The following is a 52,192-nucleotide window of genomic DNA, read 5'->3' on the forward strand; positions in this document are numbered from 1 at the left end:
AAGCGGATCGTCCTGCGGGTCCGTTCCTTCTTCCGCTCGCGCAGCCCCTGCGCCGTCCCGTTCGCGGGTAGCTCAACCGACATGGATCGATTCTGCCGCACCCGGCTCCGGCGACCGGGCCGGTTGCCGCGTGCGCACCAACGTCGCCGTGAGCACCGCCGCCAGCACGCACAGCGCGGCGCAGGTCCACAGCATCGCGCTCATGCCGCCGAGGAAGGCCACCTGCACCTGGTGCAGCATCGACGGATCACCCAGCTTGCGCGCCGTCGCGACGCCCGCGTTCACGCCGTCGGCGATCGGTTCGCGGTCCAGCTCACCCAGTTCCGCCCGGTACCGGGTGGACAGCACGGTGCCGAGTACCGCGACGCCGATGGTGCCGCCGGCCTGGCGCAGCGCCTGCAACAGCGCGGAACCGGAGCCGGAGCGTTCGGCGTCCAGGTCACCCATCGCCATGCCCATGGCAGCGGGCATCACCAATCCCATACCGGCGCCGAGCAGGGTCAGCCACAGTGCGGCGAAGCCGTAGCCGCTGTCGACCGTGGTCAGCGCGCCCAGCGCCAGCGAACCCGCCAGCAGGGCGAATCCGCCGGCCACCACCACGCGCACGCCAAATATGGGCAGCACTTTGTCGACCAGCCTGCTGCCGACCAGCAACCCGCCGATCAACGGAAGCAGCCGAAGGCCGCTGCCGAGCGCGTCCACGCCGAGCACCGCCTGGAAGTACTGCGGAACGGTGAAGAACATGCCGAACATGGCGAAGTTCACCACGATCGAGAAGGCCGTCCCCCAGCGGAATCCATCGGCGGCGAAGAGTCCGAGATCGATCAGCGGATGCGTGGTCCTGCGCTGCCACAGCAGGAAGGCGGTAAGCAGCAGCGCACCCGCCGCGACGATCGCCCAGGCCGGGCCGTCGCCCCAGCCCTTCTCACCGATCCGGATGAAGCCGTAGGTGAGGCCGAGCATGCCCGTCGCGGACAGCGCGACGCCGGGCAGATCGATCCGGAAGCGCTGAGCGCTGCGTGACTCCGGCACCAGCGCGGCGACGGCGCTCGCGCCGATCACGACCATCGGCACGTTGATCAGGAACACCGAACCCCACCAGAAATTGCGCAGCAACCAGCCGCCGACGATCGGGCCCAGCGGCAGGCCGATCGCGGTCGAGGTGATCCAGACGGTGAGCGCCCGCTGCAATTCGGCGGGTTCGGGGAACAGCGCGGGCAACACCGACATCGACAGCGGCATCATCGCCGCCGCCGCGACGCCGAGCACCACGCGCGCCGCGATCAGTTCGCCGGGCGAGCCTGCCACGGCGCACGCGATGGACGCGACACCGAACAGCATCAAGGCGGCGAGCAGGAACTTCTTGCGGCCGTAGCGGTCGCCGAGCGCGCCCGCGGGCAGCATCACGGCGGCCAGCGCAAGCGTGTAGGCGCTGCTGAACCATTGCAGCGCAGCGGTGTTCGCGTTCAGGTCCACGGCGAGCGTCGGCAGCGCCACGGTCAGCACGGTGACATCGAGGCCGATGGTCAGCATCGCGACGGCCAGCGCGCCGAGGGCGAGCCAGCGGCGCGCCGAGTCGTTCTTCATGACGCCTCCAAAAGTGATAGCTACAATTTTTTGATAGTAACTCTCATTTAGTAGGAGCTGTCAATACTGTCGCGGGGATGGCATGACCGATCACCGGATCGCTCGCTAGGCTCATCCGCGATGAAGATCACTCGCCGTGCCTTGCTCTGCGTAGGCGCCGTGCTCGCCGTCGCCGCGATCGGAGCGACCGCCGCGCCGTCCGTCGCAGCGCCCCCCAGCACCACCACGCCGTTCACCACCCCGAACACCGACGGGTGCCCGCAGAAGACATTGCCGCCGACGCCGATCGACACCTCCGAGGTGCCCGCGCCCGGACAGCCCACTCCCACGCCCCTCCCGATCCCTTCCCCGCCGATCGGGGGCGCCCGCCTGGGCGAGTGCGGAGTCGTGCTCCCCAAGAACGCGCCGCCCGCTCCACCGGACATCTCCGCGACGGCATGGCTGGTGGCGGACCTGGACACCGGTGAGGTCCTGGCCGCGAAGGACCCGCACGGCCGCTACCGGCCCGCGAGCACGATCAAGGTGCTGCTGGCCACGCTGGCGCTGCGCACGCTGAATCTCGACAAGGTGGTCATCGGCACGCGGGCCGACGCCGACGCCGACGGCACCAGGGTCGGCATCGGGCCCGGCGGCCGATACACCAACCGGCAGCTCATGCAGGCCCTGATCATGGCTTCGGGCAACGACGCGGCACACGCCATCGCCGCGCAGCTCGGCGGCGACGCCGTGACCGTCGCCAAGATGAACGACCTGGCGAAATCGTTGCGCGCCATGGACACCCGCACGGCCACTCCCTCCGGGCTGGACGGCCCCGGCATGAGCACCTCGGCCTACGACCTCGCCGTGCTGTTCCGCGAGGCGATGACCATCCCGCTGTTCGCCGAGCTGATCCACACCGAGCAGGTCGACTTCCCCGGCTACCCCGCCGATCCATCGATTCCGGGTGACACCGACCGCCCCGGCTACCCGATCGGCAACGACAACCAGCTGCTCTACAACTACGACGGCGCCCTCGGCGGCAAGACCGGCTTCACCGACGACGCGCGCCAGACCTTCGTCGCCGCCGCCCAGCGAGGCGGCCGCAGGCTCGTCGTCACTCTCCTCAAAGCCGACGTGCAGCCGGTGCGGCCGTGGGAACAGGCCGCTCGCCTGCTCGACTACGGGTTCGCGCTGCCCAGGGGCGCCGTGATCGGCAACCTGCCCGGCGCGGTGGTGCCCCAGCGCGACCAGAGCGGAGTCGCCCTGGCCGCGCCGCCGACGCCGGGCTCCGGCTCCGCCACGGCATCGTCGCCGGGCAGCGATCCGTCCGCCATGCCGCACACCGGGGACCGCCACTCCGGCGCGCGAACAGGGCTGATCATCGGCGGCGTCCTGGTGGTCGCCGCCCTGCTGCTGGGGGCACGGCGAGCAACCCGGCGGCGCTGACCGGTCACCGCCGGCCCGGCGACCTGCGCAAGCCGGAAAGCGCAAGAGCGGCAAGCGCCCCCGCGCCGAAGAAGGCGGCGCCTGCTCCCATCGAAACGTCCCGCGCGCCGACCCGCGGCGCGATCACGGCCGGTCCTGGCGCGGGGACCTCCGCCTCCGGCTCGTTCTCCGCGGCGGTGGCGGCCCACGCCGTGGCGAACAGGACGATGCGGTAGGTGACGTAGGTGAACACCATCAGACCGATGATCGAGCCGAAGGTGGCGCCCGCCGGGCTGTTGAGCACCGATTGCAGGTAGATCGAGGCGACGATCTTGAACACCTCGAAGACCAGCGCGGCCAGGCCGGCGGCTTTGGCGGCACTGGCCAGTGTCACCGGTTCCCGGGGCAACCGCGCGATGACCCACGCGAACACCGCCCAGGAAGCGAGGAATCCGAGCGCGATCGACACCAGAGACAGCAACACGCCCGCGCCCGGCAGGTCGCCGAGACCGAGGTCGTCGAGCAACTGGCTGCCCAGTGAGCTGGACGCCAGCGCCGACAACCCGAGCGAGACGGTGAACGCGAGGCCGAGACCGATCAGCGCGCCCAGATCGGACAGCTTGGTCATCAGCCAGTTACCGTCCGGGGACTTCTGATCCCACTGCTCGGTGAGCGCGGCGCGCAGGTTGGCCATCCAGCCGAGCCCGCTGTAGACGCCGGTGACCAGGCCCAGCGCGCCGACCGTGCGCCGGGATTCGACCGCTTGGTCGATCAGGTCGTTGAGCTGGGTGCCGAACGAGCCGGGAATGTTCTCGACGATCTTGGCCTGCAACTCCCCGAGCAGGTCCGGATTGCTGGACAAGATCACGCCCGCCACCGCGAAGGCGATCATGAGCAGCGGAAACAACGACAGCACAGTGAAGTACGTGATGCCGGCCGCGTAGTAGTTACCCCGTTGCCGCTGATAGCGCCCCGCCGCACGGACCAGATGGTCCAGCCACGGTTTCGCCTGAATCCGGCGTTCGATCCCGGCTTTGACGTTGTCGATCACCTGCACCATTCGCCCCTTCGACCGAGAGACCTCGCACCGGTGATACCCGGTCGAGCGGGCGACAACCGCCCGGCGAAGGCGAGCAGCCGCTCAGCGACGCAGCAGACCGACGCGGTCGTAGACCTGCGCGAGGGTGTTGCCGGCGATCTCTCGCGCGCGCTCCGCGCCTGCGGCGAGTACGCGGTCGAGTTCACCTTGATCCGACATGTACTCTTGCACCTTCGCGCGCAACGGCGTGACAAATTCCACCAGCGCGTCGGCCACGTCGGCTTTCAGCTCGCCGTAACCCTTACCCTCGAAATCCTTTTCCAGGGTGACGATCGGCGCACCGGTCAGCGAACTCAGGATCACCAGCAGATTGCTGACGCCCGGCTTGCGCTCCGGGTCGTAGCGGATCTCGCGTTCGGTGTCGGTGACCGCGGATTTCACCTTCTTCGCGGTGACCTTCGGGTCGTCGAGCAGATTGATCAGGCCCGCGTCGGTGGAGGCCGACTTGCTCATCTTCGCCGTCGGGTCCTGCAGGTCGTAGATCTTCGCCGTGCCCTTGACGATGTGCGCCTCCGGCACCACGAACGTCTTCTTGAACCGAGTGTTGAAGCGCTGGGCGAGGTTCCGGGTCAGTTCCAGGTGCTGACGCTGATCCTCACCGACGGGCACCTGATGGGCGCGGTAGAGCAGGATGTCCGCGGCCATCAGGATGGGGTAGGTGAACAGGCCGACGGTCGCGTTCTCCGCGCCCTGCTTCACCGACTTGTCCTTGAACTGCGTCATCCGGCTGGCCTCGCCGAAACCGGTGATGCAGCTGAGCACCCAGGCCAGTTCGGCGTGCTCGGGCACCTGGCTCTGCGCGAACAGGGTCGACTTCTTCGGGTCGATGCCGATCGCGAGCAACTGGGCGGCGGCCACCTTGGTGCGCAGCCGCAACTCCTTGGGGTCCTGCGGCACCGTGATCGCGTGCAGATCCGGGATGAAGTACAGCGCGTCGTAATCGTCCTGCATGGTCACCCAGTACTGCAGCGCGCCAAGGTAGTTCCCGAGATGGAACGAGGAGCTGGTCGGCTGGATCCCGGACAGAACCCGCTGTTTGCGTTCGGCGGCCGGGCTGGGCGCAGGACTGGACATACCTCGATCTTCGCATGCGGCTCAAGCCGAATTTCGCTGCACCCAGTTGCGCGGGTCGACTCCGGGCATGCTCGGCCTTCCGCCGCTGACCAGTGTGTGTTCCCGCCGCGACAGCATCTTGTAGACCGGCGCGCTCGGCCCGGCGAGCGTACCGCGCAGCACCGGTGGCACCAGCGGAACCGATACGTGCGCGGTGCGCACCGCCCGCGACAGACCCTGGTAGGCGACCTCATCGGCGACACCCCAGCGCATCCCGTACATCCGGCGGATGCGTGGCGGCAGACTGCCCTGCACCAGCAGATAGAACGCGGAGGTGACCTGCTGCAACGGCACGCCCTGCGAGTAGGGGACGCGCTGTCCGGCCAGGTAGGAGCCGACCAGCCGCGCCTCGTCGGTGAGGAACAGCTCGTCGGAGGCGAGGTAGCCGTCGAAGAAGGCCCGGAACTCCGGGTAGCTCGCCGGCGCCGCGTCCACGGGCATGCCGAACAGCTCGCCCCAGCGCACGTAGTCCTGGTAGAGCCCTTCGCGCTCGCCGTCGGTCATGGTGCGCACCAGCAGGTCGTACATCACCTCGGCCGAGTCGAACGTGAAGGCCATCGTCATGAACATCAGGTGCGGGTCGAGCGCGGAGTACCCGGTGCCCGCCGGGTGCTGGGCTCCGGCGTCCTCTGGCAGCGCCCCACGCACCTTGACGTGCCGTTTCCTGGTGAACGCCAGCGCGCGATCGGCCTCGGCCTTGCTGCCGAGGAACACCGCCTCGAACAAGCGGCCGGTCAGCGCCAGCCGGGTGTAGGGCGTCATGCGGTGCTCGGTGTTCTCCGCCGTGCCGACGTAGAGCAGCGGGTGCACCGCGCCGATCACCAGGGCGCGCAGACCGTAGGTCAGTCCCACCGCCCGCTTGGTCATCACCCGCCGGACCATCGAGTGGTCACTGAAATAGCCGGGCTCGGACATGGCCGCCTCCTCGTCGAGAACATCTGGCAATAGCATCTACCAGAACCTGTCTTTCTGGCAATGGATGTAGCCACTTTGATTGAAAGACGTGATTGCACGTCGGGTCGAACGCTGGGACACAGGTCACGCGGTCTCGGTGGCCGCATGCCAAGCGCTACCTGATTGCCACATACGCCCGGAATCGGCGGCGGGCGCGGCGATCGAGGGCACCGGGTTCAGCGGGCCTGTAAGAATCGAAGGGTGACGGCGCAACGGACTTATGGGGGTGTTTCCGCCGAAGAGCGCCGGGCGCAGCGGCGTGCGGCGTTGCTGGAAGCCGCGCTGGAGATCATCGGCACGGAGGGGCTGGGCAAGCTGACCGTGTCGGGGTTGTGCGCGCGGGCCGGTCTCAACGAGCGGTACTACTACGAGAACTTCGACAGTCGCGACGCCGTGCTCACCGCCCTGATCGACGGGATCGCCACGGAACTGGCCGCGGCCATCCTCGCCGCCGTCCGCACCGCCGCGCCGGACACGCGCGCGACCGCGCACGCCGCGATCACCGCGGGCGTGCACCTGCTCACCGACGACCCGCGCAAGGCGAAGGCCGCCCTGATCGCGGGCATGGCGACGCCGGAACTGCGGGCCCGCACCACCGAGACGGTGCGAGCGTTCGCGCGGATGGTCGCCACGGAGGGCACGGACTTCTACCGGATGTCCGACTCGGCCCCGGCCGCGGTGGTCGACTTCCGGGCCCTGTACCTGGTCGGGGGCCTGGTGCAGACGCTGACCGCCTGGCTCCAGGGCGGCCTCGACCTCACGCGCGAGGAGTTGATCGAGCAGACGGTCGACGTGTTCGTCCTGCTGGGCGAGGACCTGGCCGAGAAACTGCGGTAACAGCCCCGGTCACAGGCGCAGGGACACGTCTTCCAAGTCGGGCGCGTCGCCTTGCAGCACCACCCGGAAGAGCACGTCCCGCCGCGACCAGTAGGCCGCGCAGTCGCGCATGGCCTCGGCGAACCAGTCCCGCTCGATCGGCTCGTCGGCGAGCAATTGCGCCGAATCGCGCACCACCGCAACGTATCCGGCCCCTTCGCCGAGAAAATCGTCCAGGTCGCGCAGGCATTCGTCGAACGCGTCCTTGTTCTCGCCGAAGTAGTAGGGGAACTGGAACGCGGCGGCGAACTCGTCGAAGAGCCGGGCGGTGGTGGGCATCTTCGCGCCGCGCAACTCGCGCACCAGGTATCCGGAGGGCGCCTTGTCCCGCACCCCGCTGAAGTCGGCGGCGTCGACCGCGAGGGTGCCGAAGGTGACGCGGGGCGGGGCGAGTCCGGCGCTGGGCGGCGCGTCGTCGGCGTCGGAGCGGGCAAGGAACTGCGACAGCGTGACGGTCTTTGTCATCAGCGCATCCTCGTGAAGGTCTTGTAGTGGTCGCCGGTGTACCAAGCCGAACCGTCGCTGCCGGTGACGATGCGTTCGGCGTCACGGGATCGGCCGGACTGCTTGGGATTGACGTCCCATTCCTGATAGGTGATCGGCTTACCGGAGCCATCGGTCGCGGGCAGGTCCCCACCCCGATTCATCCATCGCTCACCGCCTTTGGTGCCGGGAGCGTTCGCCGAATCCGGCCACCGGCCCGCGTCGATCTCCCGCAGCGTGGCGTACGCGCGTTCCGGGACACCGGACGCCTGGGTGACCGGCGACGCGCTGTCCGCACCGCGCGGCGCCGCGCTGGTCGGGGTGACCGTGCTCGTCACAGCGGTGGTCGCGCGACTCGCCGGGGCGGACGTGGTGGTATTCCCACCGTCGTACAACGCGAGCACCGCGGCGAGCACCACCAAGGCCACCGCGCCGAGCAGGCCGATGCCGCGCTTGATCGACCGGCTCATCGGTACTGCCCCGTGACAGACGCATGGCCGGACCCGCGCTGATTTTCGGTGGCCCGTGCGATCACCGCGACCTTGGCGCGGGCGGCCGGCTCACCACGGAGGAGGTAATCGATACGTCCCGCCTCGGTTCCAACCAGAGAATCACCCCTGAACAGGGAAGTAACCGGACTACAGACCCCGTTACGCCTCTTGCTGGTGGCGCGGCTACCCGTCATGACTGACGAATCTACGTCACCTGTCCCGCAGCTGGGCTCACTCGTCTGGCGTGTACTCGGCGTACCGCCCCGACTTGGGGAAGGTGACTACCGCCAACTCTTCCGCAGCTTTGAGCAGTGCGGCTATGGCCCGGTGGTCGGGACCGAGATACGGGTTCACTTCCTCGGCAATCTTCTGCAACCGATCACGGACCTTCACCGAAAGCTCTCGGGGCAGCTTTCCGGGGAACTCCGGCGGGTTGTCAGGATCTATCGGATACTCGATCGGTTCAGGCGTAGGCACGACTCTGGCTCCTTCAGAATCGGGAGTGACACTTCGAGGCAGGGACCTCCACCGTGCCGGATGCGTTGTTGTAGGTGAACTGGTGCCCCTGAATTTTGCCGCGTATACCGACGCTGACACGCCATTTCCCGGCGTAGCACGCAGCCGACACCGCGTAGGAGTGTCCACCGCCCCGGAACGGTGGGGGGATGGTCGAATCGGTTCGGGTAGAGACAACCTCCCACCGACCGACCTCCTCGTGCTGCAACGCCAAGACGACTATGTGTTCGTCCGGCGGGACATCACACGCGGCAATACCGTCGCCCGTGATCTGGGGCGGTAGCACTGTCGGCACCGAGTGCGTGAACTCGAAATCGCAACTGCGGCCGGCGTGGGCCGTGCCGGTAGCCGCTGGACTCATGCCGATCAGCACAGCCGCAGCGGTCAGCCCAGTAATGGTTTTCAACGGTTATCCCCCGATTTCGATGTCAGACCGGACCTAACTCGCTCCAGAAGATCGGGTGTCGGAGGTTCCCACTCGTCAAAGCTGGAGAGAAGAAACAGACCCGATCTGGTACCGGGATCACGTTCCGGAAGACCCTCGCCGGTCATCTAACTACCGCCTTCGCGTTCGATCCGTTCGCGGATCGCGTCTACGGTCCGTTCCTTCGGAATCCGTTCCGGCCAGAACACCACAGCGAAGAACGCGACCAGCGGGACAGCGAACGCCACAAACAACCCCATCACGCGGGCTCCGTCTCGTCGTCCACCGAACCGAGTCGCGCCGCTGGCGCAGCCATCGGAGATGGACTGCACCGGGGAAGCTTCGCTTCCTCACCAAGGCCGAAGGCGCGAGCGTCGTTACACGACTGCCGGGCGTGGTGGAACTCGACATACACGCCCGGCCCAGCGTCGTCGGTGTTACCCCACCGTTCGAACACACCACCAGGGAACGGGTAAAGCTCTGTGCCCCTGCGGTCTCCGTCTGTGGTCATTTCAACCCCTGTAGTAGGCCAGTTGGTAGGCACCCCGTGACCGGTTGGGCGTCACATGCCACGGGGGCCACGTCTGAAGCTACGAACCGGCTCCCCCGCTGGTCTATTAACTTGCCACTACTTGCCAATATAACTGCTGTTCTCGTGCAATTCAGGCACGTACACGGCACCATGAGATGTGTAGGCCGCAAGTAGTGGCACACACCTAGACGAGAGGCACAGCCATGCGTTTAACGCTCCTGGGGAAAGGCGGATCGAACAAGGATGGTTGCCCCACGCTGTACGCCACCGACCAAGACACGTACGTAGTCCTCGGTTGGCGGACCAGCCAACCGGAGACAGTCGAAATACCCCACTTGCTGACCGGGTTTGCCGAACCCCGGAACTACATCGGTGCCATGCTCAGCGACACCGGCCGGGGTACGTTCCGGCTCACCGGCCGACCGATCACAGACCCGGACACGCTCGAACAGATGACGATGGAAACCTACGAGACGGCAATCGAGGTACCGCGAATGGAGAGGACTTACTTTGGAACTCCGGCCGACGACTGAACTGCTACGCGAATGCCGTTCGGAGGCATTCCATTTAGAGGTTCTGGACACGTACGGAGTACCCGACGAAGACGAAGCTTTCCGCGCCTTCGTCAACGGCGAACCGTACGACTACCGGGCATGGTTCCACGACTGGTACACGTTCGTTGAAGACCTCATGGCAGACGGAGTGTCTGTCAGCCGGGTTCGGGTGGTCACCGTGCCGCACAGCGACTATCAACGGTGGTCGCTGGTTATCGCTGCTCTCAACGTCGAGGCAGGCGAAGATATCCGGTATCTACCCCGGCATCTCGCCGGGGAAGTCCCTAGCGATGATTATTGGTTGCTGGACAACAAAGCAGTTGCCTTCAACCTGTCAGATAAAGATGGTCGGGGCACCGGTAGTTCAGCAGTGACCACCGACCCTGTAATCGTTGGTCAATGCCTCCGGATCAAAGAACAGCTGTGGGGCATGTCGACGCCGTACCCCGAGTACGCGCAGTGACAAACTCAATACAGGAACAGCGGCAAGCCTTCGGGAAACGTCTTCGGGAGTTACGGAGACGCGGAGGGGTATCCGGCCGAGAGCTTGCCGCTCACCTGGGCGTACACGAATCACGTATCTCGAAAATCGAGTACGGGAAGCTACGCCCGTCCGACGTGGATATACGGGCGTACTGCAAGCTCGCCGGGTGTACCGATCAGCTCGAAGACCTGCTAGCCACCCTGCACCACATCGACTCGGCGTATGTCGAGTGGCGACAAGCCCTCAGCTCCGGCATGAAGAACCGGCAACAACAAACCCTGAAACTCGAATCACAAGCGGAACTTATTCGTAACTGGGAACCGATGATCGTCTCCGGGCTGCTTCAAACTGCCGACTACGCAACCGCGATGATGCGAAATGTTGTCGAGTTCTACCAGATACCCGATGACGTAGACGCAGCGGTAGCCAAGCGGATGGAACGCCAGCAAGTCTTGTACAAGCCGGAAAAATGGCTCCATATTCTCTTAGCAGAGCAATCATTGTACACCACTATCGGGAACGACCAAGTGATGCTTGGTCAGCTCGACCGGCTGTACTCGGTTATCGGAATGGCTCGTGTAACCGTGGGAATCGTCCCGCGGCAATATGACGGACTAGTCATAGTCGAGAACTTTTTCATGTACGACAACCGCATGGTGAAAGTGGAAGGGCACACGGCAAGTATCACCGTGACCCAGCCGGGAGAGATAGCCCAGTACGGCCGGGCGTTCGATACTCTCGCCGGTCAATCCGTGACCGGCGAAGCAGCGCGGGTGCTGATCCGGAAGGCGATCGGCGCGCGGCGTAGCGGTGGAACCACCGAGTAGGAGACCAGCTAGATAATGGCGAAGACCACCGAGGCCACCGCGCGCCGCAGGCCGATGCCGCGCTTGATCGACCGGCTCATCGGTACTGCACCGTGACGGGCGCGTGGTCGGACCAGCGCTGATCGTAGGAGGCGGCACGCTCGACCACCGCGTCCTTGGCGCGGGCGGCGAGATCACCGCGAGCGAGGTGATAGTCGATGCGCCAGCCGCTGTCGTTGTCGAAAGCGCGGCCGCGGTAGGACCACCAGCTGTAGGGACCGTCGCCCTCCGGGTGCAACTGTCGCACCACGTCGACGTATCCGGCGGCCAGCAGGTCATCGATCCACGCCCGCTCCTGCGGCAGGAACCCGGCCGACTTCAGGTTGCCCTTCCAGTTCTTCAGGTCGCGCTCGGTGTGCGCGATGTTCCAGTCCCCGGCGACCACGAAATCACCCGTCCGCGCGGTGAGGTAGGCGCCGAGTTCGGCCATGAAGCGATACTTCTCGTCTTGGCGCACCGTGCCCGCGTCACCGGAGTGCACGTAGACGCTGGCCACGGTGACGTCGTCGAAGTCGGCCTCGAGATAGCGGCCCGCCGCCGCGAACTCGCTGCTGCCGAAGCCGACTCGCACCGCGCTGGGCGTCCGCCGGGACAGGATGCCGACACCGGCGCGGCCCTTGGACTCCGGCTCGGCGTGCGACAGCTGCCATCCCGCGTCCAGCGCGGGCGCCAGCGCGGCCACGACCTGCTCGTCGGTGGCGCGGGTCTCCTGCACGCAGACGATGTCCGCCTCGGTGGCCGCGAGCCAGGCGAGCAAGCCCTTACCCGCGGCAGCGCGGACACCGTTCACGTTCACTGTCGAGATATACGGCACTCCACGACCGTACAATGCTGGTCAGATGAAGTCCCTTGGACACTGCCGTCCAGGAAGGGGTGATGACGATGTCGTCCGACACCTCCCAGTCCTCCTCCGCCGTCGCGCGCGGATCCACCCGGGCGAAACCGCCCCAGCCGATCAAGGCATTGCACGTGGGATCCGGCGATCCCCTGCTGTTGCTGCACGGATTCATGATGTCGCCGCACTGCTGGGAACAGACGGCGGCGCGGCTGTCCACACACTGCGAGGTGTTCGCACCCGCGTTCGCGGGTCACTGGGGCGGCGCGCCCACCGGAGGCCCGTCGGTCGACGTGCAGTCGCTGGCCGACCGGATCTGCGAGCAGCTCGACGAACTTGGTTGGCGCACCTGCCATATCGCGGGCAATTCGCTCGGCGGGCTGGTCGGCGTCGAACTCGCGCGCCGCGGACGCGCCCGCACCTTGACCCTCATCGCGCCCGCGGGCGGCTGGCACGCGCCCTCGCTGACCCAGTGGCGGATCAACCTGAAATTCCTCTCCCTGATACCGCTCGTCCAGATCGGCAAGCGCATGAGCGGATTCGCGATCGGCAACCCCCTCGCCCAGCGGGTCGCCTTGCTCGCGTTGAGCAAGCAGGCCGCGGCGGTATCCCGGCGCGACGCCGCGGCCGCGCTCGCCGCCGCGCTGCACTGCCCCGCGATGGTGCCGATGATCCTCGGCGCGATGCGCGCGCCCGCGCAGGCGGATCTGTCCACCCTGAAGACGCCGGTCCGGCTGCTGCTGTCGGAATACGACCGGGTCATCCCCAACCGCGTCTACGCGCGGCGCTACCTGAAGGAACTGCCCGAATCCGCCGACCGCATCCTGGTCAACGGCGTCGGCCACGTACCGATGCTGGAAGCACCCGACCGCATCGCCACCCTCATCGCCGAGCACGTCTACGCCAGCCGGACCCGGCTTCGGGCTGTGTAGTTTGGCCGCGCCTTCGGCGCGGCGTGTTCGCGGCTGTGTTTATTGCCAGCGCCTGCGGCGCTGGGTGTTCGCGGCCCCTTTATGGCTCGCGTCCGAGCGACCGCCGCTTGCGACTTCGTCGCTTGCGCGGCGGCCACTCGGACGCGAGCCGGGCCGCGAACGGAACAGGCTCGGTCTCGCTTCGCTCGAAAGACGTAGTTGCGGTGCGCTGGGCACGTCGGTACCCAACCCCGCGATCAGGCGCACGCAGTCCACAGAGGTTGGTTGTCGGCTCGGCCGACCACTCGCCCGCTCCCTCGTCACGCGCACGGGCCGCGCACGCGCGAGCCCGGTCGCCAACCACGCACGCTCGGTCCCGCATCGCTCGAAAGAGGTGGTGGTGGTGGCACGCTGGCGTTCGAGTTCCAGGCAAGAGCACGCCACCACTTGGCCGCGCGAAGGGTTGAAGGGGCGGTGGGCGTTTCTCCGGGCGGCCGACGTGATCATGGGGCAACGGCGGCCGATATAGACCGCCGCTTCGTCCAGCGCTACATGGCCCGCGCTTCGGACGCGACCCTGTCCGCGCGGACGGACGCCCTCCGGCCGGGACGGTCGTGGTGTGCGGCACCGGCCCGGCACCGGGAACGCCGCCCGCGCGACCGCTTCCCGTCCGGCGGAGCCGACCGATTCGAAACTACTGCGCCAGCAGCGCTTTCGCGATGTGGGTCACCTGGATCTCGTTGCTGCCCGCGTAGATCATCAGCGACTTGGCGTCGCGGGCGAGTTGCTCCACGCGGTACTCGGTCATGTAGCCGTTGCCGCCGAACAGCTGCACCGCTTCCATGGCCACCTCGGTGGCCGCCTCGGAGGCGTACAGCTTCATCGCGGAGGCCTCGGCCAAGGTAGGCGGCTTGCCGGCCCGGCCGCGCTCCAGCGTGTTGAACACCATGTTCTGCACGTTGATCCGCGCGATCTCCATCTTCGCCAGCTTCAGCTGGACCAGCTGGAAGCGCCCGATCTCCTGGCCCCAGAGCTTGCGGTTCTTGGCGTACTCCACGCACAGCCGATGGCACTCGTTGATGATGCCGAGCGCCATGAACGCCACGCCGACGCGCTCGGCGGTGAAGCTGGACCTGGCACTGTCCCTGCCGTCGCCGCCCTTGTGCTCCTCGGTCTCGCCGAGCAGCCGGTCCCGGCTCACGCGCACGTTGTCGAAGAACAGCTCACCGGTCGGCGAGGAGTGCAGGCCCATCTTTTTGAACGGCTTGCCCTGGGTGAGGCCGGGCATGCCTTTGTCGAGCACGAAGGTGAGCACCTTGCGGTCCCGCTTGTCGCCGCCCGCGCCGTCGTCGAGCTTCGCGTAGACGATCATCACGTCGGCGTAGGGGCCGTTGGTGATGAAGGTCTTCTGGCCGTTGAGCAGGTAATCCTCGCCGTCGCGCTTGACGTAGGTCTTCATGCCGCCGAACGCGTCGGAACCGGAGTCCGGCTCGGTGATCGCCCAGGACGCGACCTTCCGCATGGTGACGATGTCCTCCAGCCAGCGCTGCTTCTGCGCCAGCGTGCCCCGCGACATGATCGTGGTGGCGCCCAGGCCGATGCTCACCCCCATCGCCGAGACCAGGCCCATGCACACCCCGGACAGCTCGCCGATGAGCACCGCCATCAGCGATTCCTGCCCGCCGAACGGACTCGCGCCGGAGGACTTCGGCTTCTGTTCCGCCTCCGCGGTCTCCCGCGCCGCTTCCCTGGCCAGCATCTTCTGCACGGCCTCGCCGCCCATCACGTCGATCCCGAACTCCCGGAACAACTTCCGGATGACGGGGTACGGCGGCAGTTCACCGCTGTCGAGCGCGTCCAGGTTCGGGCGGATCTCCCTGTCGATGAACGCCCGAACCGCGTCGCGGATCATGACATCGGTCTCCGACCATTCGAACATCGTCGTTCTCCTCACGTTTCCGAGGTCAGGGCAGCCGGGCCGCGATGTCGTCGATCAGCCATGGCCCCTCGGTCTCGATGGTCTTCACATCGTGCCAACCGGCCAGCTCGGAGATCGCGCCGCCCTGCACCGCGAACACCTTCCCTGTGATCGGGCAGTCCGCGGCGGCCAGGTAGGCGACCAGCGGCGCGATATTGGCCGGGGCGAAGGCATCGAACCCGCCCTCGGAGGCCTCCGCCTCGGCCGCCAGCATCTCGCCCATGCCGGGAGTGGCCAGGGTGAGCCGGGTGCGCGCGATCGGCGCGATCGCGTTGACCCGCACGCCGTAGCGGCCGAGTTCGTCGGCGGCCACCAAGGTCAGCGCGGCGATCCCGGCCTTGGCCGCGCCGTAGTTGCTCTGGCCCGGGTTGGGCAGGGTGGTCCCCGACGCCGACGCGGTGTTGATCACGGCGGCTTTCGGCTGGTTGCCCGCTTTGGACTGCTGCTTCCAGTACACGGCGGCGTGGTGCAGCACCGCGGCGTGGCCCTTCAGATGCACGGCGATCACCGCGTCCCACTGCGCCTCGTCCATGCCCGCGATGAACGCGTCACGCAGGATGCCCGCGTTGTTCACCACGACGTCGAGGCCGCCGAACTCGGTGACCGCCTGTTCGACCAACTTCTGCGCGCCGTCCCAAGTGGCGACGTCGTCGCCGTTGGCAACCGCCTTGCCGCCCGCGGCGACGATCTCGCGCACCACTTCCTGGGCGGGGCCGGCGTCGGTCCCCTCCCCCGCGTTGCTGCCGCCGAGATCGTTGACGACCACGGCGGCGCCCTCCTTCGCGAACAGCAATGCGTGCTCGCGGCCGATGCCGCGGCCCGCACCGGTGATGACGGCGACCCGTCCGTCCAGTACGCCCATGTGTTGTCTCCTGTAGTCGTGCCCGAAGGGAAGCGGCGGAAATCGTGCCGCCGCGCGATGGTCAGTCGGCGATCTCGGCCAGTCCGTCGCTGAGCACGACATCGTCGCCGCGCACGGTCTCGAAGGCGTAGCGGGTGACGCCGTCGGCGGATTCGGCCTTCCAGATGCGGGTCTGGAGATCGTCACCGGGGAAGACCAGCTTGGCGAAGCGCACCGCGAATCGCCGGAGCCGGTGCACATCCGACGCCGCGACCTCGGTGAGCACCGCCCAGGACGCGAACGCCATGGTGCACAAACCGTGCGCGATGATGCCGGGCAATCCGGCGTCCTTGGCGACCTGCTCGTCCAGGTGCAGCGGCACGGGATCGCCGGAGGCGGGCGCGTAGCGGAAGGTCTGGTCGTGGTCCACGTGCTGCGCCACGACGGCGACCGGTCCCCGCTCGCGCAGCCGTTCGTCGAACTTGTGTGCCGGAGCGGCCGCACCGACGGTCCGGCCCGCGTCGATGTTGCGGAAGAAGGCCGTCAGGTACTGGTCGTTGACCAGTTCTCCCGCCTCGGTGCGGCATTCGATGCGGATGGTGATGGTCGTGCCGTTGGGGCGGCTGGTGTAACCGATCGCCTTGGCGCGCGAGACCAGCCGGTCGCCGGGACGGATCGCGCGATGGAAGTGGAAGTCCTGCTCTCCGTGCACGACCCGGCCGAAGATGTCCATCGGCGCGACATCGATGACGGGCATCATCATGGCCTCGAAGACCGGGACGATGGCGAAGACCGGCCCGGCCACCGTACCGGCCAGGTGCGCGGCGATCGGATCGTTCGTCGCGGCGGCGTACTGCGCTATCCGCTCGGCCGTGACCTCGAAACGCTCCTCGTCGGACCACGTCTCCAAGCCGCTGTCGTCGAACTCGACAACGCGCGCACCGGTTCCGGCGCTCATGCTGTTTCCCTTCCGGCACGAGCGGGACCCTGCGTGGTCACACTGCGCTGCCACCTCCGGGCCTGACCGCTCATGCTGTTTCCTTTCCGGCACGAGCGGGGCCCTGCGTGGTCGCACTCCGCTGCCGCCTCCGGGCCTGACCGCTCATGCCGCGGAGGCCAGGGCGTCGAGTTGGTCGAGGGAGCGGTCCAGCTGTTTGATGCCGTCCTTCTCCACCGCTTTGCCGAGTGCGCCCTTGATCAACGCGCCCTCGAAGTCGCCCGACACCAGGATGGTGCTGCCATCGCCGTTGGGCCGGATGTCGAAGGTGAACTCGGTCCGCACGCCCGCCATGCCGGTGCCGCCGAGGGTCAGCTTGTTCGGGGCGTCCACCGAGACGATGGTCCACTCCAGCTTGTTCGCCATGCCGAGCATCACGATCTTGGCGACCAGCTTGGCGCCCGCGCTGAGCACGGCGGGCGGCTCCTCCATGAAGCGCTCGTGGATGGTGAACCACTTGTCCCAGCTCTTCGGGTCGGAGACGACCGCCCATAGAGCTTCGGGGGCGGCGTTGACGTCCTTGGTGGCTTCGATGTGTCCCATGTGTCGCACTCCTCGTCGAGTTCGCCGGACCGGTCAGCGGTCGGCGCGCTGGTAGGCGGTGACGACGGCCGCGCCGCCGAGTCCGATGTTGTGTTGCAGGGCGGCGGTGACGCCGTCCACCTGCCGCTTGTCCGCCGCTCCGCGCAGCTGCCAGGTCAGCTCGGAGCACTGCGCGAGACCGGTCGCGCCGAGCGGATGCCCTTTGGAGATCAGGCCGCCGGAGGGGTTGACCACTCATTTGCCCCCGTAGGTGGTCTGGCCGTCGTCGATCAGCCGGCCCGCCTCGCCCTCGCCGCACAGACCGAGCGCTTCGTAGAGCAGCAGTTCGTTGGCCGAGAAGCAGTCGTGCAGTTCGATGACCTGGAAGTCCTCCGGGCCGAGTCCGGACTGCTGGTAGACCTTCCGCGCGGCTTGGACGTTCATGTCGTAGCCGATCAGGTTCTTGGCGGTGTCGTCGAAGGTCGAGGCGAAGTCGGTGGTCATCGCCTGGCCGACGATCTCCACCGCCTGCCCGGCCAGATCGTGGGCGTCGACGAACTTCTCGCTGGCGAGGACGACCGCGCCGGACCCGTCGGAGGTCGGCGAGCACTGCAATTTGGTCAGCGGGTCGTAGATCATCCGCGAGCCGAGAATGTCATCGAGGGTGTATTCGTCCTGGAACTGCGAATACGGGTTGTTCACCGAGTGCTTGTGGTTCTTGTGGCCGATCCAGGCGAAGTGCTCGGCGGTGGTGCCGTACTGCTTCATGTGCTCGCGCCCGGCCGCGCCGAACATCCACGGGGCCACCGGGAACAGCACCTCGGAGATCTCGGCGAGCGCCATGACGTGCTTGGCCATCGGCTGCTCGCGGTCGTCCCAGGTGGACCCGAGCGAGCCGGGTTGCATCTTCTCGAAGCCGAGCGCCAGCGTGCATTCGGCCAGCCCGCCCCGGATCGCCTGCGCCGCCAGATACAGCGCCGTGGAACCGGTGGAGCAGTTGTTGTTCACGTTGACCACCGGGATGCCGGTCATGCCGAGTTCGTAGACGGCGCGCTGCCCGGAGGTGGACTCGCCGTACACGTAGCCGACGTAAGCCTGTTCCACCAGGTCGTAGGCGATGCCCGCGTCCGCGAGCGCCTTGCTGCCCGATTCCCTGGCCATGTCCGGGTAGTCCCAGGCGCGGGTGGTGCCGTCGGCTTCCTCGACCGTGCGGCGGCCCGGCTTCTCGAACTTCGTCATGCCGACACCGACGACGTAGACCTTGTTCGCCATCGAACTCCTCAGGTTGTGCGTACGTCGCGAGCGACGGAGTGAAACAAACATACAAGGTTGTATGTAAGTGAACAAGGGCCTTACCTAGCAAGTCCGAGACAAGGCGGGTAACCAGCCGATTGCATCTCACCTGCGACATACAGTGAGACATGCTTGTTTTCCCCGAAGTCGACTACGTGGGGATTTTGAGCCAGCGGAAAGGTCCGCCCGCGCTCGGCGAACCGGATGCCGACGAATGGCAGAACATACAGCACTGTATGTAAGTGTAAGATCGTGCGGTGGCCAGGAGCGTAGTCGTGAAGCAGCAGCGCCGGACGCAGGAGCAGCGCAGCACCGAGATGCGCGCCCGGTTGCTGGACGCGACGGTGGACTGTCTGGTCGAGTACGGATACTCGGGCACCACCACGCCGCGGGTCGCCGAACGCGCGGGGGTGACCCGCGGCGCCCAGGTCCATCACTTCGGTTCGAAAACCGACCTGGTGGTGGCCGCGATCAGCCATCTGGCACAGCTGCGCGCCGAGACCGCCATGCGGGAGATGTCGCGCGTCGAAGCGGGCGACGATCCGGTGGCGGCGGCGCTGGATTTCCTGTGGGACCTGCACCAGGGTCCGCTGTTCATCGCGACGGTCGAACTGTGGGTCGCCGGACGGACCGACCCGGTGCTCGCCGCGGCGATGGAGAAAGTCGAGCCGTTCGTCAACAACGCCGTCCTGCTCGCTGTGGCCCGTTTCGTGCCGGACGACGTGCGGCGCAAGGAAGCACGCGACTTCATCTACACGGCGATGGACGCGCTGCGCGGCATCTTGATCTCGAACTTCATCGATCCGGACGACGAGCGAGCCCGCCGCCGGTGGGGGCGCGCCTCGGCGCATCTGCGCGACATCGCCGACCGCGCCCTGGCCGCCCGCCCCGCCGGACCGTCCCCGTCCGCCCCGGCGAGCCCGGATTCCGACGGGCACGACGGCTGACGACCTTGTGCGACGCGATCACGCACTGTTGTCCCACATCGGGAACACGACGTAGTAATCCCCGTCGGGGACGATGTTCTCGCCTGTCACGATGCCGGTTTGCCCGTCGAGGTAGTAGATGTCCTCATCGATGTTGGCGACGTTGTAGTGGTGGCCGAAGGCGTCGGAGTATCGGTTCCCCGACATGATCGCGTTCTGCCCCGGCTCGCGCAGCTTCTCCGATATCGCCTCGTGGATTTCGCGGTGGCTGTCGCCGTGGAAGCGTTCCGTCGAGGGCTCGATGAACTTCTGGGCACCGCTCGGACCGGCGACCGCGGGACGGCCGGCCAAGATATCGCGCACCGCCCATGAACACTCCATGCAGTTGCCAGCCGTCCGCGATCTGGTGGGGTTGACCAGCGCGAGGAGTTGCCGCACCTCGGCGAGGGTCGGTGGACGGTCACCGATCCGCGACATGATCGCGGTCTGGGCCGCGTAAGCTCGCCGCATGGCATCGGCCTCCACCGCCGTCGGCTGATGCGCGTTGCGGATCAACCTGGTCACCCCCGCAGGGCGAATCTCGGCCAGCGGCACAGCGCTCGCGTCGCCGAATCGCTTTGCCGCCAGCGGCGATCCCGCCGGCTCCGGGGCGATACCGGCGAGTGCTGCCGCGCCTTCGCGATCGGCCCGATCGAACTCGCTTGCACTTGTGCGTAAGGTCTCGCCCTGCGCTCGGTAGTACTGATCCAGTGCCCCACCTGCGGTAGCACGACCCTCGACGGAATCCTTCGCAGGGCCCAGCCTGCCTTTCAGTCTTCGGCGTACCTCGTCGAGGGCCTCGGACAACGGGCCCTTCATCTCGGCTTCGTCTGCGAACCGGGGGGACTCATGTGTTCACGGTCCAACGAGCGGCTTAACGTCGCCTTACCGCTGTCTTGTCATGGCCTGCCCTCGGCTGGTCGGGCCGTACTTCGGTCGCTACCGCGCCGCCGGTTGTGTACGCCGTCCCGGGTGCGATTTCCGCGCGACCCAGACGGTTACGGTGAACAACGCGACGCCGGTCGCGGCCAGGATGGCGCCGACTACGGAGGGGGCCGTGTAACCGAGACCTGCGGCGATGACCAGGCCGCCGAGCCAGGCGCCCGCGGCGTTGGCGATGTTCAGAGCGGCGTGATTGAGGGCGGCGGCGAGGGTTTGGGCGTCGGCCGCGACGTCCATCAGGCGGGTTTGCAGTCCGGGCGCCAGCGCGGCCCCGGACGCGCCGACCAGTAGCGCGCCGAAGGCCGCGGTGTACGGGTTGTGCGCGGCGGCGACGAACCCGCCGAGGATCACGGTCATCGCGATCATCGACAGCCCGACGGCACGGTCCACGCCACGGTCGGCGAGCACGCCGCCGACGATGTTGCCGATCACCATGCCGACGCCGAACAGCATCAACACCAACGGAACCGCCCCGGTCCGCATACCGGCGACGTCGGTGAGGGTGGTCGCGATGTAGGTGTAGACGGCGAACATGCCGCCGAATCCGACAGCGCCGACCAGCAGCGTCAACAGCACCTGTGGACGGCGCAGCGCACCGAGTTCGGTCATCGGATTGGTCATCGTGATGCCGGTGAGTTCGGGAACGAAGCGCAGCAGCGCCGCCACGGTGGTGACGCCGATCAGCGCGACGACCACGAACGCGTCGCGCCAGCCGAGATGCTGGCCGAGCCAGGTAGCTGCGGGAACGCCGACAACATTGGCGGCGCTCAATCCCAGCATAACCGCGGCAACAGCCTTGGCCCGCTGTCCCGCCGGGGCGAGAGTCGCGGCCGCCAGCGAGGCGACGCCGAAGTAGGCGCCGTGCGGCAATCCCGAGACGAACCGCGCGATTACCAGCGTCCCGAACGAGGGCGCCAGGACGGTCGCCGCGTTGCCCACGGTGAACGCCACCATGAGCGCGACAAGCAACCGCTTGCGCGGCACCCGCGCGCACAGCGCCGCGATCAGGGGCGCGCCGATCACCACGCCGAGCGCGTAGGCCGACACCGCGTGCCCCGCGGTCGGCTCCGAGACGTGGACGGCCGAGGCGATATCCGGCAGCAAACCCATGGTGACGAATTCGGTCGTGCCGATCCCGAATCCGCCGAGGGCCAGCGCGAGCATGGCGGGCACGTGCCAATCGGTGCGTCCGGGCGGAGCGGTGGTGCTGGCGATCGCGGGGCTGGTCACGTGTTCATGTAACCGGCCCCGGCCCGGGTTCGCTTCCCCGGCGAACGTGAGTTCGCCCACCGAGAGCATGAATGACGCAGGTCCGTTCAACCGGCGCACCGCTCGGTCCTGCCGGAGTCGGGGTGAGCTGACCTGCGCCCACGGTCCGGCGAATCGGCCGTGAAAACAATCCGGGCACCCGTTCCACCGATGGTGGGGCGGGTGCCCGATGTTCAGGCCCGGCGCTGGGTGAGCACCCAGCGCCGGCGTCGGCCGAGCGCCGCGGCTCGGCCCGCGTGAGCTCAGCGCAGCGCGCGAGCCAGGTTGGCGTCCAGCGCGCCGAGGAACTCCTCGGTGCTCAGATAGCCCTGGTCACCGCCGACGAGCAGCGCGAGATCCTTGGTCATCTGGCCGCCCTCGACGGTCTTGATGACGACGTCCTCCAGGGTCTGCGCGAAGCCGATCACCTCGGGGGTGTTGTCCAGCTTGCCGCGGTGCTCCAGCCCGCGGGTCCAGGCGAAGATGGACGCGATCGGGTTGGTCGAGGTCGGCTTGCCCTGCTGGTGCTGGCGGTAGTGCCGGGTGACGGTGCCGTGCGCGGCCTCGGCCTCACAGGTGCGGCCGTCCGGGGTCAGCAGCACCGAGGTCATCAGGCCCAGCGAGCCGAAGCCCTGCGCCACGGTGTCGGACTGCACATCGCCGTCGTAGTTCTTGCACGCCCAGACGTAGCCGCCCTCCCACTTCATCGAGGAGGCGACCATGTCGTCGATCAGCCGGTGCTCGTAGGTCAGGCCCGCGGCGTCGAACTGGCTCTTGAACTCGGCGTCGAAGATGTCCTGGAACGTGTCCTTGAACATGCCGTCGTAGGCCTTGAGGATGGTGTTCTTCGTCGACATGTACACCGGGTAGTTCTGCTGCAGGCCGTAGTTGAACGACGCCCGCGCGAAGTCCTCGATGGACTTGCGGAAGTTGTACATGCCCATGACGACGCCGCCCTCTTCCGGCATCTTCACGACCTCGTGCACGATCGGCTCGCTGCCGTCGTCCGGGGTGAAGGTCACGGTGACGGTGCCGCCCTGGAACACCTTGAAGTCGGTGGCGCGGTACTGGTCGCCGAAGGCGTGACGGCCGATGATGATCGGCTTGGTCCAGCCGGGCACCAGGCGCGGAATGTTCGAGATGATGATCGGGGCGCGGAAGATGGTGCCACCCAGGATGTTGCGGATGGTGCCGTTGGGCGAGCGCCACATCTTCTTGAGGCCGAATTCCTTGACCCGCGCCTCGTCCGGGGTGATGGTGGCGCATTTCACGCCGACGCCGTGCTTCTTGATGGCTTCGGCGGCGTCGACGGTCACCTGATCGTCGGTCTTGTCGCGGTATTCGATGCCGAGGTCGTAGTACTCGAGGTTCACGTCGAGATAGGGGTGGATCAGCTTGTCCTTGATGAACTGCCAGATGATCCGGGTCATCTCGTCGCCGTCGAGTTCTACGACGGTGCCTTCAACCTTGATCTTGGACATGGATCTTCGTGTCCTCCTAGGATGGTGCCCTCATTGCACGGCCAGGCGAACACGCTTGTGAGCGGACCCCAGCTGTTCCAACAGACAACGTATATGTCCCGCGTTGTCGGCGGGACATGTGGTGCAAACAAGACAAGCGTACTGCTGCCGAAGTCCTCACCGCACGGGCAGCCCCCGGAGTGAGCTGGACCACCTTTGTTACCGATTGGTAGGCAATGCCTTCCAGCGCCTCGGCGGGCGCCCGCGCAACCGCCGTCGCCGCCATGATCCGCCTTCCGCGCGGGCTCGGCAACCTTCCAGCACACAATGCGGCCCGCGCGACGTGAGCACATCGCGCGGGCCGCGTTCCAGCGGATCAGACCGCGACCGGCAGCCGCGCCCCGTCCTCGGAACCCTCGATCAGGTTCTCCGGCCGGTCCCGGATCATCAGCGCGATGATCGGGACAGCCGCGAGGAAGAACCCGGCTCCGACGTAGAAGGCCACGTCATAGCTGTGGATCGCGGCCCGGGCGGCCAGGTTGTCGATGCCGGGGTTGTCCTGCGCGAAGGTCTTGGCGACCTGCACCGAGATGGTGGTCAACAGCGCCGTCCCGACCGCGCCGCCGACCTGCTGCGCCGCGTTCAGCAACGCGGAGGCGACGCCGGAGTCCGCTTCTTCCACCTGATGCAGCGCTACCGTCTGCATGCCGACGAACAGCGGACCCATGCCGAGCGCGATGAGCACCTGAGCGGGCAGCACCCCGGCGAGGAAGCTGTCGCCGTAGCTCAGCTGCGCCAGCAGTACCAGGCCGATGACCCCGAGCACGGCCCCCGCCAGCATCAGCGGACGCGGGCCGAGTTTCGGCAGCAGGGCGCTGGTGACACCCGCCGAGATCGCGATGCCCGCCGGGAAGGGCAGGAACGCGAAGCCCGCCTTCAGCGCGGAGTAACCCAGCGTGATCTGGAAGTAGAAGCTGAGGAACAGGAACATCGCGAACATCGCGATCGGGATGAGCAGCGCGGCCAGGAACGCGCCGCCCCGGTTGATCTCCCCCGGGATGTGCAGCGGCAGCAGCGGGTTCGACGAGCGCCGCTCGATCGCGACGAAGGCGACGAGCAGGGCCAGTCCGGCGACCAGCAGCGCGAGGGTGCTGCCTGCCAGCCAGCCGTCGTCGGCGGCGCGGCTGAAGCCGTACACGATGGCGATCAGGCCGAGCGTCACGGTGACGGCACCGGGCACGTCGTATCCCCCGCTGCGCGGCGCGGGCACGTCCTTCGCCACCCAGGCCAGCGCGCCGAGCAGGGCGATCAGTGCGATCGGCGTGTTGACCAGCAGGCACCAGCGCCAGGAGGCGTATTCGGTGAGCGCGCCACCCGCGATCAGGCCGAGGGCCGCGCCGCCCGCGGAGATGCCCGCGAACACGCCGAACGCGGTGGCCCGCTCGCCGGGCTCGGTGAAGGTCACCGACAGCAGCGAGAGCGCGGCCGGGGCCAGCAGTGCGGCGAACGCGCCTTGCAGCCCGCGGCCGGCGAACAGTTCCGTGCCGGTCTGGGCGAGACCGGCCAGCGCCGAGGCGCTCGCGAAGCCGATCAGGCCGACGATGAAGATCCGGCGCCGGCCGAGGTAGTCGGCCAGCCTGCCGCCGAGCAGCAGCAGGCCACCGAAGATCAGCGTGTAGGCGGTGAGCATCCATTGCCGGTTGCCGTCGCTGATGTCGAGATCACGCTGCGCGAACGGCAGCGAGATGGTCACGATGGTGGCGTCCAGCACCACCATGAGCTGGGCCAATGCGATCACTGCCAGCGCTAGCCACCGCGCTGAACCGCTCGCCTTCCACGGCGTGTGCGCCGCTGTCACCGTCTCCGTCACGGTCTTCTCCTCGTCCCTTGATGTCTCGAGCCATCCTGTCATCGAGCGACATTTGTCGTCAAGCGAAAAATGTCGCGATACGACATTTGACCGTTAAGGACAGGAAAACGGCAGGTTGCGTTAGCATGGGGGCATGCTCGAGTCATCGGCGCCGACGGGCGCGGGCGCAGCGGCCGACCGCGCCGCCGGCGGTCCGGCGGCCCAGGGCCTGCGCGAACGCAAGAAGGAACAAACCAGGCTGCGCATCATCGCCGCGGCCCTCGACCTGTGCGACACGCATGGCTTCGACGCGACCACGATCGAGCAGATCGCCAACGCGGCGGACGTCTCGCCGCGCACGATCAACCGCTATTTCGACAGCAAAGAGGACATCGTCCTCGGCCCGGTCCAGGATTTCGGGCGCACCGTCGCCGAGACGCTGCGCGAGTTGCCCCGCACCGGCAACGAACTCGGCGCGCTGCGCCAGGCCTTCCTGCACGTGGTCGATCGAGCCGCCGCGGCGGGTGAGGCCGATCCGCTGTCGTTTCGGCAATTCCAGAAAATGCAGCGGATCCTGCGCAGCAGCCCATCGGTCGCCGCGCGCAACACCGAACACGCCGACAACAAGAACACCGCGATCGCGGCGGTGGTCGCCGAGCGCCTCGGCACCGCACCGGACGCGCGCCCGGTGCGGCTCATCGTCGGCGCTTGGCAACTGATCGGCCACATCGGCATGGAGTGCTCGGACGACGTGTTCCTCGGCGACGACCCGGTGACCGCGGCCAGGGCGGGCCGGGCCGCGTTCACCGAGACCTATGACGAGTTCCTGCGCACCTGCTGCGGGGCCACGACCCCCGCGGACCAGTGAGTTCACCGGAGGATTTCGGGCGCTGACCGCCCGCCGGTTATGATGCCGGGCAGGTCATGAGTACCAGCGCCAAGCCCCGGCTCGCTGGTCGGCAACCCTCCAGCCGCGGTGGGGTGCTCCGGGTGATGACCTGGCTCCCGAGAGCCGGGGGCAAGCGCGTAACAGGAGGTCGCCGGCATGTGTTGTTGTTCGTCACCCACACACCGCTAACCCCTGCTGTACCGGCGAACACCTGCTTGGGAGCAAACCATGAGTGAATTCACCGCGTCCGGGGCCGAGCGAGGCCGGGCGCAGTCGGGCCCGCACAGCCACGGTGCCGAGTTCGGGATCGTGCGTTCGCTCCCGCCGCAGAACCTCCCGGCCGACCTGCCCGCCGATTTCGCGGCGGCGACATGACCGTGAACACCGAATCGAGCTCGCTGACCTCCGGCATCGCCCTGCCGCCGCCGGACGGACAGCTCGGCACCATCGCCATCGGGGACGTGCGACTGGAGAACGGCGCGGTCATCCCGGACGTCCACCTCGCGGTGCAGCGCTGGGGCGAACTCTCCCCCGGGCTGGACAACGTCGTGCTGGTCGAGCACGCCCTCACCGGCGACTCGCATGTCGTCGGCAGGGCCGACGACATGCACCCGCAGCCCGGCTGGTGGGACGGCATGGTCGGGCCGGGCGCGCCGCTGGACACCGACGAATGGTGTGTGATCGCGACGAACGTGCTCGGCGGATGCAAGGGCAGCACCGGGCCGTCCAGCACCGCGCCGGACGGAAAGCCTTGGGGCTCACGGTTTCCCGAGATCTCCATCCGCGATCAGGTGACCGCGGAGGCCGCGCTGTTCGACCTGCTCGGCGTCGAACGGCTCGCCGCCGTGGTCGGCGGGTCCATGGGCGGCATGCGCGTGCTCGAGTGGATGGTCGGCGCACCGGAGCGGGTCGCCGCGGCGCTGGTGCTCGCGGTGGGGGCGCGCGCCACCGCCGATCAGATCGGCACCCAGACCACCCAGATCGCGGCGATCGAGGCCGATCCGGACTGGCAGGGCGGTGACTACCACGGCACCGGACGCGCTCCGACGACGGGAATGGCCCTGGCCCGGCGGATCGCGCACCTGACCTACCGCACCGAGTTCGAGCTGGATCACCGGTTCGAGAACAAGCCGCAGGACGGCGAAGACCCGTGGCACGGTGGCCGCTACGCGGTGCAGAGCTACTTGGACCATCAGGCCGAGAAGCTTTGCAAGCGTTTCGATCCCGCCACCTACGTCCTGCTGACCGAGGCGATGAACCGCCACGACGTCGGCCGGGGCCGGGGCGGCATCGAGGCGGCGCTCGCGGCGACGCCGGTGCCGTGCGTGGTCGGCGGCGTCGACTCCGACCGGCTGTATCCGCTGCGGACCCAGCAGGAACTCGCCGATCTGCTGCCCGGTTGCGACGGGTTGGAGATCGTGCACTCGCGCGACGGGCACGACGGATTCCTCACCGAAGCAGCGGCGGTGTCGAAACTGCTGACCGAGACCATGCGGCTGGCCCGCGCCGGTATGCGACCCGGACGCTGAAAGCCCGCGCTACTCGCGCCTGGGCAGCGCCCCCGCGCTGTGATGCCGTCCGCCCTCAGCGCGCCGCGGCTCGTCGCGCCGCCTCGATGCGGTTGATGTTGGTCTCGATCCACTCCCGCAACGCCGCTATCGGCGTGCGCAGGCTGTGCCCCAGCTCCGTGAGCGTGTAGTCGACCCGCGGCGGGATCGCGGGATGCACTGTGCGCGTGACGAATCCGTCCGCCTCGAGTTGCCGCAACGTCTGCGCCGCTCGTCGGCCCTCAGCCGACGCCGAGGGTGTTGATCGTGGCCGCGAGGAACAGGATGCTCGAGCCGAGCAGCGTCAGCGCGCCGACGTCGAACGGCTTGCCGCGCACCGCGAGCAGCCCTACCCGCGCGGTCGGCAGACACAGCCGGAACGCCGCGGCCAGTAGCGTCGCACCCCCGAAGAAGAACGCCCCGCGCCGCCACCGATCGGACGCCACGAACACCACCGCCACCGCGATGACCAGCGTCACGACCACCATAGGCAGATGGGAGCGCAAGAACTCCGCCCACAAACCGCGGGCCCCCGCCCGGTGCTCCGAAATAGGGGTGTCGGCATCGGTCACCCCCCGATTCTCGCAGACCGCCCGACCTCCGACCGGTCTGGGCACCTCCGCCGGGATGCAACGGCGCGTTCGTCGGAGCGCCCCACCGGCTCAGTCCTCACTACAATCGACGGCATGACCGCAGCGCACGACTACGAAGACCTGCATCGCCTGGTCGATCGGCTCACGCCTGATCAAGCACATGCGCTGCGAGCTGTCGCGTTGCAGTTGGTCGTCACCGATGTTCCACAGCAAACCCCTCCCGCCGAGATCGGCGGCGAACGGCGTCGGCATCTGTCCTTCGCCGGCCTGATGCACGCCGAACCCGATCTCGCCGCGAGGTCTGAGGAGATCCTGCACGAAGAGCTGGGCGAATAAACCCGGTGATCGTCTGCGACACAGGGCCGCTCGTGGCCGTCCTGAACAAGAACGACGCTGATCATCAGCGCTGCCTGCATCTTTTGGAGACCCACCCCGGTCCGCTGCTCGTCCCGAGCCCCGTGCTGACGGAAGTCTGCTATTTCGTGGAGACCCGCGTCGGGCCTGCGGCTGAAGCTACGTTCCTGGAATCGATCGCCAACGAGGAGATCCGCATTGTAGATCTCACCTCAGCGGATCTGTTGCGTATGGCCGAGCTGATTCGTAAATACGCCGACTTCCCGTTGGGAGCCGTCGATGCCGCCGTGCTTGCCGTCGCCGAACGATTGGATGCGCACCAGATCGCGACCTTGGATCGCAGACACTTCAGCGCGGTCCGCACGCGTCATCGCGCGCATCTGCGGCTCCTGCCCGACTGACCGCTTCGTTTCGACCGGCGGCGGAAGTCAGCCGGTTCTCCGAGGGCCCACGAGCCAGGGATCGCCGTTCGCGGTCGCTTTCGATCACCTGGTTGACTGACACCCGTGTTCCATCTGATGTTCCACGAGCCGTGCATTCCGCCGAATACCGGCAACGCGATCCGGTTGGTCGCGGGGACCGGGTGTCATCTGCATTTGATCGAGCCGTTGGGGTTCGATCTGTCGGAGCCGAAGTTGCGCAGGGCGGGGTTGGATTACCACGATCTGGCGTCGGTGACGGTGCATCCGGATCTCGCGACGGCGTGGGAGGCGCTGCGCCCGGAGCGGGTCTTCGCGTTCACCACGCAGGGCACCACGCGGTTCACCGACGTGGCCTACCGGGAGAACGACGTGCTGCTGTTCGGCACCGAGCCCACCGGACTGCCCGCGGAGGTGCTGGCCGACCCGCGCATCACCGACCGGCTGCGCATCCCGATGCTGCCCGGCCGCCGCTCCATGAACCTCTCCAACGCCGCCGCGGTGACCGTCTACGAAGCATGGCGCCAGCTCGGCTTCCCCGGCGGCGTTTGACCGGCCTCAGGGCAGGTCGATCTCGAATCGTTTGAAGCGGGAAGTCGCGCCCGCCGTCAACCGGACGGCGGACTTGGCAACTCCGTAGTGGCCGGCCAGCAGCTCGATGGCCGCCTTGTTCGCTTTGCCCTCGACAGCGGGAGCCCGCACATACAGTTGCAGGCTGCCGTCGTCGAGGGTCTCCACCAGCGGACCCTTACGGCTGTTCGGCTTGATCGTCGCTCTGACCACCGTCGGCACGCTTGCCTCCTGCGCTGGTTTCCGCGCCGTCCGAGGCGCCGCTCACCGGCTCCGCGGGAGCCGGTGCCGATTCTTCCGCACCCGGCGCGGGCCCGCGCCGCCGCACCAGGCGCACGACGCCCCACAGCACGGCCAGCACCACCGCCAGGAAACCGAGCCACGGAATCGCCTTGCCGCTGAACACGATCGCGTCCTGCAACCAGTCCACCAGGGAATTCCAGCCGGAGACGATGCCGTCCCAGAAACTGTCGGGGTCGTCGCCGGACTTCTTGGGATCGGTGCTGACGTCGATGGTCAGCGTGGACAGGACGACCTGGTCGTCGAGCTTGCGTTTCTGCGCGGTGAGGCTGTCCAGTTCGCCTTGGCGGCTCGACAGCGCCTGCTCGGCGGCGATCAGGTCGGAGGTGGTGGTGGCGCCCGCGATGAGTCCGCGCAGCCGCTCGACCGAGGCTTGCAGCGCCTTGATCCGCGCGTCCAGGTCCTCCCAGTGCATGGTGACGTCGTCGCGGTTGGTGCTGACCCGGGTGATCCGTCCGACGCCACCGAGGCCCGCGATGAACGCGTCGGTCTTGTCCGCGGGCAGCCGGACGACGAGCGTGGCGCTCGGCTCGGTGTCGTCGGTGCCGGGCTGCTCGGTGCGGCTGTCGACTCGGCCGCCCGCGGCGCGCACCTGGTCGATGATGGTTCCCGCCGCGGCGACCGGCGCGTCCGCGGTGATCTCGACGCTGCCGGTGACCACCTCCTTGCGGGTGGTCGCCGGTTCGGCGCCGGAATCGTTCTCCCGCTTCGGCGGCGCCTGCTCGTGCAGCCCCGGCGGCACCAGCGCGGGGGCGGCCGGCCCCGGCCCGGTGAGCACCGATGATGTCCGATCCAGGGCGGGCGTCGCGTCGTCGTCACCGCAGCCGGTGAGCAAGATCAACCCCAGCACGCCGACGCACAGCACAGCAAGCTGCTTCCTCATGCCTGGCACAGTAGCCGTTCCCCCTGCGGGAAAAGCCCCGCATAACGGTTCTCTAGAACGCTTCTAACACTTCCTTAAAGCAACGGGCTCAACGGAAGTCGCGCGATTTGGACGCCATCCGCAGATCCATGCGCTGTAGGTGTTCGGCCACCACGCTGACCACGCCCTCGGCATTCTGCACCCGGCCGCGGATGAGCAGAGCGGCGGCGCCTTGGGCGAGACGCCGGTAACGCCGCCACAGCCCCAGCGAACAGACGATGTTCACCATGCCGGTCTCGTCTTCCAGATTGAGGAAGGTGACGCCCTCCGCCGTCGCGGGACGCTGCCGGTGCGTCACCGCGCCGCCCACCAGGACCCGCGAGCCGTCGGGCACGGTGAGCAGGCCGGAGGCGGGGATGACGCCGAGGGCGTCCAGGTGCGGGCGCAGGAACTGCGTCGGATAGCTGCCCGGCGAGACGCCGGTGGCCCAGACGTCGGCGGCGGCCGTCTCCAGATCGCTCATCCCGGGCAGCATGGGCGCGGTGGTGGCCGCGCCGGTGCCGGGCAACCGGTCGGGGCGCTCGCCCGCGGCGGCGCCCGCTGCCCAGAGCGCTTCGCGGCGGGTGCTGCCGAGACTGCCGAGCGCGCCCGCCGTGGCGAGCGATTCGGCTTGCGCGACAGTGAGTTCCACTCTGCCGGTGAGGTCGAGGAAGGACGTGTAGGGCCGATCGCCCCGCGCGGCCACGATGCGTTCGGCGAGGTCGTCGCCGATCTGGCGGATCGCGGCGAGACCGAGGCGCACCTCGGTGCCCTTCGCCTCGAGGGTGGCATCGGCGCGGCTGGCGTTGACATCGGGACCGTGCACCGCGACCCCGTGTCTGCGCGCGTCGGCGACCAGCGATTGCGGCGAGTAGAAACCCATCGGCTGGGCGCGCAGCAGGCCGGCGCAGAAGGCCGCGGGATGATGCAGTTTGAACCAGGCCGAGTAGTACACGATCGAGGCGAAGCTCTGCGAATGACTCTCGGGGAAGCCGAAATTCGCGAAGGCGTAGAGCTTCTCGTAGATGCGGTCGGCGACCTCGCCCGTGATGCCGTGCCGCTCGCGCATCCCCTGGTAGAGCCGCGCTTTGAGGCGCTCCATGCGCTCCGGCGACCGTTTGGAGCCCATGGCGCGGCGCAGCTGATCGGCTTCCACGGCGGTGAATCCGGCGACGTCGACGGCCATCTGCATGAGCTGTTCCTGGAACAGCGGCACGCCGAGTGTGCGTTCCAGCGAATTCTTCAGCGCCGGATGGTCGTAGACGACGTCCTCGGCTCCGTTGCGCCTGCGGATGTAGGGATGCACCGACCCGCCCTGGATCGGGCCGGGACGGATCAGCGCCACCTCGACCACCAGGTCGTAGAAGCTGCGCGGGCGCAGCCGGGGCAGGGTGGCCATCTGCGCGCGCGACTCCACCTGGAAGACGCCGACCGAGTCCGCGCGCGAGAGCATCTCGTAGACCTCGGGTTCGGCCAGATCGAGCGCGTGCAGCTCGACGGTCTCGCCTTTGTGCTCGCGCACCAGGTCGATCATGTAGTGCAGGGCGGAGAGCATGCCGAGGCCGAGCATGTCGAACTTCACCAGGTCGATGGCCGCGCAATCGTCCTTGTCCCATTGCAAGACGCTGCGGCCCGGCATGCGCGCCCATTCCACGGGGCAGACGTCGGCGATCGGCCGGTCGCAGATCACCATGCCGCCGGAGTGGATGCCCAGATGCCGTGGCAGGCCCTCGATGTCGGCGGCCAGTTCCAGCACCTCGGCGGGGATGTCGGTGTTCGTCTCGGCGCCGACACCGGTCCAGCGGCTCACCTGCTTGCTCCACGCGTCCTGCTGGCCGGGTGAGAACCCCAGTGCCCGTGCGGCATCGCGCACCGCGGACTTGCCGCGATAGGTGATCACATTCGCCACCTGTGCGGCGTACTCGCGGCCGTACTTGCGGTAGACGTGCTGGATCGCCTCTTCCCTGCGGTCGGACTCGATGTCGATATCGATGTCCGGCGGACCGTCGCGTTCCGGGGAGAGGAAACGCTCGAACAGCAACCGGTTGCGCACCGGATCGACATTGGTGATGCCGATCGCGTAGCAGACCGCGGAGTTGGCCGCGGAACCGCGGCCCTGGCAGAGGATGTCGTTGGCCTTGCAGAAGCTGACGATGTCGTGCACCACCAGGAAGTAGCCGGGGAATTCCAGGTCGTTGATCACCGCGAGCTCGTGCTCGAGCTGCCGGTACGCCGCCGGGTTCTCCTCGGGGGTCCCGTAGCGTGCCGCGGCGCCCGCCATGGCGAGTTCGCGCAGCCAGGACTGCTCGTCGTGGCCGGCAGGCACGTCGAAGGGCGGTAGGTTCGGGGCGATCAATTGCAGGTCGAAGGCGCATTCGCGGGCCAGGGCCGCCGCGTTCGCCACCGCCTGCGGACAGTCGGCGAACAATCGCGCCATCTCCGCCCCCGACCGCAGGTGCGCACCACCCACAGGGGCCAGCCAGCCCGCCATCTCGTCCAGGCTCTGCCTGGCCCGGATCGCCGCGAGCGCCATGGCCCTGCGGCGCCGGCTCGGTGCGGCGAAATGCGCTCCGGTGGTGGCGAGCACGGGCAGGCCGACGCGATCGGCCAAGGCGATGAGACGCGCGTTGCGCTCGTCGTCCTCCGGGATGCCGTGCTGGGTGAGTTCCACGCTCACCCGGTCGGCGCCGAAGCGGTCGGTGAGCTCGCGCAGGGCCGCTTCCGCGCGTTCGAGCCGGGTGCTGCCCGCGCGCAAGTCGAGGTCGAGTGCCTGGCGCAGATGCCCCTTCCGGCATCCGGTGAGGATGTGCCAGTGCCCGTCGGCCGCCGCGGTGAGCGTGTCCAAGTCGTAGCGCAGGATGCCTTTCTCGCCCGCGGCCATGTGCGCGGCGGCGATCTCACGGGAAAGCCTGCGGTAGCCCTCCTGTCCGCGGGCCAGCACCAGCAGGTGCGGCCCGGCCGGGTTCGGCGCGCCGGTGCGCGGCGCCGAGTCGGGAGCGGCGGCGTGCCCGCGCGCGGGCGCCTGCGGTTCGAGTGCCGTGCCGAGCGACAGTTCGGCCCCGAAGACGGTGGGCATGTCCCATTCCTTGGCGGCCTCGGCGAAGCGGACGGTGCCGTAGAAGCCGTCGTGGTCGGTGAGCGCGATCGCGGTCAGGCCGAGCCGCACCGCCTCCTCCACCAGTTCCTCCGGCTGACTCGCACCGTCCAGGAAGCTGTAGGCCGAATGCGCGTGCAACTCCGCGTACGGAACCCGCGGTTCATCGGTGCGGCGCACCGGCTCGGGACGGTACTCACCGCGCTTGCGCGACCATGCCGGGCTGTCGCCGCCGTCACCCGGATACGCCGCGTCCGGGCTCGCCCGTCCGGACAGCACCCGCTCCATCTCCGCCCAGCTCGGCGGTCCGTTGCCCCAGCCCACGACTCACCTCCTCGACTCGAACATACATTCGAACTCAGAAGATGTACAGGCAGGTCAGGACGCACGCAGACGCTCGACGGAACCGGCGGCCAAGGCGTCCTCGACACCGCGCAGGCGCGCCCGGATGAGCGCGCCGTAGGCATCGGAGGCGAGGACGTCGAGATGGCCGCGCGCGATGGCCAACTGCATCCTGGCCACTTCGAACTCCCCGACCCGGCGATGACTGTCGGCCAGATTCAGATACAGCGACGGCAAGAAGCCGCGCAGACCTTCGTCCAGCGGCACGCCGGGCCCGAAGACCGCCGCCAAGGCGCGCTGATCCCAGCGCAGCGCCTCGGCGGGCTCCTCCTGGAGATCGGCGAGATGGTGCGCGACCACGCAGCGCTGCAACGCTCCGCCGTGTTCGCCGAGTTCGTCCCAGAGCTTTTCCAACGCCCGTCGCCCCGCCGCGGGGTCGACGCCACCGAGCCGCACCGCGGCAAACACCTCCGCCATCCGATCGTCCGACATGCGCTGAAGTATCGCACATATGTTCGAACGTTTCGAGAGTTGTTCGATGCGTTTCGCGCACTTGCAAACCCGCAGGCCGCGTGGGGTTCTCGAGCGGAAGGGCGGGCCGCGGCGGCGACCGGAGCGGCCGCACGAGGACGTGACGCAGACCACTTGGCAGTGAACTTACTTCGGAGTAAGTTCATGGGCACCCGATCTGCAAAGGAGCAGCAGCGATGACCGACGCCTCCGCTGAGCCCGTCCGCCGCCGGCGCCACCACCGCGACCTCACCGGACGGCACGTCCTCATCACCGGAGCGTCCTCCGGAATCGGCCGCGCGGCGGCGCTCGCGGTAGCGGGCAAGGGCGCCACCGTGTTCCTGCTCGCGCGCAGGGGCGAGGTACTCGCCGCGGTCGTCGACGAGATCAGGGCCGCGGGCGGCTCGGCCTACGGATATTCCTGCGACGTCACCGATTCCGACTCCGTCGACCGCGTACTCGAGGCCGTTCTGAACGAACACGGCCACGTGGACATGCTGGTGAACAACGCGGGCCGCTCCATCCGCCGCGCCATCCATCGCTCCACCGACCGGCTGCACGACTTCGAACGCACCATGGCCGTGAACTACTTCGGCGCGTTGCGGCTGACCCTCGGACTGCTGCCGCAGATGCGGGAACGCAAGTTCGGGCACATCGTCAACATCAGCAGCGCGGGCGTGCAGGTCGCCACGCCCCGGTTCTCGGCATATCTGGCCAGCAAGGCGGCGCTGGACAAGTTCACCGAGGTGGCGGCCGTCGAGACCATGGCGGACGGCGTCACGTTCACCACCATCCACATGCCGCTGGTGCGCACGCCGATGATCACCCCGAGTGGCGATCAGGGCCCCGCCGAGTCGCCCGAATGGGCGGCGGCCACCATCGTGCGCGCGCTGACCGAACGCCCCAAGCGCATCGACGTGCCGCTGGGCACCATCGCCGAGTACGGCGCGCTGCTCACCCCGAAGATCCGCGATCGGGTGCTGCACCGCTACTACCGCGCCCTGCCCGACTCCCCCGCGGCCAAAGGCGAGCCGACGGCATCCCACGAACCGGCCGAATCCGCCGCCGCGCTCCCCGAGCCACGGCCCCGATCAACCACGCGCCGCGTCACGGGCACGGCCTTGCGGCGCGCTGCCCGCTGGGTCCCCGGCACCCATTGGTGAGTCTCGGCGTCTCCCGGGATCAGCCCGCCAGGAACGGCCGGACCGCCGCGGCGAACTCCGGATAGCGGTCGCGGTGGATGCTGTGGCCGCAGGTGAAGGTGGTCACCGTGCAGTCGCTGATGCCCTCTCGCAGGATGGCGAGCTTTTCCGGGTCGACCATGCCGCCCGGTCCGCCACACAACACCAGAGTGGGCGCGGTGATGTCGGAGAGGCGGTCCCACCACTCCGGATTCGGCTTGCGGAACTGCTCCAGCGCGGACTTCGTCATGGAGCGGTCGAAGGCGAGCACCGCGCGGGGGTGCAGGACCAGGCTGGAGGTGGCGTGCCACAGCTCGGGCACGGTGGGGAACCGGCGGTTCAGGCGCAATTCCTCGGCGCCGGACCGCAGCGGGAGCGGGCATTCCTCGATGACCAGTCTGCGCGCGAGTTCCGGACGTTCCTGCGCGACGCGCGACACCGCGTAACCGCCGAGCGAATGCCCGACCAGATCCACCGCGGGCAGCTCCAAGTGGTCGCACAGGCGCAGCAGATCGTCGCCGAACTCGTCGAAAAGATAGGAATCGGTGTGTGAGCTGCGGCCGTGTCCGCGGAGGTCGGGGATGATCACGCGGCGGCCGGATCGCACGAGAACACGGGCGAATCGATCCCACGTGTGCCCGTCGCCGCCCATGCCGTGCACGAGCAGCACGGGGATGTCGCTGACCGCGCCAACCCCCGAATCCCGATAGGCGATCCGCACATCTCCGAATGTCACCTGGCCAAGCGTCAGATCCACGACAATGAAGGATACCGGCAGTCATGCCCCACCCCCGCGCGGTGTAGCGCTGATCACCCAACGGCGAAAACGCAGTTCGGATGGCACTTGCCGGGAGGAGATCCGGGTCGCGCGAAGGCCGTTGTCCCCAGCGGTGTTTCGAGTGGCGCGATAAATGCCTGGCGCAAGGGCGAACTCGGAGCAATACTCGCCGCATGCCCTCGTTCGCCGATTTCGACCGCCGCGACTACCGCACCGTCGACGTGGCCACGGGATACGACGGTTGGGCGCCCACCTACGAGCAGACCGTCCTCGACGAGATGGATCTCGCTCTGCTCGGGCGATTGCGGCTCGACCTCGACGGGGTGCGGCGCGCGGCCGACCTCGGCTGCGGCACCGGCCGAACCGGAACGTGGTTGCGCGAGCGCGGAATACCGCACATCGACGGCGTGGACGTGAGCCAGGGGATGCTGGCCTTGGCCGCGGAACGCGGCGCCCACACCACGCTGACCCGAGCGGACGTGCGGGCCACCGGCCTGCCGGAAGGCGCCTATGACCTGGTGATCGCGTCCCTGATCGACGAGCACCTGCCGGAGCTGGCGCCGTTCTACGCGGAGGCGTGGCGGCTGGCCGCGCCGGGCGCGCGCTGCGTACTGGTCAGCTACCACCCGCAATTCATCATGGTGTCCGGAATGCCGACGCACTACACCGACCCTTCGGGTGAACCGGTGGCGATCAGCACCCATCTGCACTTGATCAGCGAGCACTTGTCGGCCGGGCTGGGCGCCGGCTGGGTCCTCACCGAAGTAGCCGAGGCACTGGTCGACGACGCGTGGCTGGCTCGCAAACCGAAATGGGCGGCCCTGCGCGGACATCCGTTCACGTTGGCGACCGTGTGGTCGCGCCGGGACTGAGGGTTGCTCAGTCGTAAAGCCCTTCCGCGCACCAGGTTTCGTCGCGATAGAGCAGCAGCAGCACTCGGCTGGCCGCGGTATCGTCGTCGAGCTGGACCTGTGCGCGGGCGGCGCATTCCGCGTCGCCCGAGCCGGGAGACCACCAGCGTTCGTCCACCGGCCACGGGCCTGCCCAGCCGGTGAGCCGCCACTGTTTGCTCCCCCAGCGCAGCAGCGCGGGGTCGGCGTCGAACAGAGCGCGATCGGTGACCTTGACCAGCGCGCCGTCGGCGGCTTCCAGCCGCACCAGCGGACGGTTCAGCAGGATCACGGCGGGGGCGGGTTCGGGCAGCCGTCCCGGCCAGGGTTGCGCGGGGTCGGCCGCGGGGACGAGTTCGTCACCAAGCGCGACCATGGTGATGCGTTCGGCGGGTCCACGTCCGCCGCTCAGCACCCCGACCCGCACCGCTTCCCCGCCGAGCAGCCCTTGCACCCGGATGAGCGCGCGGCGAGCCCGCTCGTCCTCCGCCCCGTCCCCGCCCCACAACCCGAGTTGCAGCGCACCCGCCGTGACCACCTCGACCGGTTCCAGCCGCAGCACGGTGATCGGCGCGGTGGGCCGCGCGGCGTCGCGCCGGGTGAGCCAGCCGTCCAGCTGCCAGCGCACCCGATCCGCCGTGCCCTCCGGTGTGAGCGGCTCTGCGCAGCGCCAGATCCGCGAAAGCCCCTCCCCCGCCTCGGTTTCCGCATGCACCGAAAGCCTGGTGCAGGCCAGCCCGGCCGCCGCGAGCGCGCCGTGCAGCCGGGTGGCGAGCAGGCGACCGGCGAAGGCGGCCGCGTCCACCCGCTCGATCGGCGGATCACAGCGGTACTCCACCACCAGATCCGGCGGCGGCTGCCGCGCGGATGGCGGACGCTCCGGCTCGGCCCTGGCACAGCGATGCGCGAGCACGGCGTCGACGCCGAACCGGGAGGCGACCTCCGCGGCGGAAAGCGCGGCGAAATCACCGATCCGGCGCAGACCCAAACGGTGCAGCAGATCGACCAGATCGGCGCGTTCCGGGGCGGCCAGGCTCGGTTCGACCGCGAGCTCACCGACCGGCAGTGGTGCGAGAAACCGCGCTCCCGCCCCCGCGGGCACGATCGCGGCGTGCCTGGCGGCGATCACCGCCGTGGACAGTTCGTCGGCGATCCCGATCTGCGCTTCCGCCCCGGCCGCGGCCACCGCGTCCACCAGACGCTCGGCCGCCGCCTCCTCGGACCCGAAGAACCGCGCGGCACCGCGCGCACCGAGCACGAGCAAGCCGGGGCGCAGCACCTCCACGCCGGGCACCGTCGCGGCCACCGCCGCGACCAGCGGTTCGAACAGTCGCGCGTCCCGATCCTGATCCTGTTGCGCGAGGAACAACTCGGGGCAGCGCGCTTGCGCCTCCCTGCGCTTCAGGCCGCGGCGCACCCCTTCGGCCCGCGCGAGCGCCGAACAGGCCACCACCCGGTTGGCGAACAGCACCGCCACCGGCCGCGTCGCCGGCAGGCCCGCCACCGCGGCGGCGGCGACCGCGGGCCAGTCCTGGCACCACAGGGCGAGCACCCGCTTCGATCGGATCACGGCGCCGCACGACCCGCAGGAGCCGAGGAGCGGGCCGCCGCACTCACGACACCGCCTCCTGTGTGTCGACGGCTTCGACCGGCGGAGCCGCCTTCTCGCGCAGCACCCATTCCACGCGCCCCGCGTTCGGGCACAGATCCAACCGCCCGCGCCGCGGCGGTCCCGCCTTGCCGCGCACTTCGACGGTCAAGCCGAGCGAACGCAGTCGCCCGCGCCCGCGGCCGAGACCGGCGTATCCCGCGACGCGGGCATCGAGCTGGAGGGACGCGCCGGGCCAGCGACCGTCGGCGACCACCAGGGTGGCGCCCTTGTTGCGGGCGCGCGCCGCGATCACCCGGCTGCGAGCGGGCGCGACGGCGGCGCCGCCGAGGCCGAGCACGACCAGATCGAGCCCGTCGAGCAGCACCGCGGCCACCTCCACCGGGTCGGGGCCCGGATCGGCGATCACGGCCAGCCGCCGCAGCTGCGCCCCCATCTCCACCGCGGCGAGCAGGCCGAGGCGGGGCATGCCCACCACCGCGGCATGCCCGCCGCCTTCGGTCACCGCGGCGAGCAGACCGGCCAGCAGCGAATTCGCCCCCGTGTACGCCACCACGGAACCCGCTACCAAGCCACCATCGGGCAACAAGGGGGCGAGCGCCGCGGGCACCGGCAATGCCGGTCGGCGCGATTCGGCGCCGAGTGGGACACGCTGCGCTGCCGATTCGCCGCGACCCGGCACCGCGGCCATACGCCTGCGCAGCTCAGCCAGGGAGGGAGCACCCTCCCGCCCACCACCGCGCGACAGCGCGCCCCGATTCACCCCTCCCTGCGAAATCGCATCCGAACCCATCCCAACCACCTACTTCCCACGATGGACCCGAGGCGAAGCATGCGGAGCGACCCTCGATTCGAGTGCCAGCACCGATTCAGCTATCGATTGATATCGAATATACGTTCGATACCGAGACAGTAGAAACCGACCCCTAGGTTTCCGTCAAGGGTCCGGCGGGCGCGTGTCGTGGCCATGCGGGTTCCGCGCAGGGTTCCAGCGAAACGGCGCCGACGCGAGAGGCAGGGCGGGCACTCCACGCAGTCCGCGCATCGCATCCACGCTTCTCCGCGGGTGCGGCCGCCGAGCCGTCGTCTCCACCCCCCGCGACCGCCGCCGGGCAACCCCGCCGCAGCTTCCTTCCACCCGCCGGACACGTCGGGGATCCGGCGCGCGACCGGCTACCACCCACCGGCACCGGTTCCTCGGTATGGTGTCGCATGTCCGGCCACCACGCTCGGCACCCGGTTCCTCGGTATGGTTTGTGGCACACATCCCAACCGAGAGCGTGTGTGACACATAGCAGTGCCTCGTACTCGCCTATGCGCGAACACGAATCAGGCCAGCTAGCCTCATTTTCCGCTACCCTGCACCCGTGACCGAACGCGCTCGTCCCACTGTCGGCCCCCAGTATCTCGTCGCAGGCCGGTACCGCCTCCAGTCGAAGCTGGGTGGCGGCGGCATGGGCGCGGTATGGCTGGCGCACGACCGTTTGCTGGACCGGGACGTCGCGATCAAGCAGGTGCTCACCACGGCCGGGCTCGACGAGGCCGAAGCCGACGCGGTCCGCAACCAGATCATGCACGAGGGCCGGGTCGCCGCGAAACTCTCGCACGACCACGCCATCGCCGTGTACGACGTGGTGCTCGAGGCCGGTGAGCCCTGGCTGGTGATGGAGCACCTACCCTCGCGCAGTGTGGCGAAGGCGCTGGCGCTGGTCGACACGCTGCCGCCGATCGAGGTCGCGCAGATCGGCGCCCAGGTCGCCGACGCGCTGGCCGCCGCGCACGCGGTCGGCATCGTGCACCGGGACATCAAGCCGGGCAACATCCTCGTCGCCGACCGCGGTCCCGGCGTCGGCATGGCGAAACTCAGCGACTTCGGCATCTCCCGCGGTGCGGGCGACCTGCTCGACGAACCGGACGGCGTGATCACCGGCACCCCCTCCTATCTGCCCCCCGAGGTCGCGCGCGGAGCGCAACCGACCAAGGCCAGCGACGTGTTCTCCCTCGGCGCCACGCTCTACACCGCGATCGAAGGACAGCCGCCGTACGGCTTCGACGAGGACAGCGACGTCATCGTGCACCGCGCCGCCATGGCGCAGATCATCCCGCCGACCCGCAGCGGCATGCTCACCCAGGCGCTGCTGCACATGATGGAGCCCGCGCCGCAGCGCCGCCCGACCATGGCCGAGGCGCGCGACGAGATCCTCACCGCCGCTTTCGGTCCCGGCACCGGGCCCTACATTCTCGGCGCGCCCGTCCGCACCGAGGACGGAACCATCCCGTTCTGGGCCGCGCGCAACTCGGCGTCCGGGATCCGCAGCCCGCACTCCACGCCGCTTCCCCGCCCGCACCGCAACCTCGCGGGCGCGGCCGCGGCCACGCCACCGCAGCGCGCCAAGAACGCCCAGCCCGGCAACGCCCCCTTGGCCATCGCCGTCGGCCTGCTGATCGGCCTGATCATCATCATCGGGATCATCGTCGCCGTCCTCTGACGTCGACCCGGCCGCGCGAAACCGGACGACGATCAGTCGATGCGGCGGCGGTGGGCCCATCGGGTCAGGGCGTTGCGGTTGGACTGCTGCGTCTTGCGCAACACGTTGGAGGCGTGCGTCTCCACCGTTTTGACCGAGATGAAGAGGGATTCGGCGATCTCGCGGTAGGTGTAGCCGCGCGCGAGCAGGCGCAGCACCTCCAGCTCGCGCGGGGTCAGGGAGTCGAGTTCCGGGTCGAGGGGCGGCTCGGGCACCGGGGACCTTCCGGTGAACGAGTCCAAGACGAAACCGGCCAGGCGCGGGCTGAAGACCGCGTCGCCGCCCGCCACCCGGCGGATGCCGTCGGCCAGCTCGGCTCCCGAAATCGTCTTGGTGACATACCCTCTGGCCCCGGCCCTGATCACCGCGATCACGTCCTCGGCCGCGTCGGACACGCTCAGCGCCAGGCACACCGGCCCCGGCTCGATACCCGCCAGCACCGCCACCCCACCGCCGTCGGGCATGTGCACGTCGAGCAGGACGACGTCCGGTCGCTCGGCGTTGATCCCGGCCACCGCCTCCGCGACTCCCCCGGCCTCCCCGACCACCTCCATGTCCGCCTCACGGCTCAATTCCGCACGCACACCCGACCGGAAGACGGCATGATCATCGACGAGAAAGACCCGCACGGTCACCTACTTCTCCTAACCGACCCATGACCCCCAACCCGTACCACACTCGTCCCCCGGATGCCCGTCGCGTCCCGCGCGGGCGTGGAACGCGCTAGTGGGCGGACCGGGCGGGCTCTTCGTCCTGGGTGGCGCAGCCGGAATCGGTCCGCGGCATGCTGATTCGGACCTCGGTGCCGCGGCCCGGCGTCGACAGGACGTCCACTTGGCCGCCGCGGCGCTCGACCCGGCCGCGAATGGATTTCGCCAGGCCGCGACGGTCTTCCGGCACGGCCGCGAGGTCGAAGCCGCAGCCGCGGTCACGGACGAAGATGCTCACCTGATGCGGCTCCACCTCGGCGAACAGGTCGATCTCCGGGACACCCGCGTGCTTCGCGGCGTTGACCAGCGCTTCCCTGCTCGCACCGAGCAGAGCGGTGAAGTGTTCCTTCGGCAGACCCGAACCGGAGCCGTCGACGTCCATCGATACGTCGCCGACGGTCACCGGCGCCACCTTCACGCCGTGCTGGTCCTCCACCTCGCCCGCGATGGTCCGCAGGGCCGCGGCCAAGCTCGACTGCGCGGGCCCGGCATCCTCGAACAGCCATTTCCGCAGCTCCCGCTCCTGGCTCCGGGCCAACCGCAACACTTCTTGCGGGTCGTCGGCCTGCCGCTGGATCAGCGCGAGCGTCTGGAGCACGGAGTCGTGCAGGTGCGAGGCGATCTCCTCGCGTTCCTCGTTGCGGATGCGGGCGGCGCGCTCGGCGTTCAGCGCGCGCATCATGCGCAGCCACAGCGGTACCGTCAGCAGTCCCGCCCCGATCAGCGTGACCGCCACCGCGAGCAGCGCCGATCCGATCGAGCTCAGATTGATCCTGGCCAGCACCACCACACCGAGACCGGCCACGATCAGCGTCACACCGGCGACGATGCGCGACCAGGTGACCACAGAAGGGCGCGCGGGCAGCCCGAGCAGCGAACGCGGCCCGTCGGCGTCGTACTCTCGCCACACCAGCGCCGCGCCGACCGCCACCACGATGACCGGGGCGATCACCTTCGCCGCCGTGCCGCTGAACACCCAGGACACGGCGATCGCGAGCCCGAGCCCGAGCATCGCGAGCCCGATCGCCTGCCGCCGCTCCGCACCGGAGGGTTTGACCTGATCGGACCCGCCGGGCGTGAAGATCCACAGCAGTCCGTACCCGACGATGCCGGCCCCGGCCAGCGCGGACAGCAGCACGAACGCCATCCGCACCTTGAACACGTCGACGCCGAGATGATCCGCCAGGCCACCCGCGACGCCGCCGACGACCCGGCCGCCCGACCGGCGGACCATCCGCGCCTGCGGCGGCCAGGGGACCGGCGCGGGCGCGGGCCCCGGCCCACGGGCAGCGTCGAACCCCCGGGTGTCGAACGCGGGAACAGACGGGTACATGTCTTCGATACTGGCACGGCGACGAAGCCGCCAGCATCGGGATTCACCCTGATCTTGCTCGACCACACCCGCGCCGACCAGGGCGGACACGGCGAGGCCCGAGCACACCTTGGCATAGCTGAAAGTTTGCTGCATCGGTGGATCGGTCCAAAGTGTTCAGGCTGTTTTTCAGGGTTCCCCCCGATGCGCCGATTCCGTGATCGGCACACCATGGGAAACATGACGAAAACGAGCTTCGGCGACCAGGTCCAGCAGATATGGCAGACCCGGCCGGTCCGATTGCCGCAGCAGGGGCCGATCGCGGGCGTCGCGGCGGGGTTCGCGCGCCGCTACGAGATCGATCCGGTGCTGGTTCGCGTCGCGTTCGTCGTCTCGACGATCTTCGGCGGCGCGGGCATCGTGCTCTACCTGCTGGCCTGGCTGCTGCTCAGCGCGGCGGGCGACCAGGCCTCCGCGGCCGAGTCGCTGGTCGGCAAGGGCCACAGCTCGCAGTCGCAGACCAAGACCATCGTGTTGATCGTGGCGCTGGCCATCGCGGTCAGCACGATGGGCCCGGTCGGCGTCGGTCTCGGCGGCTCCGGCCTGATCAGCTTCGCCCTGATGCTGGCGGGTTGGTGGATGCTGCACCTGCGCACGCCCAACCCGCCACCGGGCACCACCGAAGCGTTCGGCGGCTTCGCTCCGGAGACCGGGATCAACGCCACCGGCTACCCCGGCGCGGTCTTCCCGCAGGGGGCGACCCGGACGGTCGGCGACCTGTACATGCCGCCGACCGCCGTGTACACGCCGTACACGAAACTGCCGGATACCTATATCCCGGAGACGCCCGCGGACGGCGCGACGGTTCCGCTGCGCAAGCCCGCGACCGATGACGCCACCGTCGTGCTGGACAAGGCGGCCGTGCCCGCTGAAAAAGAGCCGGAAGCTCCGATCGGCGGCCGCACCGATCCGCCCGCCACAGTCGCCGGTGGAGAAGAACCAGTGGCGATCAGCAGCGCCTCACCCGCCCCGGTCGGCGATCGAGAGGGTCCGACTGCGATCGACAGCGGCCGGATCGGTCTCGCCGATACGGTCGCCCCAGCCGGATCGGACACGGCTCGCACCGACAGAGCCGATTCGCCGGGGAGCACACCGGACGTGAGAACGTCACCGTCCGACGTTCCGGTCCCACTCGGCAAAGACGTTCCGGCGCCCGGTCGCGCTCCGAGCCCGCCTCGCCCCGTCTCCGCTCACCCCGCGATCATCGGCGGCCCGACCCCACCGTCCTGGGATCCGCTCGGCGTCGCTCCGCTCGCCTGGGATCTGCCGGAACCTCCCCCCGCCCGCACCGTCGTCGCCCCGCAGGAGAAGCGTCCGCGCTCCCGGCTGACGCCGGTGGTGATCGGCTCGGCCATTCTCGCGGCGGCGGGAGCGGGTGCGGCCGCGGCCTCTGGCGTCGAGTGGATGACCCCGGCCCGCATCGCCGCGGCGGCGCTGGCCGTGATCGGTTTCGGTCTGGTGCTCGGCGCGTTCCTGCGGCGCGGCTACGGCTTGCTGGTGCTCACCGCTCCGCTCGCCGGATTCGTGCTGTTCGCTTCGGCGGTCGGTCCGCTCGAGTTCGATCAGGGCGCGATGGGCGACCACACCTGGGCGCCTGCCTCCGCGGCGGATCTGGCCAGCAACTATAAGGTGACCATGGGTTCCGGCACGCTCGACCTGCGTTCGGTGAGACTGACCGAGAACCGCACCGTCGACATCGACGTCCGGATGGGCGAAGCCCGCGTCCTGCTGCCCGCGGACATGACCGTCCGCGCCCGATGCACCGCCACCATGGGCGAAGCGGTCTGCGCCGAAGGCATCAGCGGTCCGAATACGCCCGGCGCGCCGGTGCTCGATCTGAACGTCGACGTCCGCGCCGGAAACGTGGAGGTGCAACGTGGCTGAGACCGACAACGACAAGCGCACCGGTTCCCGGCGCGGCCCCGCCGCCTCGCTGCTGATCGCGGGACTGCTCTCCCTCGCGATCAGTGTGTGGGCGTTCGCCGGTCCGGCGTCCGTGCCAGCGACCAGCATGATCCCGATCGGTTGGATCGTCGTGCTCGCCGCGATCGTCATCGGCATCGTGCTGGTGATCTCCCCGCGCAAACGATCCTGAACACGCCGAACGGCCCGTCCCACCCGGACGGGCCGTTCCCGCGTTCATCCCCACGCCACCGCTGCCGGACCAGCCGAGACCCCTCGTCATACGGACAGGAGAACCCGATGAAACCCGACGACCCCGCCGATCCGGCGCCGCCGACCGCACCGGCCACGCCGCCGGAGCCTCGCCCCGTCACGAACGGCACGCTCCTGGGCCACCTGATTCTGCACAGCGCCTTCCACCGCCCCCGCTGATCTCCGCGGAGCCGAGAACGCGGCAAGGGCCCTACCGTTTGCGCGGCCGGGCGCTCACTCCCACTCGATGGTGCCCGGCGGCTTGCTGGTCACGTCCAGGACCACGCGGTTGACCTCCGCCACCTCGTTGGTGATCCGGGTGGAGATGCGCTCCAGCACCTCGTAGGGCAACCGGGTCCAGTCGGCGGTCATGGCGTCCTCGCTGGACACCGGACGCAACACGATCGGGTGTCCGTAGGTACGGCCGTCGCCCTGCACGCCGACGCTGCGGACCTCCGCGAGCAACACGACCGGGCACTGCCAGATCTGCCGGTCCAGACCGGCCGCCGTCAGTTCCTCGCGGGCGATGGCGTCGGCCCGGCGCAGCGTCTCCAGCCGGTCGGCGGTGACCTCGCCGACGATCCGGATGGCGAGACCGGGGCCGGGGAACGGCTGACGGGCCACGATCTCCTCGGGCAACCCGAGTTCGCGGCCGACCGCGCGGACCTCGTCCTTGAACAGCAACCGCAGCGGCTCGACGAGTTCGAACTCCAGGTCGTCGGGCAGGCCGCCGACATTGTGATGGCTCTTGATGTTCGCGGTGCCGCTGCCGCCGCCGGACTCGACGACATCCGGGTAGAGCGTGCCCTGCACCAGGAACTCGACCTTCGGCGTCGCGCCGTCGGCCTCGCCGTGCTCGAGCACCACCTCGCCCACCGCGTCCTCGAAGGAGCGGATGAACTCACGCCCGATGGTCTTGCGCTTCTCCTCGGGATCGGTCACGCCCTTCAGCTCGCCGAGGAATTTGTCCACCGCGTCGACGGTCACCAGCTTGGCGCCGGTCGCGGCGACGAAATCCTGCTGCACCTGCTCGCGCTCCCCCGCCCGCAGCAGGCCGTGGTCGACGAACACACACGTCAGCCGGTCACCGATGGCACGCTGCACCAAGGCGGCGGCGACCGCGCTGTCCACCCCACCGGACAGTCCGCAGATCGCGTGCCCGTCACCGATCTGCTCGCGCACCGAGGCGATCAGCGAATCGGCGATGTTCGCCGGAGTCCAAGTGGACGGGATGCCGGCGAGTTCGTGCAGGAACCGGCTCAGCACCTGCTGCCCGTGTGGCGAATGCAGCACCTCCGGGTGGTATTGCACACCGGCCAGCCTGCGGGCGCGATCCTCGAAGGCGGCGACCGGCGCGCCCGCGGTGGTGCCGGTGACCTCGAAGCCGTCCGGCGCGTCGGTGACCGCGTCGCCGTGGCTCATCCACACCGGCTGGATGGTCGGCAGGCCGCCGTGCAGCAAACCGCCGTCGATGTTGAGCTCGGTCCGCCCGTACTCCCGGGTGCCGGTGTGCGCGACCGTGCCGCCCAGCGCCTGGGCCATCGCCTGGAAGCCGTAGCAGATGCCGAAGACCGGCAACCCCAGATCGAACAACCGCGGATCCAGCCGCGGCGCGCCCTCGGCGTACACGCTGGCCGGGCCGCCGGACAGGATCACCGCGAGCGGATGCTTGGCGGCGATCTCCTCCACCGTCGCGGTGTGCGGAACCACCTCCGAGTACACGCTCGACTCGCGCACCCGCCGCGCGATCAGCTGGGCGTACTGTGCTCCGAAGTCGACGACGAGGACCGGTCTCTGGGTTTGTGCCACTCGCCCAGTTTAGTGAGCGGGGAAACGAGCGAATCATCGGCACAGCGGCCGGCGTGGGAGACGAGCCCGACCGCCCGAATCGTCACCCGCGGCCGGGCTCGCTGGTTATCCTTCTGCTCGTGCCCTTCGCCCGCGCGATCGATGCCGACATCCACTACGAGGACAGCGGCGGGGACGGCCCGGTGGTACTGCTGGCGCACGAGTTCCTCATGGACCACACCATGTTCGCCGCCCAAATGGCCGCGCTCGCACCGGAATTCCGGATCGTGTCCTGGGATGCCCGCGGCCACGGCCGCACCAGGGACGAGGGCCTACCCTTCACCTATTGGACCGCGGCCAGGGACGCGCTGACCGTCCTCGATCATCTCGGCGCCGATCAGGCCGTCGTCGGCGGCACCGCGCAGGGGGGTTTCACCGCGCTGCGCACCGCGTTGATCGCGCCGGAGCGCGTCTCCGCGCTGATCCTGATCAGCACCGAAGCGCACGGTCCGACCCCGGCGCAGTCCACCGCCACGCAGAAGTTCCTCGAAGAGTGGTACGACGACGGCTCCAGGAAACGCGCCGTGCACCAGCTGGCCTCCTGGCTGATCGGCGACGACGAGTGGTACCGCTCGATCTGGACCCAACGCTGGCTGGTGCGCGACCGCCGCGGCATCGAGGTGGCGGCGGGCTGCCTGCTCAGCCGCGACTCGGTGCTGGATCGCCTCCGCGAAATCTCCTGTCCCGCTTTGGTGATCCACCCGACGCACAGCGGCATGGACCGCAAGCGCGCCCAGGAACTGGCCCGCGGCCTGTCCGGCGCCACGTTCATCGAAATCGCCGAGGCCCGCCTTGCGGTGACGATGACCCACCCCGAGCCGGTGAACCACGCCATCCAGCAGTTCCTGCGCGCACGGACGAAACCGACCCGCGTGCACTGAACGTTGTGTCTGATTTGCAGCGCCTGCGGCGCTGCGTGTTCGTAAGACTCGCTTCTCCGGTGATCGCCGGGTGGTGGGGAGGGCGCGTCGGCGGGCTCAGGCCCACCTTCAGGCGCGGACGCTCAGGCCGACCTTCTGGAATTCCTTCAGATCCGAGTACCCGGCCTTCGCCATCGAACGACGCAGGCCGCCGACGAGATTCAGCGAACCGAACGGATCGTCGGACGGGCCGAAGAGCACCCGCTCCAGGCTGGGGCGCACCGTGTCGCCGACCGGCTCGCCACCGAGATCCCACGGATCGTCGACGTGCAGCATCGACCCGCGCGGCACCGAAGGGTGCGCGGCCGCCGACGGCCAGTACCAGCCCCGGCCGGGCGCCTCCGCGGCCACGGCCAGCGGAACGCCGAGCATGGCCGCGTCGGCGCCGCACGCGATCGCCTTGGCCAATTGCCCCGAGGTGGCGATGTCACCGTCCGCGATGACGTGCACGTAGCGGCCGCCGGTCTCGTCCAGGTAGTCGCGGCGGGCGGCGGCGGCGTCCGCGATCGCGGTGGCCATCGGCACGCCGATGCCGAGCACCTCGCCGGTGGTGGTCGCGCCGGGGTAGGAGCCGTAGCCGACGATCACGCCCGCGGCGCCGGTGCGCATCAGGTGCAGCGCGGTGCGGTGATCGCTCACGCCGCCGGCGACCACGGGCACGTCCAGCTCGGCGATGAAGGTCTTGAGGTTCAGCGGCTCACCGTCGCCGACGTGCTCGGCGGAGATGATCGTGCCGTGCACCACGAGCAGGTCGATACCCGCCTGCACCAGCGCCGGGGTGAGCGTGCGCGCGTTCTGCGGGCTCACCCGCACCGCGACGGTGACGCCGGCGGCGCGGACCTGCGCCACCGCGGCGGCGAGCAGATCCGGCTGCATCGGCGCGGCGTGCAACTCCTGCAGCAGCGCCACGGCGCGCTCGTAGCCGCCCTTGCCGACCAGCTCGAGCAGCTGGTCGATCTTCGCGCCGACATCCGCGTGCCGCGCCCACAGTCCCTCGCCGTTGATCACGCCGAGCCCGCCGAGGCGGCCGAGCTCGATCGCGAACTCCGGCGACACCAAGGCGTCGGTGGGATGCGCGAGAAACGGGATTTCGAAGCGGTAGGCGTCCAGCTGCCAGGACAGCGACACTTGCTTCGACGAGCGGGTCCGGCGCGAGGGGACGATGTCGACGTCGTCCAGCTCATAGGTACGCCGGGCGGTCCGGCCCATGCCGATCTCCACCATGTCGCGCACGCGAATTCTCCTTAATTTTTGGCAGCGCCTACGGCGCTGCGTGTTCGCGGCCCTTTTATGGCTCGCGTTCCAGCGGCCGAGACTCGCGCCTGCGGCGCATGCGCTTCGACCGCTGGAACGCGAGCCGGGCCGCGAACGGGCGCTCGTAAGACTCGCGCCGCCAGTGGTTACTTGTGGGGGCTGGTGGGCAGCACAAAGCGCCGACCCACCGCAGTCGCACACCGCCACAGCCGGTGGGCGAACTCCATCATGCACGGACCGGTTGGTCCCGTACATGAACCTAGTGGGCTAAGCCCGTCCGGTGTAGTTAGGGGCCTCGACAGTCATGGTGATGTCGTGCGGGTGGCTCTCCTTCAGGCCCGCCGCGGTGATCTGCACGAACTGCGCTTCCTGCAGATGCGCGATCGACTGCGAGCCGGTGTAGCCCATGGCCGCGCGCAGGCCGCCGACCAGCTGGTGGATCACCTGATTGACCGGGCCGCGGAACGGCACCCTGCCCTCGATGCCCTCGGGGACCAGCTTGTCCTCGGCCAGCACGTCGTCCTGGAAGTAGCGGTCCTTGGAGAACGACTTCGCCTGGCCGCGGCCCTGCATGGCGCCCAGCGAGCCCATGCCGCGATAGCTCTTGAACTGTTTGCCGCCGACCAGGATCAGCTCGCCGGGCGACTCGGCGGTGCCAGCGAGCAGCGAGCCGAGCATCACGGTGGACGCGCCCGCCGCGATGGCCTTGGCGATGTCGCCGGAGAACTGGATGCCGCCGTCGGCGATCACCGGGATACCCGCGGGCTTGCACGCGGCGACCGCCTCCAGAATCGCGGTGATCTGCGGCGCGCCGACGCCGGCGACCACGCGGGTGGTGCAGATCGAGCCGGGACCGACACCCACCTTGACCGCGTCGGCGCCCGCTTCTACGAGCGCGGCCGCACCCTGGCGGGTGGCCACGTTGCCGCCGACCACCTGGATCCGGTCGCCGACCTCGGCCTTGACCTTGGTCACCATCTGCAGCACCTGCACCTGATGGCCGTGCGCGGTGTCCACCACGAGCACGTCCACGCCCGCGTCGGCCAGCGTCATGGCCCGCGACCAGGAGTCCTCGCCGACACCGACCGCGGCGCCGACCAGCAGACGGCCGTCACGGTCCTTGGTGGCGTTGGGGTACTGGTCGGTCTTGACGAAGTCCTTGACGGTGATCAGGCCGCGCAGGCGCCCGTTGCCGTCGACGATCGGCAGCTTCTCCACCTTGTGCCTGCGCAGCAGTCCGAGCGCCGCCTCAGCGGTGACGCCCTCCTGCGCGGTGATCAGGGGCGCCTTCGTCATCACGTCGGCGACGCGCCGGTTCTGATCCACCTCGAAACGCATGTCCCGATTGGTGATGATGCCCACAAGCGCACCGGTCTCGTCCACCACGGGAAGACCCGAGATGCGGAACCTGGCGCACATGGCGTCGACCTCGGCGAGGGTGTCGGTCGGACGGCAGGTCACCGGATCGGTGACCATTCCCGCCTCGGAACGCTTGACCGTCTCCACCTGGGAAGCCTGGTCGGCGGTCGAGAGGTTGCGGTGCAACACGCCCATGCCGCCCGCGCGCGCCATCGCGATGGCCATCCGCGCCTCGGTCACCGTGTCCATGGCCGAGCTGACCAGGGGGGTGCGCAGGCGGATCTCCCTGGTCAGCAGGCTGGAGGTCTCCACGGAGCTGGGGATGAGATCCGAGGCGGCAGGCAGCAACAGCACATCGTCGAATGTGAGGCCGAGCATGGCGATCTTGTTCGGATCGTCGCCACCCGTAGGAGGGCGGACTGCGATTCGTTCGCCCGGTACGGGATTACTCATTCGGATCGACCCCTCCTGGACGTCGATAGCGACCGGCGCCGGTGGTACCGGCGCCGTGACGGCTGATGGGATGGACGTGGTTCGGCGGCGGTGCGATCGGTACCCGCCGTAGCCTGTGCTCCATGGTATCTGTCCGGTGAACTCGCCGACGAAGTGAGCCCACCACCGAAACTGGCAGGCCGCATCGCTGGCGCAGACCACCCTGTTCTGCGTACCGTGGGGATGTGCGTGACCATCTACCACCTGGCTTGCCGCCGGATCCGTTCGCCGGAGACCCCTCCGACCCGTCCGCCGCGCTCGATGCCATCGAGCCCGGCGAACCGCTGGATCCCCACGAGCGCCTTGCGGTCGAGGAGGATCTCGCCGACCTCGCGGTGTACGAGGCACTGCTGG

53 protein-coding genes, 1 pseudogene and 1 riboswitch (1 of these 55 only partly in view) are annotated in these 52,192 nt (G+C 68.8%); of the genes and pseudogenes, 21 read left to right on the forward strand and 33 right to left on the reverse strand.

What is annotated here, in order from left to right; translation table 11 throughout:
* Both NB3_RS16435 and NB3_RS16440 read right to left on the reverse strand, forming a co-directional pair.
* Positions 1–83: the start of an acyl-CoA-like ligand-binding transcription factor gene (locus NB3_RS16435; protein ID WP_067803501.1), read on the reverse strand. Its footprint begins 529 nt before the window's first position; only the first 83 of its 612 coding nucleotides appear in the window; the start codon lies at positions 81–83; its stop codon lies off the left edge, out of view.
* Positions 73–1,587: an MFS transporter gene (locus NB3_RS16440; RefSeq protein ID WP_067803504.1), complete on the reverse strand. Its 1,515-nt coding sequence runs from the start codon at positions 1,585–1,587 to the stop codon at positions 73–75. The genes NB3_RS16435 and NB3_RS16440 overlap by 11 nt, the downstream gene beginning before the upstream one ends.
* A gap of 120 nt (positions 1,588–1,707) precedes the next feature.
* Between NB3_RS16440 and NB3_RS16445 the strand changes: the two genes are divergently transcribed.
* Entirely contained in the window at positions 1,708–3,012 is a 1,305-nt protein-coding gene (locus tag NB3_RS16445; protein WP_067803507.1) for a D-alanyl-D-alanine carboxypeptidase family protein, read from the forward strand.
* Between the two features lie 4 nt (positions 3,013–3,016).
* Here NB3_RS16445 and yhjD read toward each other — a convergent pair whose 3' ends face one another.
* The 3 genes from yhjD to NB3_RS16460 all read right to left on the reverse strand — a co-directional run bounded on the left by yhjD (position 3,017) and on the right by NB3_RS16460 (position 6,154).
* Positions 3,017–4,048 carry an inner membrane protein YhjD gene (gene yhjD / locus NB3_RS16450; protein ID WP_174553217.1) on the reverse strand — a complete coding sequence of 344 codons (1,032 nt, stop codon included), beginning with the start codon at positions 4,046–4,048 and terminating at the stop codon, positions 3,017–3,019.
* Between the two features lie 84 nt (positions 4,049–4,132).
* Positions 4,133–5,164, reverse strand: coding sequence for a tryptophan--tRNA ligase (trpS, locus tag NB3_RS16455; RefSeq protein ID WP_067803512.1), 1,032 nt, complete (start codon positions 5,162–5,164; stop codon positions 4,133–4,135).
* Between the two features lie 21 nt (positions 5,165–5,185).
* Positions 5,186–6,154 (reverse strand): oxygenase MpaB family protein, encoded by a 969-nt coding sequence (locus NB3_RS16460; protein ID WP_244891930.1) that lies wholly within the window; start codon positions 6,152–6,154, stop codon positions 5,186–5,188.
* A gap of 204 nt (positions 6,155–6,358) precedes the next feature.
* On the opposite strand from NB3_RS16460, the gene NB3_RS16465 reads away from it, so the two are divergent.
* Complete coding sequence (locus tag NB3_RS16465; RefSeq protein ID WP_067803518.1) at positions 6,359–6,994, forward strand: TetR/AcrR family transcriptional regulator; 636 nt, start codon at positions 6,359–6,361, stop codon at positions 6,992–6,994.
* Between the two features lie 9 nt (positions 6,995–7,003).
* Here NB3_RS16465 and NB3_RS16470 read toward each other — a convergent pair whose 3' ends face one another.
* From NB3_RS16470 to NB3_RS36580, 4 genes are all read right to left on the reverse strand, one after another.
* Complete coding sequence (locus NB3_RS16470; RefSeq protein WP_067803520.1) at positions 7,004–7,498, reverse strand: barstar family protein; 495 nt, start codon at positions 7,496–7,498, stop codon at positions 7,004–7,006.
* Entirely contained in the window at positions 7,498–7,986 is a 489-nt protein-coding gene (locus tag NB3_RS16475; RefSeq protein ID WP_039795797.1) for a guanyl-specific ribonuclease, read from the reverse strand. The genes NB3_RS16470 and NB3_RS16475 overlap by 1 nt, the downstream gene beginning before the upstream one ends.
* A 252-nt stretch (positions 7,987–8,238) precedes the next feature.
* A complete protein-coding gene (locus tag NB3_RS35045; RefSeq protein WP_157111822.1) occupies positions 8,239–8,484 on the reverse strand; it encodes a hypothetical protein in 246 nt (81 codons plus the stop codon).
* Between the two features lie 591 nt (positions 8,485–9,075).
* Positions 9,076–9,207, reverse strand: a complete 132-nt coding sequence (locus NB3_RS36580; protein WP_280516584.1) for a hypothetical protein — start codon at positions 9,205–9,207, stop codon at positions 9,076–9,078.
* 475 nt (positions 9,208–9,682) lie between these two features.
* On the opposite strand from NB3_RS36580, the gene NB3_RS16485 reads away from it, so the two are divergent.
* Genes NB3_RS16485 through NB3_RS16495 form a run of 3 tightly spaced genes read left to right on the forward strand, consistent with a single transcriptional unit; the run spans position 9,683 to position 11,344 of the window.
* Entirely contained in the window at positions 9,683–10,012 is a 330-nt protein-coding gene (locus tag NB3_RS16485; protein ID WP_067803526.1) for a hypothetical protein, read from the forward strand.
* On the forward strand, positions 9,990–10,496 hold the full coding sequence (locus NB3_RS16490) for a DUF6879 family protein (protein ID WP_067803529.1): 507 nt from the start codon (positions 9,990–9,992) through the stop codon (positions 10,494–10,496). The genes NB3_RS16485 and NB3_RS16490 overlap by 23 nt, the downstream gene beginning before the upstream one ends.
* Positions 10,433–11,344, forward strand: coding sequence for a helix-turn-helix domain-containing protein (locus NB3_RS16495; protein ID WP_244891931.1), 912 nt, complete (start codon positions 10,433–10,435; stop codon positions 11,342–11,344). The genes NB3_RS16490 and NB3_RS16495 overlap by 64 nt, the downstream gene beginning before the upstream one ends.
* Positions 11,345–11,420: 76 nt before the next feature.
* Here the strand turns inward: NB3_RS16495 and NB3_RS16500 are convergent, their stop codons facing one another.
* Positions 11,421–12,179, reverse strand: a complete 759-nt coding sequence (locus NB3_RS16500) for an exodeoxyribonuclease III (protein ID WP_371855909.1) — start codon at positions 12,177–12,179, stop codon at positions 11,421–11,423.
* Between the two features lie 80 nt (positions 12,180–12,259).
* On the opposite strand from NB3_RS16500, the gene ephH reads away from it, so the two are divergent.
* Positions 12,260–13,150, forward strand: coding sequence for an epoxide hydrolase EphH (gene ephH, locus NB3_RS16505; protein WP_067803687.1), 891 nt, complete (start codon positions 12,260–12,262; stop codon positions 13,148–13,150).
* A gap of 673 nt (positions 13,151–13,823) precedes the next feature.
* Here ephH and NB3_RS16510 read toward each other — a convergent pair.
* The 5 genes and pseudogenes from NB3_RS16510 to NB3_RS16530 all read right to left on the reverse strand — a co-directional run bounded on the left by NB3_RS16510 (position 13,824) and on the right by NB3_RS16530 (position 18,739).
* Positions 13,824–15,068: an acyl-CoA dehydrogenase family protein gene (locus tag NB3_RS16510; protein ID WP_067803534.1), complete on the reverse strand. Its 1,245-nt coding sequence runs from the start codon at positions 15,066–15,068 to the stop codon at positions 13,824–13,826.
* A 25-nt stretch (positions 15,069–15,093) separates the two neighbouring features.
* Entirely contained in the window at positions 15,094–15,969 is an 876-nt protein-coding gene (locus tag NB3_RS16515; RefSeq protein WP_067803536.1) for an SDR family oxidoreductase, read from the reverse strand.
* Positions 15,970–16,030: 61 nt separating this feature from the next.
* Positions 16,031–16,906 (reverse strand): MaoC/PaaZ C-terminal domain-containing protein, encoded by an 876-nt coding sequence (locus tag NB3_RS16520; RefSeq protein WP_067803540.1) that lies wholly within the window; start codon positions 16,904–16,906, stop codon positions 16,031–16,033.
* A gap of 144 nt (positions 16,907–17,050) precedes the next feature.
* Complete coding sequence (locus NB3_RS16525; RefSeq protein ID WP_067803542.1) at positions 17,051–17,488, reverse strand: type II toxin-antitoxin system Rv0910 family toxin; 438 nt, start codon at positions 17,486–17,488, stop codon at positions 17,051–17,053.
* Positions 17,489–17,521: 33 nt separating this feature from the next.
* Positions 17,522–18,739, reverse strand: a pseudogene (locus NB3_RS16530) (lipid-transfer protein).
* A 338-nt stretch (positions 18,740–19,077) separates the two neighbouring features.
* On the opposite strand from NB3_RS16530, the gene NB3_RS16535 reads away from it, so the two are divergent.
* Positions 19,078–19,707, forward strand: a complete 630-nt coding sequence (locus tag NB3_RS16535; RefSeq protein ID WP_084486299.1) for a TetR/AcrR family transcriptional regulator — start codon at positions 19,078–19,080, stop codon at positions 19,705–19,707.
* Between the two features lie 18 nt (positions 19,708–19,725).
* Here NB3_RS16535 and NB3_RS16540 read toward each other — a convergent pair whose 3' ends face one another.
* From NB3_RS16540 to NB3_RS16555, 4 genes are all read right to left on the reverse strand, one after another.
* A complete protein-coding gene (locus NB3_RS16540; RefSeq protein ID WP_067803549.1) occupies positions 19,726–20,544 on the reverse strand; it encodes a toxin glutamine deamidase domain-containing protein in 819 nt (272 codons plus the stop codon).
* 120 nt (positions 20,545–20,664) lie between these two features.
* The gene (locus NB3_RS16545) at positions 20,665–21,897 is read right to left on the reverse strand and encodes an MFS transporter (protein WP_067803690.1); all 1,233 of its coding nucleotides are present in this window, start codon (positions 21,895–21,897) and stop codon (positions 20,665–20,667) included.
* Positions 21,898–22,178: 281 nt separating this feature from the next.
* Entirely contained in the window at positions 22,179–23,396 is a 1,218-nt protein-coding gene (locus tag NB3_RS16550; RefSeq protein WP_067803553.1) for an NADP-dependent isocitrate dehydrogenase, read from the reverse strand.
* A gap of 355 nt (positions 23,397–23,751) precedes the next feature.
* Positions 23,752–25,287, reverse strand: coding sequence for an MFS transporter (locus NB3_RS16555; protein ID WP_067803556.1), 1,536 nt, complete (start codon positions 25,285–25,287; stop codon positions 23,752–23,754).
* A gap of 91 nt (positions 25,288–25,378) precedes the next feature.
* Between NB3_RS16555 and NB3_RS16560 the strand changes: the two genes are divergently transcribed.
* From NB3_RS16560 to metX, 3 genes are all read left to right on the forward strand, one after another.
* Complete coding sequence (locus NB3_RS16560) at positions 25,379–26,092, forward strand: TetR family transcriptional regulator (RefSeq protein ID WP_067803559.1); 714 nt, start codon at positions 25,379–25,381, stop codon at positions 26,090–26,092.
* 52 nt (positions 26,093–26,144) lie between these two features.
* Positions 26,145–26,255: riboswitch (SAM riboswitch) on the forward strand.
* An 86-nt stretch (positions 26,256–26,341) separates the two neighbouring features.
* Positions 26,342–26,488 (forward strand): hypothetical protein, encoded by a 147-nt coding sequence (locus NB3_RS35050; protein ID WP_157111823.1) that lies wholly within the window; start codon positions 26,342–26,344, stop codon positions 26,486–26,488.
* On the forward strand, positions 26,485–27,642 hold the full coding sequence (gene metX / locus NB3_RS16565; RefSeq protein WP_067803561.1) for a homoserine O-acetyltransferase MetX: 1,158 nt from the start codon (positions 26,485–26,487) through the stop codon (positions 27,640–27,642). The genes NB3_RS35050 and metX overlap by 4 nt, the downstream gene beginning before the upstream one ends.
* A 55-nt stretch (positions 27,643–27,697) precedes the next feature.
* Here the strand turns inward: metX and NB3_RS16570 are convergent, their stop codons facing one another.
* Positions 27,698–27,880: a winged helix-turn-helix transcriptional regulator gene (locus tag NB3_RS16570; protein ID WP_084486296.1), complete on the reverse strand. Its 183-nt coding sequence runs from the start codon at positions 27,878–27,880 to the stop codon at positions 27,698–27,700.
* Positions 27,881–27,902: 22 nt separating this feature from the next.
* Positions 27,903–28,148, reverse strand: a complete 246-nt coding sequence (locus NB3_RS16575; protein WP_067803692.1) for a DUF3017 domain-containing protein — start codon at positions 28,146–28,148, stop codon at positions 27,903–27,905.
* Positions 28,149–28,346: 198 nt separating this feature from the next.
* Here NB3_RS16575 and NB3_RS16580 point away from each other — a divergent pair, with 198 nt between their 5' ends.
* From NB3_RS16580 to NB3_RS16590, 3 genes are all read left to right on the forward strand, one after another.
* Positions 28,347–28,589, forward strand: coding sequence for a hypothetical protein (locus tag NB3_RS16580; RefSeq protein WP_067803564.1), 243 nt, complete (start codon positions 28,347–28,349; stop codon positions 28,587–28,589).
* Positions 28,590–28,594: 5 nt separating this feature from the next.
* The gene (locus tag NB3_RS16585; protein WP_067803567.1) at positions 28,595–29,008 is read left to right on the forward strand and encodes a type II toxin-antitoxin system VapC family toxin; all 414 of its coding nucleotides are present in this window, start codon (positions 28,595–28,597) and stop codon (positions 29,006–29,008) included.
* Between the two features lie 105 nt (positions 29,009–29,113).
* Positions 29,114–29,578 (forward strand): tRNA (cytidine(34)-2'-O)-methyltransferase, encoded by a 465-nt coding sequence (locus NB3_RS16590; protein ID WP_067803570.1) that lies wholly within the window; start codon positions 29,114–29,116, stop codon positions 29,576–29,578.
* 6 nt (positions 29,579–29,584) lie between these two features.
* On the opposite strand, the gene NB3_RS16595 is transcribed toward NB3_RS16590, so the two are convergent.
* The 4 genes from NB3_RS16595 to NB3_RS16610 all read right to left on the reverse strand — a co-directional run bounded on the left by NB3_RS16595 (position 29,585) and on the right by NB3_RS16610 (position 34,725).
* Positions 29,585–29,818: a DUF167 domain-containing protein gene (locus NB3_RS16595; protein WP_067803573.1), complete on the reverse strand. Its 234-nt coding sequence runs from the start codon at positions 29,816–29,818 to the stop codon at positions 29,585–29,587.
* Positions 29,775–30,779 carry a DUF4349 domain-containing protein gene (locus tag NB3_RS16600; RefSeq protein ID WP_067803576.1) on the reverse strand — a complete coding sequence of 335 codons (1,005 nt, stop codon included), beginning with the start codon at positions 30,777–30,779 and terminating at the stop codon, positions 29,775–29,777. The genes NB3_RS16595 and NB3_RS16600 overlap by 44 nt, the downstream gene beginning before the upstream one ends.
* An 88-nt stretch (positions 30,780–30,867) precedes the next feature.
* On the reverse strand, positions 30,868–34,215 hold the full coding sequence (locus NB3_RS16605) for an error-prone DNA polymerase (protein ID WP_067803579.1): 3,348 nt from the start codon (positions 34,213–34,215) through the stop codon (positions 30,868–30,870).
* A 54-nt stretch (positions 34,216–34,269) separates the two neighbouring features.
* Positions 34,270–34,725 (reverse strand): hypothetical protein, encoded by a 456-nt coding sequence (locus tag NB3_RS16610; protein WP_067803582.1) that lies wholly within the window; start codon positions 34,723–34,725, stop codon positions 34,270–34,272.
* Positions 34,726–34,940: 215 nt separating this feature from the next.
* Between NB3_RS16610 and NB3_RS16615 the strand changes: the two genes are divergently transcribed.
* On the forward strand, positions 34,941–35,906 hold the full coding sequence (locus NB3_RS16615; protein ID WP_067803584.1) for an SDR family NAD(P)-dependent oxidoreductase: 966 nt from the start codon (positions 34,941–34,943) through the stop codon (positions 35,904–35,906).
* A gap of 19 nt (positions 35,907–35,925) precedes the next feature.
* Here the strand turns inward: NB3_RS16615 and NB3_RS16620 are convergent, their stop codons facing one another.
* Positions 35,926–36,660 (reverse strand): alpha/beta fold hydrolase, encoded by a 735-nt coding sequence (locus NB3_RS16620; protein ID WP_244891933.1) that lies wholly within the window; start codon positions 36,658–36,660, stop codon positions 35,926–35,928.
* Between the two features lie 215 nt (positions 36,661–36,875).
* Here NB3_RS16620 and NB3_RS16625 point away from each other — a divergent pair, with 215 nt between their 5' ends.
* On the forward strand, positions 36,876–37,574 hold the full coding sequence (locus NB3_RS16625) for a class I SAM-dependent DNA methyltransferase (protein WP_067803590.1): 699 nt from the start codon (positions 36,876–36,878) through the stop codon (positions 37,572–37,574).
* 7 nt (positions 37,575–37,581) lie between these two features.
* Here NB3_RS16625 and NB3_RS16630 read toward each other — a convergent pair whose 3' ends face one another.
* Both NB3_RS16630 and imuA' read right to left on the reverse strand, forming a co-directional pair.
* The gene (locus tag NB3_RS16630; RefSeq protein WP_067803593.1) at positions 37,582–39,162 is read right to left on the reverse strand and encodes a DNA polymerase Y family protein; all 1,581 of its coding nucleotides are present in this window, start codon (positions 39,160–39,162) and stop codon (positions 37,582–37,584) included.
* Positions 39,163–39,205: 43 nt separating this feature from the next.
* Positions 39,206–39,994, reverse strand: coding sequence for a DnaE2-dependent mutagenesis accessory factor ImuA' (imuA', locus tag NB3_RS16635; protein ID WP_067803596.1), 789 nt, complete (start codon positions 39,992–39,994; stop codon positions 39,206–39,208).
* Between the two features lie 574 nt (positions 39,995–40,568).
* Here imuA' and NB3_RS16640 point away from each other — a divergent pair.
* Positions 40,569–41,690 carry a serine/threonine-protein kinase gene (locus NB3_RS16640; protein WP_067803599.1) on the forward strand — a complete coding sequence of 374 codons (1,122 nt, stop codon included), beginning with the start codon at positions 40,569–40,571 and terminating at the stop codon, positions 41,688–41,690.
* Positions 41,691–41,722: 32 nt separating this feature from the next.
* On the opposite strand, the gene NB3_RS16645 is transcribed toward NB3_RS16640, so the two are convergent.
* Together NB3_RS16645 and NB3_RS16650 are read right to left on the reverse strand one after the other, a co-directional pair.
* On the reverse strand, positions 41,723–42,358 hold the full coding sequence (locus NB3_RS16645; RefSeq protein WP_157111826.1) for a response regulator: 636 nt from the start codon (positions 42,356–42,358) through the stop codon (positions 41,723–41,725).
* Positions 42,359–42,452: 94 nt separating this feature from the next.
* On the reverse strand, positions 42,453–43,772 hold the full coding sequence (locus NB3_RS16650; protein WP_084486301.1) for an ATP-binding protein: 1,320 nt from the start codon (positions 43,770–43,772) through the stop codon (positions 42,453–42,455).
* 210 nt (positions 43,773–43,982) lie between these two features.
* Here NB3_RS16650 and NB3_RS16655 point away from each other — a divergent pair, with 210 nt between their 5' ends.
* From NB3_RS16655 to NB3_RS36585, 3 genes are all read left to right on the forward strand, one after another.
* Complete coding sequence (locus tag NB3_RS16655) at positions 43,983–45,695, forward strand: PspC domain-containing protein (protein ID WP_084486297.1); 1,713 nt, start codon at positions 43,983–43,985, stop codon at positions 45,693–45,695.
* Entirely contained in the window at positions 45,688–45,906 is a 219-nt protein-coding gene (locus tag NB3_RS16660) for a hypothetical protein (protein ID WP_067803608.1), read from the forward strand. Before NB3_RS16655 ends, NB3_RS16660 begins: the two co-directional genes overlap by 8 nt.
* Positions 45,907–46,013: 107 nt before the next feature.
* Entirely contained in the window at positions 46,014–46,145 is a 132-nt protein-coding gene (locus tag NB3_RS36585; protein ID WP_280516585.1) for a hypothetical protein, read from the forward strand.
* A 54-nt stretch (positions 46,146–46,199) separates the two neighbouring features.
* Here the strand turns inward: NB3_RS36585 and guaA are convergent, their stop codons facing one another.
* Entirely contained in the window at positions 46,200–47,774 is a 1,575-nt protein-coding gene (guaA, locus tag NB3_RS16665; protein ID WP_067803611.1) for a glutamine-hydrolyzing GMP synthase, read from the reverse strand.
* A 119-nt stretch (positions 47,775–47,893) separates the two neighbouring features.
* Between guaA and NB3_RS16670 the strand changes: the two genes are divergently transcribed.
* Complete coding sequence (locus NB3_RS16670; protein WP_067803699.1) at positions 47,894–48,694, forward strand: alpha/beta fold hydrolase; 801 nt, start codon at positions 47,894–47,896, stop codon at positions 48,692–48,694.
* A 108-nt stretch (positions 48,695–48,802) separates the two neighbouring features.
* Here NB3_RS16670 and NB3_RS16675 read toward each other — a convergent pair whose 3' ends face one another.
* Both NB3_RS16675 and guaB read right to left on the reverse strand, forming a co-directional pair.
* Positions 48,803–49,966, reverse strand: a complete 1,164-nt coding sequence (locus NB3_RS16675) for a GuaB3 family IMP dehydrogenase-related protein (protein ID WP_067803614.1) — start codon at positions 49,964–49,966, stop codon at positions 48,803–48,805.
* 288 nt (positions 49,967–50,254) lie between these two features.
* Positions 50,255–51,799, reverse strand: a complete 1,545-nt coding sequence (gene guaB, locus NB3_RS16680; RefSeq protein ID WP_084486298.1) for an IMP dehydrogenase — start codon at positions 51,797–51,799, stop codon at positions 50,255–50,257.
* Positions 51,800–52,023: 224 nt separating this feature from the next.
* On the opposite strand from guaB, the gene NB3_RS35590 reads away from it, so the two are divergent.
* On the forward strand, positions 52,024–52,192 hold a 169-nt coding region (locus NB3_RS35590; RefSeq protein ID WP_169810695.1), incomplete at its 3' end, for a DUF5319 family protein.

Source organism: Nocardia beijingensis NBRC 16342 (genome assembly GCF_001612785.1).
Lineage (GTDB): Bacteria > Actinomycetota > Actinomycetes > Mycobacteriales > Mycobacteriaceae > Nocardia > Nocardia beijingensis.

What these genes read in the sequence shown, in the direction of transcription:
- NB3_RS16440 (WP_067803504.1), bottom strand. Translation starts at nt 1,587, where the DNA reads ATGAAGAACGACTCGGCGCGCCGCTGGCTCGCCCTCGGCGCGCTGGCC.
- NB3_RS16580 (WP_067803564.1), top strand. Translation starts at nt 28,347, where the DNA reads ATGACCGCAGCGCACGACTACGAAGACCTGCATCGCCTGGTCGATCGG.
- NB3_RS16610 (WP_067803582.1), bottom strand. Translation starts at nt 34,725, where the DNA reads ATGTCGGACGATCGGATGGCGGAGGTGTTTGCCGCGGTGCGGCTCGGT.
- NB3_RS16615 (WP_067803584.1), top strand. Translation starts at nt 34,941, where the DNA reads ATGACCGACGCCTCCGCTGAGCCCGTCCGCCGCCGGCGCCACCACCGC.
- NB3_RS16445 (WP_067803507.1), top strand. Translation starts at nt 1,708, where the DNA reads ATGAAGATCACTCGCCGTGCCTTGCTCTGCGTAGGCGCCGTGCTCGCC.
- NB3_RS16625 (WP_067803590.1), top strand. Translation starts at nt 36,876, where the DNA reads ATGCCCTCGTTCGCCGATTTCGACCGCCGCGACTACCGCACCGTCGAC.
- guaB (WP_084486298.1), bottom strand. Translation starts at nt 51,799, where the DNA reads ATGAGTAATCCCGTACCGGGCGAACGAATCGCAGTCCGCCCTCCTACG.
- NB3_RS16655 (WP_084486297.1), top strand. Translation starts at nt 43,983, where the DNA reads ATGGGAAACATGACGAAAACGAGCTTCGGCGACCAGGTCCAGCAGATA.
- imuA' (WP_067803596.1), bottom strand. Translation starts at nt 39,994, where the DNA reads ATGGGTTCGGATGCGATTTCGCAGGGAGGGGTGAATCGGGGCGCGCTG.
- NB3_RS16575 (WP_067803692.1), bottom strand. Translation starts at nt 28,148, where the DNA reads ATGGTGGTCGTGACGCTGGTCATCGCGGTGGCGGTGGTGTTCGTGGCG.
- NB3_RS16600 (WP_067803576.1), bottom strand. Translation starts at nt 30,779, where the DNA reads ATGAGGAAGCAGCTTGCTGTGCTGTGCGTCGGCGTGCTGGGGTTGATC.
- NB3_RS16470 (WP_067803520.1), bottom strand. Translation starts at nt 7,498, where the DNA reads ATGACAAAGACCGTCACGCTGTCGCAGTTCCTTGCCCGCTCCGACGCC.
- NB3_RS16560 (WP_067803559.1), top strand. Translation starts at nt 25,379, where the DNA reads ATGCTCGAGTCATCGGCGCCGACGGGCGCGGGCGCAGCGGCCGACCGC.
- NB3_RS36585 (WP_280516585.1), top strand. Translation starts at nt 46,014, where the DNA reads ATGAAACCCGACGACCCCGCCGATCCGGCGCCGCCGACCGCACCGGCC.
- NB3_RS16460 (WP_244891930.1), bottom strand. Translation starts at nt 6,154, where the DNA reads ATGCTATTGCCAGATGTTCTCGACGAGGAGGCGGCCATGTCCGAGCCC.
- NB3_RS16555 (WP_067803556.1), bottom strand. Translation starts at nt 25,287, where the DNA reads ATGACAGGATGGCTCGAGACATCAAGGGACGAGGAGAAGACCGTGACG.
- NB3_RS16485 (WP_067803526.1), top strand. Translation starts at nt 9,683, where the DNA reads ATGCGTTTAACGCTCCTGGGGAAAGGCGGATCGAACAAGGATGGTTGC.
- NB3_RS16540 (WP_067803549.1), bottom strand. Translation starts at nt 20,544, where the DNA reads ATGAAGGGCCCGTTGTCCGAGGCCCTCGACGAGGTACGCCGAAGACTG.
- NB3_RS36580 (WP_280516584.1), bottom strand. Translation starts at nt 9,207, where the DNA reads ATGGGGTTGTTTGTGGCGTTCGCTGTCCCGCTGGTCGCGTTCTTCGCT.
- NB3_RS16510 (WP_067803534.1), bottom strand. Translation starts at nt 15,068, where the DNA reads ATGTTCGAATGGTCGGAGACCGATGTCATGATCCGCGACGCGGTTCGG.
- NB3_RS35050 (WP_157111823.1), top strand. Translation starts at nt 26,342, where the DNA reads ATGAGTGAATTCACCGCGTCCGGGGCCGAGCGAGGCCGGGCGCAGTCG.
- NB3_RS16525 (WP_067803542.1), bottom strand. Translation starts at nt 17,488, where the DNA reads ATGGGACACATCGAAGCCACCAAGGACGTCAACGCCGCCCCCGAAGCT.
- NB3_RS16475 (WP_039795797.1), bottom strand. Translation starts at nt 7,986, where the DNA reads ATGAGCCGGTCGATCAAGCGCGGCATCGGCCTGCTCGGCGCGGTGGCC.
- metX (WP_067803561.1), top strand. Translation starts at nt 26,485, where the DNA reads ATGACCGTGAACACCGAATCGAGCTCGCTGACCTCCGGCATCGCCCTG.
- NB3_RS16650 (WP_084486301.1), bottom strand. Translation starts at nt 43,772, where the DNA reads ATGTACCCGTCTGTTCCCGCGTTCGACACCCGGGGGTTCGACGCTGCC.
- ephH (WP_067803687.1), top strand. Translation starts at nt 12,260, where the DNA reads ATGACGATGTCGTCCGACACCTCCCAGTCCTCCTCCGCCGTCGCGCGC.
- NB3_RS16520 (WP_067803540.1), bottom strand. Translation starts at nt 16,906, where the DNA reads ATGAGCGCCGGAACCGGTGCGCGCGTTGTCGAGTTCGACGACAGCGGC.
- NB3_RS16550 (WP_067803553.1), bottom strand. Translation starts at nt 23,396, where the DNA reads ATGTCCAAGATCAAGGTTGAAGGCACCGTCGTAGAACTCGACGGCGAC.
- NB3_RS16495 (WP_244891931.1), top strand. Translation starts at nt 10,433, where the DNA reads ATGCCTCCGGATCAAAGAACAGCTGTGGGGCATGTCGACGCCGTACCC.
- NB3_RS16515 (WP_067803536.1), bottom strand. Translation starts at nt 15,969, where the DNA reads ATGGGCGTACTGGACGGACGGGTCGCCGTCATCACCGGTGCGGGCCGC.
- trpS (WP_067803512.1), bottom strand. Translation starts at nt 5,164, where the DNA reads ATGTCCAGTCCTGCGCCCAGCCCGGCCGCCGAACGCAAACAGCGGGTT.
- NB3_RS16535 (WP_084486299.1), top strand. Translation starts at nt 19,078, where the DNA reads ATGCGCGCCCGGTTGCTGGACGCGACGGTGGACTGTCTGGTCGAGTAC.